43 protein-coding genes and 4 pseudogenes (2 of these 47 cut by a window edge) are annotated in these 57,671 nt (G+C 70.0%); 21 read left to right on the top strand and 26 right to left on the bottom strand.

Annotated features, from left to right (window positions below):
• The 6 genes from ACFYT4_RS25085 to ACFYT4_RS25060 all read right to left on the bottom strand — a co-directional run.
• A protein-coding gene (locus ACFYT4_RS25085; protein WP_389273165.1) for a dihydrofolate reductase family protein crosses the window boundary here: on the bottom strand, positions 1 to 417 show its 5' portion. 228 nt of this gene lie to the left of the window's left edge; only the first 417 of its 645 coding nucleotides appear in the window; it begins with the start codon at positions 415 to 417; the stop codon falls past the left edge of the window.
• A gap of 282 nt (positions 418 to 699) precedes the next feature.
• Positions 700 to 1,770 carry an RNA polymerase sigma factor gene (locus tag ACFYT4_RS25080; RefSeq protein ID WP_389273162.1) on the bottom strand — a complete coding sequence of 357 codons (1,071 nt, stop codon included), beginning with the start codon at positions 1,768 to 1,770 and terminating at the stop codon, positions 700 to 702.
• Positions 1,771 to 2,556: 786 nt separating this feature from the next.
• Complete coding sequence (locus ACFYT4_RS25075) at positions 2,557 to 3,252, bottom strand: DUF2306 domain-containing protein (protein WP_389273158.1); 696 nt, start codon at positions 3,250 to 3,252, stop codon at positions 2,557 to 2,559.
• A 407-nt stretch (positions 3,253 to 3,659) separates the two neighbouring features.
• Positions 3,660 to 5,027, bottom strand: a complete 1,368-nt coding sequence (locus ACFYT4_RS25070) for a carotenoid oxygenase family protein (RefSeq protein ID WP_389273155.1) — start codon at positions 5,025 to 5,027, stop codon at positions 3,660 to 3,662.
• 77 nt (positions 5,028 to 5,104) lie between these two features.
• The gene (locus ACFYT4_RS25065) at positions 5,105 to 5,950 is read right to left on the bottom strand and encodes an alpha/beta fold hydrolase (protein WP_389273153.1); all 846 of its coding nucleotides are present in this window, start codon (positions 5,948 to 5,950) and stop codon (positions 5,105 to 5,107) included.
• Positions 5,947 to 6,648 (bottom strand): alpha/beta fold hydrolase, encoded by a 702-nt coding sequence (locus ACFYT4_RS25060; RefSeq protein WP_389273150.1) that lies wholly within the window; start codon positions 6,646 to 6,648, stop codon positions 5,947 to 5,949. Before ACFYT4_RS25060 ends, ACFYT4_RS25065 begins: the two co-directional genes overlap by 4 nt.
• A 556-nt stretch (positions 6,649 to 7,204) precedes the next feature.
• Here ACFYT4_RS25060 and ACFYT4_RS25055 point away from each other — a divergent pair.
• Positions 7,205 to 7,405, top strand: coding sequence for a hypothetical protein (locus ACFYT4_RS25055; RefSeq protein ID WP_389273147.1), 201 nt, complete (start codon positions 7,205 to 7,207; stop codon positions 7,403 to 7,405).
• 186 nt (positions 7,406 to 7,591) lie between these two features.
• Here the strand turns inward: ACFYT4_RS25055 and ACFYT4_RS25050 are convergent, their stop codons facing one another.
• Entirely contained in the window at positions 7,592 to 7,834 is a 243-nt protein-coding gene (locus ACFYT4_RS25050; RefSeq protein WP_389273144.1) for a hypothetical protein, read from the bottom strand.
• 358 nt (positions 7,835 to 8,192) lie between these two features.
• Entirely contained in the window at positions 8,193 to 8,525 is a 333-nt protein-coding gene (locus tag ACFYT4_RS25045) for a TetR-like C-terminal domain-containing protein (RefSeq protein ID WP_389273140.1), read from the bottom strand.
• A gap of 4 nt (positions 8,526 to 8,529) precedes the next feature.
• Between ACFYT4_RS25045 and ACFYT4_RS25040 the strand changes: the two are divergent.
• Positions 8,530 to 8,853, top strand: a pseudogene (locus ACFYT4_RS25040) (oxidoreductase); the annotation flags it as partial.
• A 169-nt stretch (positions 8,854 to 9,022) separates the two neighbouring features.
• Here the strand turns inward: ACFYT4_RS25040 and ACFYT4_RS25035 are convergent.
• Positions 9,023 to 9,892 (bottom strand): helix-turn-helix transcriptional regulator, encoded by an 870-nt coding sequence (locus ACFYT4_RS25035; protein WP_389273137.1) that lies wholly within the window; start codon positions 9,890 to 9,892, stop codon positions 9,023 to 9,025.
• Positions 9,893 to 10,042: 150 nt separating this feature from the next.
• On the opposite strand from ACFYT4_RS25035, the gene ACFYT4_RS25030 reads away from it, so the two are divergent.
• The 3 genes and pseudogenes from ACFYT4_RS25030 to ACFYT4_RS25020 all read left to right on the top strand — a co-directional run.
• The gene (locus ACFYT4_RS25030; protein WP_389273134.1) at positions 10,043 to 10,966 is read left to right on the top strand and encodes an SDR family NAD(P)-dependent oxidoreductase; all 924 of its coding nucleotides are present in this window, start codon (positions 10,043 to 10,045) and stop codon (positions 10,964 to 10,966) included.
• A 618-nt stretch (positions 10,967 to 11,584) separates the two neighbouring features.
• Positions 11,585 to 13,618 (top strand): DNA topoisomerase (ATP-hydrolyzing) subunit B, encoded by a 2,034-nt coding sequence (gene gyrB, locus ACFYT4_RS25025; RefSeq protein ID WP_389273131.1) that lies wholly within the window; start codon positions 11,585 to 11,587, stop codon positions 13,616 to 13,618.
• A gap of 29 nt (positions 13,619 to 13,647) precedes the next feature.
• Positions 13,648 to 14,340 (top strand): annotated as a pseudogene (locus tag ACFYT4_RS25020) (ATP-binding protein); the annotation flags it as partial.
• Between the two features lie 716 nt (positions 14,341 to 15,056).
• Here the strand turns inward: ACFYT4_RS25020 and ACFYT4_RS25015 are convergent.
• Positions 15,057 to 16,040: a LysR family transcriptional regulator gene (locus ACFYT4_RS25015; protein ID WP_389273128.1), complete on the bottom strand. Its 984-nt coding sequence runs from the start codon at positions 16,038 to 16,040 to the stop codon at positions 15,057 to 15,059.
• Between the two features lie 276 nt (positions 16,041 to 16,316).
• Between ACFYT4_RS25015 and dnaE the strand changes: the two genes are divergently transcribed.
• Positions 16,317 to 19,910, top strand: a complete 3,594-nt coding sequence (dnaE, locus tag ACFYT4_RS25010) for a DNA polymerase III subunit alpha (protein WP_389273125.1) — start codon at positions 16,317 to 16,319, stop codon at positions 19,908 to 19,910.
• A 215-nt stretch (positions 19,911 to 20,125) separates the two neighbouring features.
• Here the strand turns inward: dnaE and ACFYT4_RS25005 are convergent, their stop codons facing one another.
• Positions 20,126 to 21,520: an amidohydrolase family protein gene (locus tag ACFYT4_RS25005; protein ID WP_389273122.1), complete on the bottom strand. Its 1,395-nt coding sequence runs from the start codon at positions 21,518 to 21,520 to the stop codon at positions 20,126 to 20,128.
• An 867-nt stretch (positions 21,521 to 22,387) separates the two neighbouring features.
• Here ACFYT4_RS25005 and ACFYT4_RS25000 point away from each other — a divergent pair.
• From ACFYT4_RS25000 to ACFYT4_RS24985, 4 genes are all read left to right on the top strand, one after another.
• Positions 22,388 to 23,143: an Atu4866 domain-containing protein gene (locus ACFYT4_RS25000; protein WP_389273119.1), complete on the top strand. Its 756-nt coding sequence runs from the start codon at positions 22,388 to 22,390 to the stop codon at positions 23,141 to 23,143.
• 432 nt (positions 23,144 to 23,575) lie between these two features.
• A complete protein-coding gene (locus tag ACFYT4_RS24995; protein ID WP_389273117.1) occupies positions 23,576 to 24,382 on the top strand; it encodes a hypothetical protein in 807 nt (268 codons plus the stop codon).
• A 700-nt stretch (positions 24,383 to 25,082) separates the two neighbouring features.
• The gene (locus tag ACFYT4_RS24990) at positions 25,083 to 25,490 is read left to right on the top strand and encodes a YciI family protein (protein WP_389273115.1); all 408 of its coding nucleotides are present in this window, start codon (positions 25,083 to 25,085) and stop codon (positions 25,488 to 25,490) included.
• 8 nt (positions 25,491 to 25,498) lie between these two features.
• Positions 25,499 to 26,680: an RNA polymerase sigma factor gene (locus ACFYT4_RS24985; protein ID WP_389273191.1), complete on the top strand. Its 1,182-nt coding sequence runs from the start codon at positions 25,499 to 25,501 to the stop codon at positions 26,678 to 26,680.
• A 1,039-nt stretch (positions 26,681 to 27,719) separates the two neighbouring features.
• Here the strand turns inward: ACFYT4_RS24985 and ACFYT4_RS24980 are convergent.
• Entirely contained in the window at positions 27,720 to 28,010 is a 291-nt protein-coding gene (locus ACFYT4_RS24980; RefSeq protein ID WP_389273112.1) for a hypothetical protein, read from the bottom strand.
• Between the two features lie 397 nt (positions 28,011 to 28,407).
• Between ACFYT4_RS24980 and ACFYT4_RS24975 the strand changes: the two genes are divergently transcribed.
• Positions 28,408 to 32,526, top strand: coding sequence for a hypothetical protein (locus ACFYT4_RS24975; protein WP_389273109.1), 4,119 nt, complete (start codon positions 28,408 to 28,410; stop codon positions 32,524 to 32,526).
• Between the two features lie 600 nt (positions 32,527 to 33,126).
• On the opposite strand, the gene ACFYT4_RS24970 is transcribed toward ACFYT4_RS24975, so the two are convergent.
• A complete protein-coding gene (locus ACFYT4_RS24970) occupies positions 33,127 to 33,504 on the bottom strand; it encodes a nuclear transport factor 2 family protein (RefSeq protein WP_389273106.1) in 378 nt (125 codons plus the stop codon).
• Between the two features lie 338 nt (positions 33,505 to 33,842).
• On the opposite strand from ACFYT4_RS24970, the gene ACFYT4_RS24965 reads away from it, so the two are divergent.
• Positions 33,843 to 34,445, top strand: a complete 603-nt coding sequence (locus tag ACFYT4_RS24965) for an HAD domain-containing protein (RefSeq protein WP_389273103.1) — start codon at positions 33,843 to 33,845, stop codon at positions 34,443 to 34,445.
• A 559-nt stretch (positions 34,446 to 35,004) separates the two neighbouring features.
• Here the strand turns inward: ACFYT4_RS24965 and ACFYT4_RS24960 are convergent.
• From ACFYT4_RS24960 to ACFYT4_RS24945, 4 genes and pseudogenes are all read right to left on the bottom strand, one after another.
• Positions 35,005 to 35,844 (bottom strand): helix-turn-helix transcriptional regulator, encoded by an 840-nt coding sequence (locus ACFYT4_RS24960; RefSeq protein ID WP_389273100.1) that lies wholly within the window; start codon positions 35,842 to 35,844, stop codon positions 35,005 to 35,007.
• A 37-nt stretch (positions 35,845 to 35,881) separates the two neighbouring features.
• Positions 35,882 to 36,334 carry a hypothetical protein gene (locus ACFYT4_RS24955; RefSeq protein ID WP_389273097.1) on the bottom strand — a complete coding sequence of 151 codons (453 nt, stop codon included), beginning with the start codon at positions 36,332 to 36,334 and terminating at the stop codon, positions 35,882 to 35,884.
• A pseudogene (locus ACFYT4_RS24950) lies at positions 36,300 to 36,443 on the bottom strand (transcriptional regulator); the annotation flags it as partial. The pseudogene ACFYT4_RS24950 and the gene ACFYT4_RS24955, both read right to left, overlap by 35 nt.
• Before the next feature lie 29 nt (positions 36,444 to 36,472).
• On the bottom strand, positions 36,473 to 37,348 hold the full coding sequence (locus ACFYT4_RS24945; protein ID WP_389273094.1) for a helix-turn-helix transcriptional regulator: 876 nt from the start codon (positions 37,346 to 37,348) through the stop codon (positions 36,473 to 36,475).
• Between the two features lie 701 nt (positions 37,349 to 38,049).
• On the opposite strand from ACFYT4_RS24945, the gene ACFYT4_RS24940 reads away from it, so the two are divergent.
• The 3 genes from ACFYT4_RS24940 (at position 38,050) to ACFYT4_RS24930 (ending at position 40,361) form a co-directional block, all read left to right on the top strand.
• A complete protein-coding gene (locus tag ACFYT4_RS24940; RefSeq protein WP_389273091.1) occupies positions 38,050 to 38,889 on the top strand; it encodes an SDR family NAD(P)-dependent oxidoreductase in 840 nt (279 codons plus the stop codon).
• Positions 38,890 to 39,042: 153 nt separating this feature from the next.
• A complete protein-coding gene (locus ACFYT4_RS24935) occupies positions 39,043 to 39,819 on the top strand; it encodes an SDR family oxidoreductase (RefSeq protein WP_389273088.1) in 777 nt (258 codons plus the stop codon).
• A gap of 260 nt (positions 39,820 to 40,079) precedes the next feature.
• Complete coding sequence (locus tag ACFYT4_RS24930) at positions 40,080 to 40,361, top strand: Atu4866 domain-containing protein (protein WP_389273085.1); 282 nt, start codon at positions 40,080 to 40,082, stop codon at positions 40,359 to 40,361.
• A 464-nt stretch (positions 40,362 to 40,825) separates the two neighbouring features.
• On the opposite strand, the gene ACFYT4_RS24925 is transcribed toward ACFYT4_RS24930, so the two are convergent.
• Positions 40,826 to 42,151, bottom strand: coding sequence for a hypothetical protein (locus tag ACFYT4_RS24925; protein WP_389273082.1), 1,326 nt, complete (start codon positions 42,149 to 42,151; stop codon positions 40,826 to 40,828).
• A 676-nt stretch (positions 42,152 to 42,827) separates the two neighbouring features.
• Between ACFYT4_RS24925 and ACFYT4_RS24920 the strand changes: the two genes are divergently transcribed.
• On the top strand, positions 42,828 to 44,033 hold the full coding sequence (locus ACFYT4_RS24920) for a nitrous oxide reductase family maturation protein NosD (RefSeq protein ID WP_389273080.1): 1,206 nt from the start codon (positions 42,828 to 42,830) through the stop codon (positions 44,031 to 44,033).
• A 169-nt stretch (positions 44,034 to 44,202) separates the two neighbouring features.
• Here the strand turns inward: ACFYT4_RS24920 and ACFYT4_RS24915 are convergent, their stop codons facing one another.
• Positions 44,203 to 45,534, bottom strand: a complete 1,332-nt coding sequence (locus ACFYT4_RS24915; protein WP_389273077.1) for an aspartate aminotransferase family protein — start codon at positions 45,532 to 45,534, stop codon at positions 44,203 to 44,205.
• A 92-nt stretch (positions 45,535 to 45,626) separates the two neighbouring features.
• Between ACFYT4_RS24915 and ACFYT4_RS24910 the strand changes: the two genes are divergently transcribed.
• The gene (locus ACFYT4_RS24910) at positions 45,627 to 46,373 is read left to right on the top strand and encodes an SDR family oxidoreductase (protein ID WP_389273189.1); all 747 of its coding nucleotides are present in this window, start codon (positions 45,627 to 45,629) and stop codon (positions 46,371 to 46,373) included.
• A 138-nt stretch (positions 46,374 to 46,511) separates the two neighbouring features.
• Here ACFYT4_RS24910 and ACFYT4_RS24905 read toward each other — a convergent pair whose 3' ends face one another.
• Together ACFYT4_RS24905 and ACFYT4_RS24900 are read right to left on the bottom strand one after the other, a co-directional pair.
• Positions 46,512 to 47,039, bottom strand: a complete 528-nt coding sequence (locus ACFYT4_RS24905) for a DUF6309 family protein (protein ID WP_389273074.1) — start codon at positions 47,037 to 47,039, stop codon at positions 46,512 to 46,514.
• Positions 47,036 to 47,812 carry a phytanoyl-CoA dioxygenase family protein gene (locus ACFYT4_RS24900; RefSeq protein ID WP_389273071.1) on the bottom strand — a complete coding sequence of 259 codons (777 nt, stop codon included), beginning with the start codon at positions 47,810 to 47,812 and terminating at the stop codon, positions 47,036 to 47,038. The genes ACFYT4_RS24905 and ACFYT4_RS24900 overlap by 4 nt, the downstream gene beginning before the upstream one ends.
• A gap of 469 nt (positions 47,813 to 48,281) precedes the next feature.
• On the opposite strand from ACFYT4_RS24900, the gene ACFYT4_RS24895 reads away from it, so the two are divergent.
• A complete protein-coding gene (locus ACFYT4_RS24895) occupies positions 48,282 to 48,761 on the top strand; it encodes a hypothetical protein (protein ID WP_389273068.1) in 480 nt (159 codons plus the stop codon).
• 657 nt (positions 48,762 to 49,418) lie between these two features.
• On the opposite strand, the pseudogene ACFYT4_RS24890 reads toward ACFYT4_RS24895, so the two are convergent.
• A pseudogene (locus ACFYT4_RS24890) lies at positions 49,419 to 49,682 on the bottom strand (TetR/AcrR family transcriptional regulator); the annotation flags it as partial.
• A gap of 239 nt (positions 49,683 to 49,921) precedes the next feature.
• Here ACFYT4_RS24890 and ACFYT4_RS24885 point away from each other — a divergent pair.
• Positions 49,922 to 51,157 (top strand): MFS transporter, encoded by a 1,236-nt coding sequence (locus tag ACFYT4_RS24885; protein ID WP_389273066.1) that lies wholly within the window; start codon positions 49,922 to 49,924, stop codon positions 51,155 to 51,157.
• 97 nt (positions 51,158 to 51,254) lie between these two features.
• Here the strand turns inward: ACFYT4_RS24885 and ACFYT4_RS24880 are convergent, their stop codons facing one another.
• The gene (locus ACFYT4_RS24880; RefSeq protein ID WP_389273063.1) at positions 51,255 to 52,097 is read right to left on the bottom strand and encodes a class I SAM-dependent methyltransferase; all 843 of its coding nucleotides are present in this window, start codon (positions 52,095 to 52,097) and stop codon (positions 51,255 to 51,257) included.
• Positions 52,094 to 53,143, bottom strand: a complete 1,050-nt coding sequence (locus ACFYT4_RS24875; RefSeq protein WP_389273060.1) for a saccharopine dehydrogenase family protein — start codon at positions 53,141 to 53,143, stop codon at positions 52,094 to 52,096. Before ACFYT4_RS24875 ends, ACFYT4_RS24880 begins: the two co-directional genes overlap by 4 nt.
• A gap of 56 nt (positions 53,144 to 53,199) precedes the next feature.
• Here ACFYT4_RS24875 and ACFYT4_RS24870 point away from each other — a divergent pair, with 56 nt between their 5' ends.
• Positions 53,200 to 53,820 (top strand): helix-turn-helix domain-containing protein, encoded by a 621-nt coding sequence (locus ACFYT4_RS24870; protein ID WP_389273057.1) that lies wholly within the window; start codon positions 53,200 to 53,202, stop codon positions 53,818 to 53,820.
• Between the two features lie 151 nt (positions 53,821 to 53,971).
• On the opposite strand, the gene ACFYT4_RS24865 is transcribed toward ACFYT4_RS24870, so the two are convergent.
• Together ACFYT4_RS24865 and ACFYT4_RS24860 are read right to left on the bottom strand one after the other, a co-directional pair.
• A complete protein-coding gene (locus ACFYT4_RS24865) occupies positions 53,972 to 55,582 on the bottom strand; it encodes an amidohydrolase (protein ID WP_389273054.1) in 1,611 nt (536 codons plus the stop codon).
• Positions 55,583 to 55,974: 392 nt separating this feature from the next.
• The gene (locus ACFYT4_RS24860; RefSeq protein ID WP_389273051.1) at positions 55,975 to 56,766 is read right to left on the bottom strand and encodes an IclR family transcriptional regulator; all 792 of its coding nucleotides are present in this window, start codon (positions 56,764 to 56,766) and stop codon (positions 55,975 to 55,977) included.
• Between the two features lie 640 nt (positions 56,767 to 57,406).
• Between ACFYT4_RS24860 and ACFYT4_RS24855 the strand changes: the two genes are divergently transcribed.
• On the top strand, positions 57,407 to 57,671 hold the 5' portion of the coding sequence (locus ACFYT4_RS24855) for an ABC transporter substrate-binding protein (protein ID WP_389273048.1). Its footprint extends 1,268 nt past the window's final position; the window shows 265 of its 1,533 coding nt (coding positions 1-265); it begins with the start codon at positions 57,407 to 57,409; the stop codon falls past the right edge of the window.

Genomic DNA, 57,671 nt, shown 5'->3' with positions numbered 1-57,671 from the left:
GAGAGTCTGCACCAGGTTCAGGCTGCCGACGACCTTCACGTGCTCGTGCCTGTCACGGATCTCGCGCACCGCGCCGGCCAGATCCGGGCCGAGCTGCGTCGACCCGGCCCACGAGAGGTCGGGCCCGCCGCGGGAGGCCACGTACTTCGGGACGCTGTTGAAGAGCGTGGCGATCTCGTTGTCCTCACCGCCCTCCTGGTACGGCCAGTAGTCGGCGAAGATGTCATAGGTCCGCCGACCGAGCAGGAGGGCGTCCGTGCCCTCGTACGCGGCACCGACCTGCGCCCCGGCGACCTCGTCCAGCAGGGGCGCCTGCCAGCCGCCGAACGGGAACCCCACCGGGTCCTCGGCGGGGCCGCCGGGCGACTGCCCGACGAGGTCGAGGGTTGCGAACAGCTCGATGTGAATGAGGCCCATTGCCATACTCCCGATTGCTTGTCTCGGTCGGGAGGTAGACCTGTGGGCGCCGGCGGACTCATCGCCGCGACGGCACCCGGCTCCCGGTGCATCGGCCACCACCCCGTCCGGCGGTCAGCGTCCTCGCGACGCCGTGCAGCAGGGCTCGGCAGGTAGGCCGTGCGCCCTGGTCCAGGCCGCACGTCGGATTCCTCGAACAGCACATACCGACCGATCTTGAAGCGTGCAGCACGGTGCCCTGCTTACGTCACCAGGCCCGGGCGCCGCCCCGGCACTCCCTACTCACGGTAGATCACAGGCCGCGTGCAAACCGGGTGGCTGCCCTGCGTCCAGCGTCACCGCAGGCCGCAGCCCTGATCTACGGCTGTAGTACCAGGCGGAACTTCGAGCCGTGGTACCGCCTGCGGGAGGTTCCCCTGACCGCGGCGGCCGCGGGAAGACCACCCGGAGGCTTTGGACGCGTCCGTTGCGGCGGAACATGAGCCAGGCGAGGGACGGCGGGCAGACGTGGACCGCGCCGTCGTGAGTGATGTCCATTTCCCAGATGCCGATGTCCCGGCCGGCCACCACATGGCGCAGGTGCTGGCGCACCCCGTCCTCCAGGTAGTGGCGCATGACCGGGACGGGGTGGATACGCTCTCCTGGCCGGCCGAGCCTCCCGACCATTTCGGATTCCTTCGGCCAGAGCTCGGAGATCTCCCGGGGCAGGCCACCGGTCTCCCACGCCTCCAACGTCGCCACGGCCTCCTGCCTGCTCCCCTCGGTGAGCACGGAGGCGTCGTCGTGCGCCTGTGCGGCGGTCGACAGCAGCACCTGGGCCATCTTCCCCCTGGCCTGGTTGAGCCGACTGCGTACCGTCCCGACCGGTACCACGCACGCGTCGGCGATCTCCTGGTAGGAGGTGATACCGCTGAAGTGCCGCAGCATCAGCACCAGCCGGAGCTGCGGCGGCAGTTCCTCCACCGCGCCCCAGATCCAGTCACGCATCGCGTGCTGCTCGATGAGCTGTCCCGGCTGCGACGAGTCCTGGTCGCGCAGGTGCAGGTGATCGAGCCCGTCCAGGCCGGGCGTCTCCCGTGTGGCGCGCAGGCGCATACGGGAGGTGTTGCGCACCACCGCCCGCAGCCACGCTCCCACGGCCGCCGGGTCCCGTACGTCGCCGATGCGCCGCAGTGCGGTCAGCGCGGCGTCCTGGACCGCGTCCTCCGCATCGGGGCCGTAGCCGAGTAAGCTCAGCGCCACCGCGCGCATCGGCGCCTGGTGGCGGGCCAGCAGCAGACCGAGGGCTCCGGTCTCGCCGGCCTGGGCCCTGCGGGTGAGGTCCTCGTCCGTGGGCGAGTTGAAGGGCACCATGTCTCAACGCCTCCGTGGCGACATGTCGCGAACCGTGCACTGATCGGGAGATGAGTCCCGCTTCTCCCGCTCGGCGGTGCACACAGAGTAGACCTTCCGCATGAACCGTGTCCGATGGGTCGCGGCCGGGGCTGACGTTCCTACGGTGAGGGAGTGGACGTCCACGTCCTGGACACCGGCATCAACACCGAGCATGGAGAGTTCGAAGGCCCGGCCTCCTGGGGCACCACCATCCCCGACCATGACGAGGATCTGGACAGCAACGGATACGGGACACATCGTCCAACGCCGACCCGGACGACCAGGTCAACGCCACTGCGGACCAAGGGCTGTTCGTCGTCATGCCTGGCCGGTGACGCACGCGTATCGACGTACAGATCAACCGCGCCGGTCGCGTCTCCCGACTCAACGTCCGTGACGGGCCGCCAGGGGCCACCTGCCTCCACGCAGGGTTGACGCCCCGGGGGCCCGGACGCTCCGGACACCCGGGCCTCGGGTTCCGGGGGCAGCAGGACCGCCGTGAGCGAGGTCCTGCTGCCCCCGGACGACAGTGGAGCTCAATGCCGTCCGGCTGAAGCCCGTACAACGCGACGGGAAGCAGCGGGCGTTGCGGGTGGTGGCGGTGGTCATGTCCGCGAGCGTCCGGTACGCGGTACACGTGGTCGCCGAGACCGGTGCGGTGGACGAACGCGGGCCGGGCGACACCGGCCCGGCGGGCACACCGACCACGAGGTACGGGCTGACGAGGCCGCGACGGGAGCGGTGCGAGGTCGGAGCGACCCGACGCTACGCGGGTACGCGTCCCGTCCCGGCGGCGGTGGTCGCCCTGTCCGGGGAGACGGCGCCGGGCCGGCGGCGGCTGCGGGCGAGGGGCTTGAGGGTGCGGTGGACGATGAACCATTCGGCGGCCCCGGCGCTGACGAGTATCGATGCCCAGACCGAGGTGGTGTAGACGTCCTCGAAGGTCAGCCAGTCGTACCGCGACCGGGCCGCCAGCCCGAGTAGCAGGAAGAGGCGCAGCAGCACGGCCGCGAAGGAGAGCGCGTAGTTGCGGATCATCCAGATGCGGTGCAGCTGGATCTGGCCTCGCCGGATCGTCCGGTACGCCTGGACCAGCGAGTAGAGCCAGGCGGCCGTCAGCAGATAGAAGGCGACCTGTACGGAGATCCCGTCCACGGAGAACGTGGCCGCGAAGAGGGCCGCCGCGGACGCGATCAGGATGCTGACCATGTACACGCGGCCGACGACCCGGTGCAGCTTGCCGTACTTGTTCCGTAGCGCGGGGACGAACTGGACGGGTCCCAGCAGCAGCAGGAGGATCGCGGGGAGGGCGTGGATGACGATGGAGAGATAGTGCAGGGCCACGTCCGGGTTGATCGGAATCCGGCTCTGTGACGAGTCACCGGTCAGATAGGCGGGGGCGCTGTACAGGGCTGTACCGACCGCCGAAACGGCGAACATCGCCCATGCGCTCCGTCGCACACGGCGATCCGTCAGAAATGCGGCTTTCATGATGACGGCTCCCTGGGTCTCTGCAGTGATGAGGGGACATCGGAGCCCTGTTCGAGAGGGAACCCGGCGCGGTGCGCGCGGATGTGGTTCGCCTGTCGAAGGCACCTGGGCCCGGTCGTGGCACGGGGAGCGGTGCCGCGCCCCCCGTCGCCTTCGATCACGCTAGCGAGGGGAGGGAGGCTTGAGTAGTGTGAAATTCTTCTGACACTGTTAGGTATTTGGTGAGCGTGAAAGGCCCGTCGTTCGGTCGCCGCATGCCCCGGCCGAGCCCGCGACCGGCCACCGTCGCTGCGTCGGCGGCGCCGGGCCGTCGCCGTCCGAACCATGGCTCCACGGCGCAACCAGCCCCCGCGTGTACGCCGCTGCCGGCGCGTCTCTCAGTGCCAGTGGGCGGGCTCGGGCAGCCAGCTGCCGTGGAAGCCGGCCGGGACGGGGTGGGGCAGTTCCACCACTGCCTGGACGTGGAGGTCCGCGGCGTCGAGGACGAGCAGTTCCCCGGCCTGACCGTCGTCGTTCGAGACGAGCGACAGGAGCCAGCCCCCGTCCTCGCCGGTTCCGTCCGCGGCCGGTACGAAGACCGCCTCGCCGGCGTAGCGGCTGCCGGGTGTCTCATGAACGTCAGTGGTGCGGCGCGCGAGGTCGTGCTTGGCGATGCCGTCACCGGAGACGGTGTACAGGTAGCGGTTCGGGCGCCCGGTGAGGGTCTCGTTGTGGGTGGGGAACTCGGCTGCGCGGTCGTCCAGGGCCGACTCGGTGACGCGGCCTGTCGTCGGGTCCAGGGTCCAGCGGTACAGGACAGGGCCTTGAGGTCGGCCGGATCGTGTGTGCCCGGCCGGGCCGCCGGCTTCTGCGTACCCGCCGATGTCCGACCACATCCCCCGGAAGCCCGCGCGGTCGTAGCGCGCCGCGTCGAGCACGATGCGCCCGTTCGCGTCCTCATGGGCGTTGCCTACGTGGAAGACGTAGCAGGGTTCGACGTCGTACCACCGCACCTCGGCACTGCCGGGTGTACGGGACATGACTCCGAGCCGTGCGCCGTACTCCTCGTCCCACCGGTAGGGCATGCCGCCCCGCCCGGCCGGTGCCGGGTCGAAGACGACGGGCAGGTCCATGAACACGATGTGGTGTTCGGTGATGGCGAAGTCGTGCATCATCGTCGGGCCCGGCACCTCGATCGGCCGGCTGTCGAGCAGCAGTCCCTCCGCGGTCACCCGGTGGTAGGTGAGGTAGGGCGGGGCGAACCCGGTGCCGAACAGGTGCAGTTCGCCCGTGACCGGATCCTCCTTGGGGTGAGCGGTCATCGCGGTGGTGAGCCGTCCCTCGAAGTCGTACGGTCCGACGGTCTCCAGCGACGGGGAGACCCAGTAGGGAAGGCCCACCTCGCACAGGGCCAGCACCTTGTCGGCGTGCCGGATCACGTGGGTGTTGGCGGGCGTGGCGGCCAGGTCGACGGAGAAGTCCGCGCGGACGAGCGGATGTCCGGCCAGTTCGCGGGTGCGGATCCACCGGTTGTGGTACCACTCGGCGCGGCCGTGGCGCAGCCTGATGCCGTGGAGCATGCCGGCACCGGTGAACCAGTGCCCCTTGTCCTGGCCGGGCAGCGGGTTGGGACAGTTGCGCAGATAGCGGCCGTCCAGGTCGGGCGGCAAAGATCCCCGTACGGTGAGGTCGGCCGTACCGTGCTCGTCGGGTACCGGGGCGAAGCGGCCCCGGAGATACGGGGGAAGAGCCGTCTCGTCGGTCATTCCGCTTTCCTTGTCGGGCCCCGTGCGGATCCCGCGGGAGTCGCGGGGTCCGCACGGGGCGGATGGGCTGCGGACCGTTACTTCGCGGTGGTGCGGGCCGCGTCTTCGATCAGGTCCGTGACGGCGCCCGGGTGGCTGATCATCACCGCGTGCGAGGCACCGCGCACCTCGACGACACGGGAGTGGGCGCGCTGGTACTCGAAGCGTTGAAGAGCGGGTGGAATGGCCTTGTCCCCCGTGGCGACGACACCCCAGGACGGGATGGTCCGCCAGGCGGCCGCCGTGGTCGTGTCGGTGAAGGCCTTGGTGCTGAAAGGCCGTTGACCCGCGGCCATCACGCGCGTGGTCCTGCGCGGCACGTCGGCCGCGAACACGTCGTGGAACCTGTCGGGCCGGAGGTAGAGGTCCTCGCCGGTGGTCCCGTCCCCGTTGTCGTAGGGCACGGGGGCGAGGGCGGCCTCGATCTCACTGCCCGGGTACTTCTGGATCAGCTCCGCGAGGACCTCGCCCTTGTCGGGGACGAAGGCGGCGACGTACACGAGCGCCTTGACCCGGGGATTGCCCGCCGCGGCGTTGGTGATGACAGCGCCGCCGTAGGAGTGGCCGACGAGCACGATCGGACCCTTGACCGACGTGAGGAAGCTCGCGATGTAGGCGGCGTCCGTGGGCAGACCGCGCAGGGGGTTGGCCGGTGCCGCTACGGTGTAGCCGTCCTTCTGCAGTTCGGTGATGACGCCGTTCCAGTTGGACGCGTCGGCGAATCCCCCGTGCACCAGCACGACCGTGGGCTTGGGGCCGGGCTTCGCCGCGTCGCTCCGCGGGCCGGGATCGGCCGCGGCGGCGGACACCAGGAGAGCGGCCGCAGCGGTGGTCGCGGCGGCCGTGGCGAGCAGGGCGCGCAGGTGCTTGCGCAGGTTCCTCATGCGCCGGCTCCCGAAGCGGCCTTCTTGATGAGGGCGGCGACCTCGCCGGGCTTGGACACGTAGACGGCGTGGCTGCCGCCGGTCTCGGTCACCGTCGCGCCGGCTCGCTCGGCCATGGCGCGCTGCGCCGGGGGCGGGATCATACGGTCGTCGGTGGCGACCAGGTAGAAGCTCGGCCTGGTCCGCCAGGCGGGGCGGCTGACCGCCCCGCCCAGGGCGTCCAGGCCCCAGGGGACCTGCGAGTCGGCCAGGAACCGCGCCTCGTCGGCGGGCAGGTCACCGGCGAAGGAGGCCGCGAACTTCTCCCGGTCGAGGAAGAGGAATCCGCCGTTCGGGGGCAGGATCGGGGGAACGGGGGCTCCGGGCGGCGGGTCGGCGATGAGCGTGTTCACGGACTCGCCCTTGTCGGGCACGAACGCCGCGATGTACACGAGCGCGCTCACCTTCTCGTGGTTGCCCGCCTCCGAGATCACGGCGCCGCCGTAGGAGTGTCCGACCAGTACGGTCGGGCCGTCCTGAGCATCGAGGATCAGGCGGGTCGCGGCGACGTCGCCTTCGAGCGAGAGCGTGGGGTTCTGGACGACGCTCACGGTGTAGCCGTCCGCACGCAGCAGGTCGTAGACCCCCTTCCAGCCCGATCCGTCGACGAATCCGCCGTGGACGAGAACGATGTTCCGTGCTTCCGGGATGGTGCTCACGATGTGCTGACTCCTTCTTCTCGGTGAGCCTCGGGCCGTGTGCCCGAGGTTCGTGGGTGGTCGTGCGGAAGTGGCGCCTCTTCAGGGATGGAGAACTGAGGAGGGGTGGGGTTCCCGAGCTGTCCGGTGACCGACACCGACGAGATGCATGGCGAGCATCGAAGTTCGAACCCTGCAGTATGACGTCCGTCACATTGTGCTCGCCGTCTCGTCCGGGAGCTCTCCGGTGCGGGACGGAGCGTGATCTTGCCGCCCTCGTCGAACCTCCCTTCTGGTCGAACCTCCCTTCTGAGGGTGGGAGTCGCGTGTTCGAGGTTCGCGGTCACGGTGGCGAGCGCGCCGTACCTGCCCTGGAGCCCGGCGGGACGGGCCTTCGCCTCGCGCAGCCGGCCCGCGCGAGTCGGCAAGAGGGAGGCGCGCTCGATGGCTGGTGGGCGGCGCCTGAAAGAGGGCGGGAGTTCCATTCGGCCAGGAGGTCGGTGGCGCGGTGGGCTGAGACGGTCCTTGACGGTCTGGCGGCGCGGCGGGCCGGGGCGAGGCGTTTGCCCTTGAGTATATGGGTGAGTTCGCGCTGTTCGACGAGCCTGATCGGGGCCTGTTCGGCGGTGAGGTCGGGCTCCCCCAGCCCGACCGCCATGCGTCCGGCCACCGGCAGTACGGCGCGAACGACGCCATCGACCTGATCAAGATCCAGTCCCTCGCCGAAGTCGGCGTCCACCTGTCCCGTATCACGGTAGAGGCCTCGTCCCCGGCATGACAGCGACTCGGCACACTCATGCACACACCACGGAACGCATGACTCGACATGCCCGGACAGTTCCGGCCACACGTGGATATCAGTGGGCTGGCGCCCCTGTGATGTTGCCCGCCAGAGTTCTGGCGTGGCGGTCTTCCGGGGTACTCGTGCTGGTCGTGGGCGGCTGTCTGCGCTGGAGATCGTCTGTCAGCGGTTGACTTCGAGGTTCGTATCAGTGCCGGCAGGAAGTGGTGGCGTGGGCGGGGTCGGTGCGGAACGCGGTGAGTGTCGCCAGTTCCTCAGGCGGGCGAAGCCGCGTTCGACGGGGGCGCGTCCGGCGGCGCGTGCACGGTCGGCTCCCTTCTGGCTGATGGAGAGTTTGCGGGCATGGGTGGCCTTGTAGCCGGTGACGACGACGGGGTCGTTCGGATCGTCGTCCAGGCCTGCCAACGGACGCCGCCGCCGTGCAGCGCGCGCACCCTCCCTCGCGAGTCCGGGCCCCGGCGGCCACCACGCGACCAGAGGCATCAACCGTGACCACAGTCGCGAAGGCCAAGTGAGGTAAGAGTTCGTGCAGTTCAGCGGAGCACGAGAAGAGCATCCCCGCCGCCCTCCCGGTCGACCCCACGTCAGGAAACGATCTCCGACGACAAAAATCCCGCCTGCGCCAAATCAAGGAGTACGCCGGCAACCGGCAAGGGCGTGAACTGCACGCGCGGATGCGGCCGCTGCAGCGTGACGTACTGGCACACATGCTGAACCGCGGGCCGCAGCACAGGACTGAACGGGGGAGGATCCGGACGCCGGGTCAGGCCCGCCCGTCCGGCGCGCAGCCCCGCATGATGAACGCGATCACGCCGTCCAGCCCGTGTTCCGCGGCCTCCGGAGCGAGCATGCCGGTCGCGGCCAGGTCGGCGTAGCCGTGAAGCGTCGCGAAGACCGGGACGCAGATGCGCTCCAGGGGCCCCTCGCGCACCTCCCCCTGACGCTGCCCCTCCGCCACCAGCCGCTCGATGAGCCCGGACCAGCGCGCGGTGGCCTCCAGCAGGTCGGCGGACGCCTGCGGGTCGTGCTTGATCGAGTACATCAGGTCGAGCAGCACGGCATTGTCCAGACAGAAGCCCACATACGCGCGGACCACCGCCTCGCCCGTGCGCGCCCTGGCCGCGCACCCCGGCTGGGCCGCCACGAACCTGCAGCGCCACGACGGCGGTGCGCTGAGCCGCGCCTTCATGCGGGTCGTGGCCCAGGACAACAAGGCCGGCGCACTGCCGACCCTGTACGCCGCTGTCCAGGACCTCCCCGGCGCGAGCTACGTCGGCCCGGACGGCTTCGGCGAGGTGCGCGGCGCCCCGACCCTGGTCGGCCGCTCCCCGGCGGCCAGCGACCCGGCGACGGCCCGGCACCTGTGGACGGTCTCCGAGGAACTGACCGGCGTCACGTTCCCGCAGCAGCCCACCGGAGCGTGAGCTGGGTTCCTGGTTCCTGTTCACTCGACGCGCGACCGCCCGGCCCGGCGCACTGGCTCAAAGCCTTCCTCAACCGGGCCATGCAGAGCCGCCGCTGCCGACGCTCCCCAGGCACTGCGGGCGGCCCGCCGCCCCGAAGGGCGGCCGGCGATGGAGCCGGGGCCGGGTGTCAGGGGCGTGGTGCGGTGGCGGTACGGCCGCCTGTGATGCGCAGGAGGTCGAGCTTTCCCGCGTCGCTGCTCCCGGCCGCTGCCGTGTAGGTGACCATGCGCAGGTCCGCGCCCGGAACGATCAGGACGTCGCAGTCGAGCAGGATGTCGCCGATCTGCGGATGCCGGATCGTCTTGCGGTCGGTGGTGTGCTGAGCGGCGGCTGTCCGCGTGGCCCAGTGCTGGGCGAAGGCGTCGGATCCCGCCCACAGTTCCTGCACGAGACGATCGAGCCGGGCGTCCGCGGGGTAGCGGGAGGCGGCGTCCTTGAGGTCGGCGACGATCGACGCCTCGAAGGCGCCCTGTCCGCGCTCGGACTGGATGGGAAACAGCGAGGCACGAGCAGCGCCGTTACCGAAAAGGGCGCGCGCGAGGTTGCGCTCGGCAGTCGGGAGCACGGAGGGGTCGCCGTGCAGTGCGCTCCACATGGTGTTCCACCACACCAAGGTCCAGTCGGCGGTGAACACCCCGATCGGAACGTCGCCCAGGCGCGCGGCGAGCCGCTGGATGCCCGGCGGCACATGAGTGCTGACAGTGCCGTCCTGCGGCGGCAGGAGCCCGGCGCTTCGGTGCAGCTGGTCGCGCTCGGCCCGGGAGAGCTGAAGGGCCCGGGAGAGAGCGCCGACGACCTGGGCCGAGGGATTCTTCGCGCGTGACTGCTCCAGGCGCAGGACGTAATCGACCGAGAGCCCGGCCAGCTGCGCGAGCTCCTCGCGGCGCAGTCCCGGGGCACGACGGCCGGCCGTCGCGGTGAGGCCGGCGTCGGCCGGAGAGAGGCGGTCACGCCAGGCGCGCAGGAGTGCGCCGAAGTCGGAGCGGGAGGCAGCCATGGATCCATTCTCGCCGCTCGGCACCCGGTGAGCCTGGGTACTGCCAGTCCTGGTGACGGGGACGCCACTGGTTGGCGGTGGCGCAAGCGGCGAATGTGGTGATGTGCCCAGCCGGGCGCGCATCGGCTGACCAGTGAGCAGGAGCCTCCCATGCAGCACACCATCGTGATGACGGGCGCGAGCCGCGGGATCGGTCGCATCGCCGCAGAGCACATCCTGCGCCAGTCGCCCCACGTGCACCTCCTCGTCGTCGCCCGCGCAGCCTCCGGCGCACAGCTGGCCTCGGAGCTGAGCACGGGCGGGCACGCGGTCTCGCATGTCCCGGCGGACCTCGGCTCGCTGGACAGCGTCCAGTCGGCTGCCGCCGAGATCCGCGACCGGTTGGAGCGCGGTGATCTGCCGCCGCTGCGGGCCTTCGTGGGCAACGCGGGCATGCAGTACACGAACGCGCTGACCGAGGGACCCGACGGATTCGAGTCCACCTTCGCCATCAACGTGCTCGCCAACCACCTGTTCGTCCGCCTGCTCCAGGACCGTTTCGCGGCTCCCGCCCGGATCGTGATCACCGCTAGCGACACCCATTTCGGTGACTTCAAGCACAACCTGGGCATGGTGCCCGGTCCGGCCTGGAAGTCCCCGGACGTCCTCGCCCGTACGGGCGCCTTCCCCAAGCCCGACACCGCGGTCGGCGGGCGTACCGCGTACTCCACGAGCAAGCTGGCCGCGATCTACCTGGTTCACGAGTACGCGCGCCGACTGCCGGCCGGGGTCGACGCCGTCGCCTTCAACCCGGGGTTCGTCCCCGGCACCGGCCTCGCCCGGAACGCGGGACCCGTCACCCGGTTCGCGATGCGCCGCATCCTGCCGGTCATGACCCTTACCCCGTTCGCGACCAGCCGCAGTGCCGCCGGGCGCTGCCTCGCCGACGTCGTCCTCGGCACCACCCAGGCTCCGACCGGGTCCTATGTAGACCGCGCCCGTGCGGTCCGGTCGTCCGAGGAGTCCTACGACCCGCAGCGCGAAGGCGAGCTCTGGGACGCCGCCGAACGGTTCATCGCGGCGTACGGAACGTGAGCATCAGGCAGAAGCCGAAGATTCACCCGATCAGCCCAACGGGGCACACGGCTACGGGACCCGGAGGATCCGCCCCGTCACAAGCTACTGCCGGGTTACTTGTTCGGCGTCCGCGCGGAGGTCGCCCTCAAGCCACTCCTGACGGAGTACGCCGACCGGTTCGCCGGCACCATAGGCCTGCGGCAGCCGTAAACACCTGATGCCGCCTCCAGCAGCACCCTCCACCGGGCAGGGTTCGACGGGAGGCCGGGGGCTGGCAGCCTGACGCAGCGCGACTGGTGACCGCGGAGGGTCACGCCGGAAATAGCGCCTGAGGCTCTACGCGACAAAGCGCCAAGAAAGCTCCTGAGTAGCCTTCTGTCGCATTTTCAAGGAGTCAAGGCAGGGGGGATCGCCCTAGGTGAAGCAGAGGCCACACAGTGACACATGGGGGCACTGTCGCCCCATCGGCAAGGGGCATCTCCGGTATCTTGGACAGCGTCCCAGCAGTCAATGGTCCCGAGGCCCGTGAGCCCCAGGGCCCTGTTTGGGCTGCCGTGTCCTGTCTCCGCCAGCTGTCCGGCCGCTCCCGCACCGTGGTGCGGGAGCGCGGTCTGCCATGCCCGAAAGAGAGCATCTGTGACCACTTACGACACTCGCACCGCCACCGATATCCCCGGATCCCAGCAACCCGGCCATGCCGGGGCGGAGTCGTATGACGCCAACGCGATCACTGTTCTGGACGGCCTGGACGCCGTGCGCAAGCGGCCCGGGATGTACATCGGCTCCACGGGACAGCGGGGGCTGCACCACCTGGTGCAGGAGCTCGTGGACAACTCCGTGGACGAGGCACTCGCGGGGGTGGCCGACCGGATCGACGTGACGATCCTGGCCGACGGTGGCGTGCGGGTGGTCGACAACGGCCGCGGCATCCCGGTGGGCATGCACCCGGTGGAGAAGCGGTCGGCCGTCGAGGTGGTGCTGACCGTGCTGCACGCGGGCGGGAAGTTCGGGGGCGGCGGATATGCGGTCTCCGGCGGTCTGCACGGTGTGGGGCTGTCGGTGGTCAACGCGCTGTCGACCCGGCTGTCGGCGGAGATCTGGACCGACGGCTACCGGTGGACGCAGGCCTACAGGGACGGCGCCCCCACCGCCCCACTGGTCCGCCACGAGGCCACCCCCCGGACGGGCACCTCGCTGACGTACTGGGCAGACGGCGACATCTTCGAGACCACCGAATACTCCTTCGAGACGCTGGCCAGGCGTTTCCAGGAGATGGCCTTCCTCAACCGCGGGCTCACTCTGACCCTGACCGACGAACGGCCCTCCGCGCGCGCGACAGCCGCGGCCGACGAAGCCGACTCGGACCCGGCTGCGAAGACGGTCTCCTACCGCTACGACGGCGGCATCACCGACTTCGTCGCCTACCTCAATGCCCGCAAGGGCGAGCCGGTCCATCCGTCGGTCATCACCATCGCCGCCGAGGACACGGAACGGCTGCTGTCGGTCGAGGTGGCCCTGCAGTGGAATGGCCAGTACACCGACAGCGTGTACTCCTACGCCAACGCCATCCACACCCATCAGGGCGGCACCCACGAGGAGGGCTTCCGCACGGCCCTGACCACCGTGGTCAACCGCTACGCGCGGGAGAAGAGGCTGCTGCGGGAAAAGGACGCCAACCTCTCCGGCGAGGACATCCGCGAGGGCCTGACCGCGATCATCTCGGTCAAGCTCGGCGAGCCGCAGTTCGAGGGCCAGACCAAGACCAAACTCGGCAACACCGAGGCGCGCACCTTCGTGCAGAAGGTCGTCCACGAGCACCTGACCGACTGGTTCGACCGCAACCCGAACGAGGCCGCCGACATCGTGCGCAAGGCCTTCCAGGCGGCCACGGCCCGGGTCGCGGCCCGCAAGGCGCGCGACCTGACCCGCCGTAAGGGCCTGCTGGAAACGGCGGCGCTGCCGGGCAAGCTGTCCGACTGCCAGGCGAACGACCCGGCCGTGTCGGAGATCTTCATCGTCGAAGGAGACTCCGCCGGCGGCTCGGCCAAATCCGGTCGCAACCCGCAGTACCAGGCGATCCTCCCGATCCGCGGCAAGATCCTCAACGTGGAGAAGGCCAGGATCGACAGAATCCTGCACAACCAGGAGATCCGGGCGATCATCTCCGCGTTCGGCACGGGCGTGCACGAGGACTTCGACATCGCCAAACTCCGCTACCACAAGATCATCCTGATGGCGGACGCCGACGTCGACGGCCAGCACATCAACACCCTGCTGCTGACCTTCCTGTTCCGCTTCATGCGCCCACTGATCGAGGAGGGCCACGTCTATCTCTCCCGCCCCCCGCTGTACAAGATCAAGTGGAACCGGGACCACGTCGAATACGCCTACTCCGACCGCGAACGCAACCTGCTCCTGGAACGGGGCCGGCAGGACGGCCGCCGGAGCAAGGACGACTCCATCCAGCGCTTCAAGGGCCTGGGCGAGATGAACGCCGAGGAACTGCGCGTCACCACCATGGACCCCGACCACCGGGTCCTGGGCCAGGTCACCCTCGATGACGCGGCCGTCGCCGACGACCTCTTCTCCGTTCTGATGGGCGAGGACGTCGAAGCCCGCCGCCACTTCATCCAGCGCAACGCCAAGGACGTCCGCTTCCTCGACATCTGACCCCGGGCACTGGCCTCCCGCCCCTCGGGATGCCCGGCCGAAGCCCCACCACTACCCTCTATTGCCCAGGAGAGCACTGCGTGAGCACACTCCCCGTTCCGGCTGCTGGCAGCCGCCCGCAGGATGGCTCCGACTACACCGCACGGCACCTCATGGTGCTCGAAGGACTGGAGGCCGTACGCAAACGCCCCGGCATGTACATCGGATCCAGCGACAGCCGCGGCCTGATGCACTGCCTGTGGGAGATCATCGACAACGCAGTCGACGAAGCCCTGGCCGGGGCCTGCGACCACATCGAGGTCGTCCTTCACGACGACGGTTCCGTGGAAGTCGCCGACAACGGCCGCGGCATCCCCGTGGACACCGAACCCCGCACCGGCCTGTCCGGAGTCGAGATCGCCTACACCAAACTCCACGCCGGCGGAAAATTCGGCGGCGGCTCGTACGCGGCCTCCGGTGGTCTGCACGGCGTCGGCGCCTCCGTGGTCAACGCGCTGTCCGCCCGGCTGGACATCGAAGTCGACCGCCACGGCCGCACCCACGCCATCAGCTTCCGCCGCGGCACATCCGGCACCTACACCGGCCCCGGACCCGACGCCCCCTTCACCCCCGCCCAGGGCCTGCGCCAGACCATCGAAGTCCCCAAGCCCCGCACCGGCACGCGCGTACGCTACTGGGCTGACCGACAGATCTTCCTCCAGGACGCGGAGCTCTCCCTGGAGCCGCCACCGGATCCACGAACAAGCGGTGACCGTCACTGTCTTCCAGCTCGGCAGAACCTCGTGCTGTGACCGCGTGGGTTCGCCGGGTTAGGGAATGGGCTCTGCCCTTGATCGCCCAAGCCGGGACGGGTGGTCGGGGCCGTCGTCCAGCCCACGAACACCCCGAACCGTTCGTGGCCGTGACCGCGCCGGAAAGGACCTCGCCGGGGTGACGTGATTTCAGGAACACCCACAGTTCCGGGTTCTCGGTGGCGGTCATTGCCGGCCGCTCGGCTGCATCGAACTCGACCGCTGCCGCGCCGAACTCCTCCGGGCCCGGCCCGGACGGGCAGGGGCCCATGGGGTTCACCTGCCGGATCCGGTTCGCTGACAGTGGCCGACAGGAAACGCGGCAACGGTTCGAGGTGACCATGCGCTTCGGCGGCAAGGGGGAACTGACGGCGGACAATCTCGCCGAAGCAGTTCCGTCCGGCCCGCAGAGCTGGTGCCGGCGCGTGGCTGTCAGCGGCCGAACCGGCTCGCGGCAGCGCTCGCGGCGCCGGTACGGGGTCGTCGACGCCGATCTCGTACCATGGCTCGCCGCGCCGGAGCCGGGGCAGGGTGTTCACCCGGACCGCGACGGTGATGCCCCGCACCACCGCGCCGAGTACCGGGAGGCGGCGGTCGACCAGGTGCTCGGTCGTGCCCGCCAGGGCGACGTGCAGCCTGCGCTTCCCTCACCGGGTCCGGCCCGTGACGCAGTCGTCCGGGAGCCGGCGCGGCGGTTCGGAGGGCTGAGCCCCTTTCGGTGTCCAGAATCCGCTGCCGACGCGCCCGGGGTAGGCCGAGGCGAGATGGTCGCGCAGTGCGGCGAGGGCGGGGTGTGGATTGCCGGTGCGCCAGATGAGTGAGTGCGGGTAGACCGGAGTCGGGTCGTGCAGGGGGATCCGCCGCAGGTCGTGCCCGGCAGGCCAGACGAGAGGGGTCCGTTCGCTGATGAAGGTCGCGAGTGTCGAGGACGCCGCGATCGTGTCGAGGAGGGGCTCGATACCGAAGTCGGGGCCGACTGTGTCGATGGTGAGCCCGAATGCGGCGGCGAGTTCGTCGTAGTAGGCGGCCCATTCGGTTCCGGGGACGTTACCGGGCATCCAGATCCGGCGTCCGGCGAGCTGCGCGGGAGTGACCGCGTCGGCGGCGGCGAACTCGTGGGCCGGCCCGGTGAACAGGTGCAGGGGCTCGTCGAAGACCGGAATGGCCTCGATACCGTCGGGGAGTTGCCGACCCGGGCCGGTCACGGCGCGGAAGGTCGCGTCGATCGTCCCGGACCGGACGGCGGCGATGGCCGCATTGGCGTCGAACAGAGTCACCACATCGAGATCGGTCTCGGGATACACCCGGTGGAAGTCGCGCAGCAGACCCGCCACTGAGACCCGTCGGCCGATCACATCGACGCGCAACGCCCGGCGCCCCGGCCGCACGGAAGCCGCTGCCCGCTCCTCGGCTTGGACAAGAGCCCGAGCGTAAGGCAGGAATGCCTGGCCGTCGATGGTGAGCAAGGATCCGCGCGGGGCGCGGGTGAAGAGCTTCACCCCGAGTTCCTTCTCCAGCACGGCGATGCGCTTGGAGACGGCCTGCTGGGTGATCGACAAGGTGGTCGCGGCTTCCTGGAACTGGCCCGCGTCCGCAGCTGCGATGAAGGTACGCACGGCATTGAGATCCACAGCGAGCATCCTAGTCACACAGCCATGGGTTGTGGCCGGGAGATGAAGTAGTTGTTTGATCCCAGTACGCCCTGCTCGCTTTGATGTCTGTGGTCAACGTGTGGTTTTGCAGGTGACATCGGGCGGCCGTTTCTCAGCCCGGCGGCCACCGGCACCACACCGCGACAGACGGGGCGTCCACACCATCCGACGTGGTCGGTGTGGCGGCCCCGGCAAGGCCCCCGACCGGCTCTGGCCGAGGTGGGGTTTCCCACTCACCCCGGAGGTGACAAAGCTGTGCCGGATTCCTTCGTTCACCTGCACAATCACACCGAGTACTCGATGCTGGACGGCGCACAGAAGCTGAAGCCGATGTTCGGCGAGGTGGCCCGGCAGGGGATGCCCGCGATCGCCATGAGCGATCACGGCAACATGTTCGGGGCCTACGAGTTCACGCAGGCCGCGAAGGAATTCGAGGGCATCAAGCCGATCATCGGTATCGAGGCGTATGTAGCGCCTTCCTCTCGTTTTGCCCGGAAGCAGGAGTTCTGGGGGCCGGGGGGCCGTCGCGCGGTGAGTGATGACGGTGAAGGCTCGAAGGACGTCTCCGGTGGCGGCCGCTTCACCCATATGACCATGTGGGCACGGAATGTTCAGGGCCTGCGGAACCTGTTCCGGCTCAGCACGCAGGCCAGCTATGAGGGCCAGTTCCCTTCCGGCAAGCCGCGTATGGACCGCGAGCTCATCGCCGAGCGACCACAAGGCATCATCGCCACGACCGGCTGCCCCTCCGGTGAGATCCAGACCCGCCTGCGCTTGAACCAGTACGACGAGGCGAAGGCCGCCGCCGCGGCCTACCAGGAGATCTTCGGGCGTGAGAACTACTTCCTGGAGCTGATGGACCACGGTCTGGACATCGAGCGTGAGGTCCGCGGCGACCTGCTGCGTCTGGCCGAGGAGCTCAGCATCCCGCTCCTCGCCACCAACGACGCGCACTACGTCACCGAGGACCAGGCCGACGCCCATGACAGCCTCCTGTGCATCGGAGTGGGCAAGAACAAGGACGACCCGGGCCGCTTCCGCTTCAACGGCTCCGGCTACTACCTCAAGACAGCCGCCGAGATGCGCGGCCTCTTCTCGGAGCTTCCGGTGGCCTGCGACAACACGCTGCTGATCGCCGAGCGCGTCGAGGCCTACGACGAGGTCTTCGACCACGTCGACGAGATGCCGCAGTTCCCGGACGTGCCCGAGAGCGAAACCCAGGAGTCATGGCTGCGCCGAGAAGTCCTCAAGGGCCTGGCGATGCGGTACGGGGATCCGGTCCCCCGGCACGTCATGGACCGCTTCGAGACCGAGATGACGGTCATCGGCCCCATGGGATTCAGCTCCTACTTCCTCGTCGTGGCGGACATCTGCCGCCACGCCCGGGACAACAGGATCCCCCTCGGTCCCGGCCGGGGCTCGGCCACCGGCTCCATCGTGGCCTACGCCATCCGCATCACCGAGCTCTGCCCCTTGGAGCACGGCCTTCTCTTCGAACGGTTCCTGAACCCCGAACGCATCAACCCGCCGGACATCGACCTCGACTTCGACGACCGGCAGCGCGACCGGATGGTGCGCTACGTGACCGAGAAGTACGGCGACGCCTACACCGCCATGGTGAACACGTTCGGCAGGATCAAGGCCAAGAACGCGATCAAGGACTCCTCGCGCATTCTGGGCTACCCCTTCTCCCACGGCGAGCGGATCACCAAGGCGCTCCCGCCGGACCAGAACGGCACATCCGCCCCGCTGGCGGCCGTCTTCGACTCCTCCCACGAGCGGTACGGCGAGGCCGGTGAGATCCGGCAGATGTACGACAACGAACCGGACGTGAGGCGGGTCATCCACACCGCCCGCGGGGTGGAGGGCCTCACCCGCGGCACCGGCGTGCATGCCGCTGCGGTGGTCCTGTCCAAGACGAAGCTCACCGACCGCATCCCGCTGCACATGCGTGCCTCGGACGGCGTGAAGATCACCGGGTTCGACTACCCGTCGTGCGAGGCCATGGGTTTGGTCAAGATGGACTTCCTCGGGCTGCGGAACCTGGGGGTCATCGATCAGGCCATCGAGAACATCCGCGAGAACCGGGGCATCAACCTGGCCACCGTGGACCCCATGGACGGCGACCCCTCCACCGTCGTGATCCCCCTGGACGACGCCAGGACCTACCGGCTGCTGGCCGAGGGCAACACCTTCGGCGTCTTCCAGCTCGACGGCGGCGGTATGCGGGTCCTGCTGAAGCAGATGGAACCCACACGGTTCGAGGACATCGCCGCCGTCAACGCCCTCTACCGGCCCGGCCCCATGGCAGCGAACGCGCACACCAACTACGCACACCGCAAGACCGGCCGCCAGGAGATCGCCCCGATCCACCCCGAGCTGCGCGACGCTCTGGAGCCGATCCTCGGCAACACCTTCCATCTGCTCGTCTACCAGGAGCAGATCATGGCCATCGCCCGGGAGCTGGCCGGATACACGCTCGGCGGCGCCGACCTGCTGCGCCGGGCGATGGGCAAGAAGAAACCGGAGGTACTGGCCGCCGAGTGGGACACGTTCCACACCGGCATGCGGAGCAACGGCTACGGCGAGGAAGCCGTCAAGGCCCTGTGGGACGTCATGCTCCCCTTCTCCGGCTACGCGTTCAACAAGTCCCACACCGCCGGCTACGGACTCGTCTCCTACTGGACCGCCTACCTCAAGGCGAACTACCCGGCCGAGTACATGGCCGCCCTGCTCACCTCCGTCGGCGACGACAAGGACAAGGCGGCGATCTACCTCGCCGACGCCCGTAAGAACGGAGTACGAGTCCTCCAGCCCGACGTGAACGAGTCCATCGCGGAGTTCACCGCCGTCGGCGACGACGTGCGGTTCGGGCTGCGCTCCGTACGCAACGTCGGGGACAACGTCATCGACGCCGTCATCAGCGCCCGCCACAGTCACGGAAGAATCACCTCCTTCGCCGACTTCCTGGACAAGGCCGAGCTTCCCGCACTCAACAAGAGAGCCGTCGAATCCCTGATCAAAGCAGGCACCTTCGACTCCCTCGGGCACTCCCGCAAGGGACTGATCGCCATCCACGAGGACGCCATCGACGCGATCATCCCTGTGAAGAAAGCCGCCGGCTTCGGGCAGGACGACCTCTTCGCGGACTTCGGCAGGGAGGAACGCGACCGGCCGGTCTTCGGCCTGGACTTCCCCGTCGACGAGGCGGAGTGGCCACGCCGACAGCTCCTGGCGACCGAGCGGGAGATGCTGGGCCTGTACGTCTCGTCCCACCCGCTGGACGGCGCCGAGCACGTCCTCGCCGGCGCGCGGGACTGCTCCATCGCCGAACTGCTCGCTTCCGGCCGCACAGCCGGGGATGTGCAACTGGCCGGGCTGATCACCGGCATCCAGCGCAAGGTGACCAAGCAAGGCAACGCGTGGGCCATCGTGAACCTCGCGGACCGGGACTCCGGCATCGAGGTCCTGTTCTTCCCCGCCTCCTACCAGCTCGTGCAGGACGCGTTGACCGAGGACAACGTGATCTCCGTCAGAGGCAGGATCGAAGACCGCGACGGGACCGTGAACCTCTTCGGCAGGGAACTGCGCGTGCTGGACACAGCCTCGGAACACGGCGGAAAGCCTCCGGTGCGGCTCGCCCTTCCCTCCCACCGGATCACCGAACAGTCCATCCGCGACCTGAAGAGAATCCTCACGGACCACCCGGGCGACAACCCGGTCCACCTCATCGTCCGCAGCCCACGGAAAACCACCGTCTACGCCCTGCAAGCCAAGGTTGACGCCGCCGCCATCGCCTCCGATGTGAAGGGGACGTTCGGGGCTGAAGCGTGGGTGGGCCTCACATGATCCCGAGGCTCCGGGAAAAGGCGGCCGACAGGCCTTCTTCCCGGCCGCATTCGCCGCACCGCTTTCGCCCTGACCGAGGTGACGGCCGAGGCCGAAGCGCGCATCGCCGCGCTCGTGAAGCAGGCGGTGAGCTGAGGCGCCCGCCCGGTAGACGGCCGGTCAGCGGGACGGGATCGGGCCCGCTGACGCCCGTCCCGTGCTGCCCGGGGGCTCCGTCAGCCGGCTGGCGTGTTGAGCACGTAAGTGCGGGAGTCGTTGACCGCGCTGCGCAGTTCGGGGAGGTTCACGTCGAGGACCTGGCGGTTCCACTTGCGGGGCCGTCCGCCCACGAGGACGGCGGTGATGTTACGGGCGTCGGAGCCCAGCACCAGGGTGCCGATGGGGTCGTTCAGGGGCATGTTGTTGAGGTCCTCGGCCTGGACGACCAGCAGATCGGCCTTCTTGCCGGGGGTAAGGGAGCCGGTGACGTCACCGAGGCCGTTGGTCCGCGCGCCCTGGAGGGTGGCGAAGTCCAGGACGTCGTGCGTGGTGATACGGGAGAGGTCGCCGCCCGTACCGTAGGCGGCGTTGACCGCGCGCATCCGCTGGATCGCGAGCAGAGTGCGCATCTGCGTGAACATGTCGCTGGCGAGGGCGACTTCGACGTCGATGCTCAGGCCGGGGCGGATGCCGACGGCGAGCGCCTCGTCCACTGCGGGGATCGCCGTTTCGAGGCCGATCTGTGCATCGGACGTGGGCGCCAGGGCGACCGTGGTGCCGGACTCCCCCATCGCCCTCCATGCCTCGGAGGTCAGACCGGTGGCGTGGATCAGGGTGACATCAGGGCCCAGAATGCCGTGCTGGGCCCAGGACAGAACGGCCTCCGACGAGGGGGTGCCGAAAACCGCGTCGACGCTGAGGCCGATGCCCAAGTCGGCTGCGGTGCGGGCGAGTTCGGGACCGTAGGCAAGGGCAGGGCCGGCGATCTCGTCCGTGGCCAGCGTCGCCATGCGGAGCGTGAGCAGCTGGTCGTCACTGCTGAAGTACTGCTCCTTGAGGCGGGTCAGGTCCGTCGGCCACTGGCGGTCCCACTCCCCGAAGTGCGGTCCCATCGAGGCGTGGACGCCTCGGATGCCGGTGTCCCGGAGTGCTTCGATCGCGGCGTCGGAGTGCTCGCGGGTACGGGAGTTGTGGGAGAAGTCGAGCATGGTGGTGATGCCGCTGTCGATCGCGGTCAGCGCCGCCAGTTTGGTGCCGATGTACATGTCCTCCGGGCGGTAGACGGTGGCGTAGCCCGCCAGGGTGGACATCACATACCCGCCGAGGTCGTCGATGTCGGGCATGATCCGGCGCAGCTGGGCTTCCCAGGCGTGCCGGTGGGTGTCGACGAGGCCGGGGGCCAGGATGGTGCCGGAGGCGTCGACGACCACCGCGCCGTCCGCGGTCAGGTTCGGCCCGATCGCGGCGATGACATCGCCCTCGACGAGCAGGTCGCTGTTGTGCAGAATGCCCAGTTCCGGGTCCATCGTGACGATGGTGGCACCGGTGAACAGGATGCGCTGCCGCGGATCGGCGGACCGGCGTCGCAGCTGCTCAAGTACTCCGGGGCTGGTGGTGTCGTTCGTGTTCATGACGGGCCTCTCTCGGGTGGCGCTGAGTCTGGGCCGAATGGCTTCCGGTCCCAGACTCGATCCGCGCCCGCGCGGCAACCAGGCCGCCGTTTCCCCGGGTGTGGCGCACCCAGGACAGCCCGCCGTGACCGAGGCTCCGCCTTCAAAAGCGTGGTGAGGGACGGCCCGCCCACGTCCTGGGCGACAAGGGCTACAGCTCCAGGGCCGTCCGGACCCGGCTCGGACGGCAGGGCATCGCCCACAAGTCCCGAACGGGCAGGGCAGACGCGCAGCCGGCTCAGTGGCGGCAGCCTCGGCGGGCGTACGCCCGTCTTCGACCGGCAGCTCGACAAACACCGCAACGTCCTGGAACACGCTTCAACCGCCTCAGACAGTGGCGCGGCATCGCGACCTCGTACGACAAGATCGCCCAGTCCTACCGGCAGCCGTCGGCCTCGCTTCACCGCTGATGCGGGCGTGACATGTGAAGACGCGGCCTCGCGCCCACGAGACCGACTGGCCTGCTCCGGCCTGCCCGTTCGGAGCGTTGCGCCCGACGCCGCCGCGGGCTGACCACCGGCTCGGGAGCTGACGGCCTGCGGGCGCCCGTGCCCCGGGGGTGAGCGGGTACTCGGGGCCTCGGTGCCGCGCGTCCGTGCACTGGCCGAGCCGCGGCCAGGAGGGACCGTTGCAGGAGGTGTCGCCGCGCGCAACGGAGCGCAAGAGGGGGTGCCGGACACCTGGGCACACGGCGGCCTGGTTCCGTTGCCCGGCCGCGGCCAGGCTGGCCGTAGGGCAGCCGCAAGGAGCTGTCGACCCCGCCTCGGCACCTGCGTCAGCGTGCTCGGCGCGTTCCACAGGCCGATGGATCCACCAAAGGAGCAGACGATGAGCGTGACCGACACAGGCACCGTGAGCTGGAACAGCAAGGCGTTCGACGAGATCGTCTCGAACGACGCGGAACGTCCCGTCCTGTTCACCAACGCCAGAGTCCTGACGATGGACCCGCTGATCGGGACCCTGCCCGGTGCCGACGTCCTGCTCGTGGGCGCCCTGATCGTAGGCGTCGGTCCCGGCATCGTCACCGCGGCACAGGACGACAACGCCATCGTCGTCGACTGTACGGGAATGACCGTCGTGCCGGCCGTCGTGGACACCGTCGCCCTGATCGGCGGACGCGGCCGTCGCTCGGAGTACGTCGCCACGCTGACTCCGGGGAACGCCGGCGACCTGCTCGTCGTACCCGACGCGCTCGCCCCCGATGTGGCGAGCGCACAGATCACACTCCTGTCCCGCCCGGAGCAGGTCCGCGCCCTGGTCGCGGCGGGCAGGCCCGTCCTCTGGGCCGGCACCGACGCCCCCGGCCGTCCCAGCGCGCCCGAGGCGGGAATCCCGGCGGCTCAGGACATGACCGGCAGCCCGCGGGTCGGCGTCTGGATCGACAAGAACGACTTCCTGCACCAGGAGCTCACCGCCGACGGCCGATACGACGAAACCCGCGGCGGCCGCCCGCACGCCTACCAGGGGCGCTACTGGATCGACGGGACCCGGATCGACTACCTGGACGACCTCGGCTTCTGGGCCTTCGGAGAGTTCCAGGGCGAGGAACTGCACCACGCGGGCTACACCATGCGGCTGGGCTGACCCTCCGCCGTACCGGCGTCGGCCGAACGCGTGAGCTCCAGCGCCACCCGCAACCACGCGGAGGCGCTGGAGCTCACGCCTGTCCGCTTCCCAAGACTGATGGGCCTGGTCGACCGGCGCATCCTGCGTACCGCAGCCCGCACGGACCTCGTCATAAGGGAGGATCCACGGTGCCGGGCCGCCTTGTAGGTTCGCCGCATGACACGAACCACGCCACCGCGCCCGGTCGATGTGGCTGCCCTGTTCCCCGGACTGGCTTCCTATCGTGGTACGACGACTCGGCTGCACCCACGCGCCGGAACTCCCACCGCGGGCGACAGCTCCGTCGGCGGGCCTCTCCTGTGGCCTGCCGACGAGCCCTGGCCGGTGTGCCGGCAGCCCCATGAACGAGGCCGGGGACGTCGTACCGCCGATGTCCGCGCGGAACGGCTGTTGCTGACACAGGCATGGTCCCGGGGCCGCCCCACCCGGGAAGACCAGGCCAAGCTTGATCTACTGCAGCAGGAGTACCAGGAGCAGGGCCGGTCCGACACCGACCCCATCCCCATGTTCGCCGTCGCCCAGCTCTACCGCCGGGACGTCCCCGACCTGCCCGGCGGGCCCGACGGACGCGACCTTCTCCAGGTCTTCTGGTGCCCGTTCGACCTGCACGGTCCCACCGGCTACGACATGTCTGTGCACCTGACCTGGCGCCACTCCCACGAGGTGCGCGACGTACTGACGAACCAGCCGGAGCCTGATCTAGTCGGCTCCGACGGGTACGTGCCCGACCCCTGCGTGCTGTACCCGGAGCAGGTCACCGAGTATCCCAGCGTCTTGGGGCTCCCCGAAGATCTCGACCAGCAGATCATGCAGTGGGACGAGGCCCAGGAGATCGCCGGGTATGAGGCGGCCCGCGCATCCGGCGGGGACGGGGGCAGCCCCTTGAGCTATGAGTCCGATCTGTCGATCCCCCCGGGGTGGAAGGCCGGCGGGTACGCCGCCGTGGAGCACCCTGAGGATTCGCAGTGCCACATCTGCGGTCGCGGGAGGGAACTGCTGCTGAGGATGGACAGCTACGAATGGCTTCGCAACGACGGACTCAGCTGGCGCCCGATCGAGGAAGCCGAGGCAGACCCGGAACTCATGACCCCCAACACCGACGGGCTGCCCGAGATCGTTGTAGGCAACTGGGGACGTCTCAGCATCCTCACATGCCCAGGCAACCCCGCCCACCCACACCACCTGATCCTCCAATGACCCACCCGGCCCCACGCCCAACGAAGGACGCCGCAGGGCGGACGCCGTAACCCTTGTCGGCAGAAGAGGTCACCGATCAGTCCCGCCCCGGGTTCGCCGCCGGGACGGCGGAGGTCTGCGCCGGGCGCGCGCTGTCGGCGGCGCGAAGCCGTGCTCATGGTTCCGGGTCCTTCGACGACATGAGGGTTCGGGGCAGCGCCAGATCCGCACGCACCGCCGCACCCGTACCGGCGTGCCGAAGCACGGGGCAGCTTTCAGGGCCTGGTCGTGCGGGCCCGGGTCGACCGCGGCCACCCCGCAGGCCGGACAGCCGGTCAGATGGGCGTCGGACCCGACGTCCGGCACCACCGGAGCGTGTTCACCACGTACGCCGGAATCGCGGTGGCCTGGAGGACGCGCATGCCCTCCACGCGAACGTCTCATCGGTCCGGGCACACCACGACACGCCAGGCCCACACGCAGAGTGACGCGCCCGAGGCCTCTGTTGATTCAGTCGTCGCTCGGTCGCCGCTGATCCTGGAAGGCCTCGTTCCGCCTCACCCTCGCGCCACGCCGTCGACCCGGACACCGCGAAACGGATCACCGGGTTCATCTGCGCGATGAAAAAAATCAGACGGCGATGTCGAGAACCCGTGGGCCGGCTCCGTCTCCGCAATGAACGCGACCACAATGGGTCGCACCAGCACCAAGGAGAAACACCATGGCCAAGTACTTGCTGCTCAAGCACTACAGCGGCGCTCCGGCTCCGGTCAACGACGTGTCCATGGACCAGTGGACTCCGCAGGAGATCTCGGCGCACGTGCAGTACATGAACGACTTCGCGGCCCGGCTGGAGGAGACCGGCGAGTTCGTCGACAGTCAGGCACTCGCCCCCGAGGGGACATTCGTCCGGTTCGACGGCGAGGGGCGCCCGCCGGTCACCGACGGCCCGTTCGCCGAGACCAAGGACCTCATCGCCGGCTGGATGGTGATCGACGTCGACAGCCACGAGCGCGCCGTCGAGCTGGCCGGGGACCTGTCGGCCGCCCCCGGGGCGGGCGGGCGGCCGATCCACGAGTGGCTCGAGGTGCGCCCGTTCCTGGCCGCGCCGCCCACCATCACGGAGTGACCTCCCAGGTGAACGAGGTCCTGCTCCGGAGCCTCACGCCGAGTGTGCTCGGGATCCTTGTCCGCCGCGGAGCCGACTTCGCGGCGGCCGAGGACGCCGTGCAGGACGCCCTGGTCAAGGCCGTCCGCGTCTGGCCGGCCGACCCGCCGCGGGACCCGAAAGGCTGGCTGGTCACCGTGGCCTGGCACCGGTTCCTCGACGCGACCCGGGCGGACACCGCCCGCCGCCGGCGTGAGGAGCTCGTTGACGAGGAGCCGGTGCCCGGGCCCGCGCCCGCGCCCGCGGTGGACGACACGCTCCAGCTCTACTTCCTGTGCGCCCACCCGTCGCTGACACCGTCGTCCGCGGTCGCGCTCACGCTGCGCGCCGTCGGCGGGCTGACGACCCGCCAGGTCGCGCAGGCCTACCTGGTGCCCGAGGCGACCATGGCGCAGCGCATCAGCCGGGCCAAGCGCACCGTCTCCGGCGTACGGTTCGACCAGCCCGGCGACGTCGCCACCGTGCTGCGTGTCCTCTACCTGGTCTTCAACGAGGGCTACTCCGGCGACGTCGACCTCGCCGCCGAGGCCATCCGGCTCACCCGGCAGCTCGCGGCCGCGATCGACCACCCCGAGGTGGCGGGGCTGCTCGCCCTCATGCTGCTCCACCACGCCCGGCGTGCCACCCGGACCGCGCCCGACGGCAGCCTCGTGCCACTCGCCGAGCAGGTCCGCGGCCGATGGGACACCGGGTTGATCGCCGAGGGCGTCGAGATCTTGCAGGCGGTGCTCGCCCGCGACCGGCTGGGCGAGTTCCAGGCCCAGGCCGCCATCGCGGCAGTCCACGCTGACGCGCCCACCGCCGAGGAGACCGACTGGGTGCAGATCGTCGAGTGGTACGACGAGCTCGCGCGCCTGACCGACAACCCGGTCGTCCGGCTCAACCGCGCGGTGGCCGTCGGTGAGGCCGACGGACCGCGCGCCGGGCTGGCGGCGCTCGCAGCGCTGGACGACTCCTCCCCGAGCTCTTCGAGCAGGGGATACCCCATGCCCCGCCGCACCGCGGTGGCGGCGTACCTCCACGAGCGCGACGGCGACCTGGCGACGGCGGCACGGCTGTACGCCGAGGCGGCCCAGAAGGCACCCAACCTCGCCGAACGCGACCACCTGACACGTCAGGCCGCCCGGCTCAACACCCGCGGGTTCCGCTGACGGATCGCCGGAGGAGATGTTCACGTCCAGTTCGTGAGGGAGCCCCCGGCCTGCGGTCGGACAGCCCCTCGACAAGGGGTCCGCCGCGCGGGCTTGGCATACTGGGTGGCTCCGGGCGCCTTCGGGACGTCGGCCGATCCGACCTGCTGACCGCATACGTCGACCGCTACCTGCGGCGCACCGACCTCGCCACGACCGGGCTGCGGCTCCGGCCGCCCTTCCAGGCAGCGCACCGAGGCTCCCGAACCTACCTGCCTGCACACCTACTACCTGAGCCTGATCCGCCGCCTCTGTGCCTGCGCCGTGAAGCACAGCGTCGACGGTGAACCGGGCGATCCGGGTCAGGGTCTGCGCGTAGACCTCCGGGTTTTGCCGCAGCCCCGTTTCCCGGCGTCCGGGGCGGCACAAGCCGGGCGACCCGGCCCCCGGTTCGAACTTCCGGAGTTCTCCCGGCTGGAGGGGCATTTTCCCCCGGGCCCGTCGAGGAGTTCCCGAAGGCAGCAGTCGACCACGCGGCCAAGGCCGCGAAGGTGCCGCACGGAAGCCCAGGCGAAAGGCGACCTGTCTTCCCATGCGGCCGGGGCCACCGTACGCAGGTCCGCGAGGCGCTCGGCCTCCGCCCAGCGCCCCGTGCCGACGAGTAGCGTTGACGGACCGGCCGTCGACGGAGGTCCGTACGGTCGAGCCAGGCGGGGACCGGCCGCGGGAGGCCGATGCCCTGTAGGTGTACGCCTCCGGCATTTGCGTCGAGGTCCTGAGTACAGCATCCGAACGACGTCCACGGTGAGGCGGATCGTCAGTCCCGTGTCGCCGGAGAAGCGCTTCTGCTGCGAGGCGGAGTCTGCGTACAATCGCAGCGAGATGACCAGATCGCGCGTGAGTATGAAGGACGTGGCCGCTGAGGCCGGGGGGTCGCTGACGACCGTGTCGTCCTTGGTGAAGCGCTTCTGCAAGTCACTACGTGAGACACATGCAGCCCGCCCGACGGGGAGGGCCGCCGCGTAGCGGGGAGATGTCCGCTTGATCCGGGGCTGACGGGTCAGGCCACCCGCGCCGGGTATTCCGTGGTGATACCGCGCCGCTCGGCAGGACGGGCCGTGCGGCGGGCCGGACGCCTCGTCATCACGGTGGTGATGGCTGCCCAGGTGATCAACAATTCGTTCATCCCGGGGAGGCGTTCTTGGTTCCGGCAGAGGAGTCTGCCCTTCATGCTCCACGACCATGAGCGTTCGATGGCCCAGGTGCGAGGAAGGACGAGGGAGCCCTTCGCGTCCGGTCGGCGGCGCGCCTTCTTGTTGGTGATGTCGAGGTATGTCTCGGCCCCGGTCACCGGTTTTCCGGCTCAGCGGCGCGCTGGTCCGCACGACCGGCGGTTTTCAACGGCAGCACCCGCCGGCGCTGTGGCCGGGCCGGCGCGTGGGGACCCGGGGCCGCGCGCTCCCGGTGATCCCGGGGTGCGGGCGCGGGTGTACGCGGACGTCCTGTACCCCGGAGACCGGGCAGCCGTAGGCCGGTTGAGCGGACCTGCTCCGTGGGCGGCTTGCCCTGCCGGTCCGAGGGCTGACCTGGGCCTGCCGGGGCTGGGCGGTGCTCCGGCAGGTCGGTCCGACAACGGCCTGGGGCGGCCCGGTCCGGGAACTGAGAGGGGAAGTCCTGCTGCCCAAGGAGCGGGTGAGCATTGGGGCTTACGAGCGTCAGTGTCAGTGCCGCCTGGCAAGATCGGGAGCATGACCAGCAGCACCGGCACCCCCGTCCCGCTCCCTGCCAACCACCGTATCTCCGAGGTCTATGCCGACTGGGCGCGCACCCAGACTCCGGAGGCCGGGTCCACCGCCCGCGCCGTGCTCGACGACGCCGACAGGAGACGGCGGCGGGCCTGGGACAAGCCCGGAGCATTCGTGGATGGCATGGAGCGCCTGGCACGAAGTCTGCCGACCCCCCATCTGCCCTGGTTCTGGGACACCATCGGACACTGGCTGCTGGAGACGCACCGCCCCTCCGCCGCCCGCGCCTACGGCCAGGCCCGCGCCGCTGAGCGTAGGCACCAGCTGCACGTCGACCGCGCATGGCGGCAGGCGAACCTGCTGCTGTTCGCCCGGTTCGGCGCCCTGCCCGCCACCGAGCTCAGCGGCCACTCCGCCTGGCTGGCCGGCTTTCTCCAACCGGTCGACGCACACCGCGAGTTCGTCCGTGTACTGGCCATCTGGGCAGCATCGCCCGGAGCGCTCCCCGCGGACCTGGCCCGTCGGATCCGTGACTCGGCCCGCGCCGTCGGCCTCGGCGTGGAGGAGGAGGCTCGGGTGCTGGGCGGGCTGCTGGCCTCGGCCCGCGGCAAGGCCGTACCCGACCGGCTGTTCGAGGCGGCCGCCGGGCCGCTCACCGCGCACCCGCCTGCCGACGACGAGGCCACTGCCCTCCTCGACCTGTTCCCCCAGTCGAAGAACGACGCGGCCACCTGGCTGCGGCTGCTCATCGGCTGCGGCGCCGCTGATGCCGCCGCAGCCGGCCGGATCGCCCCCGAGGGGGGCCTCGCGGAATGGCTGCGCCGCTACGCGGCCGGCTACTCGCACCGCACCGTCGCCGGCGGTGGCGTGACCCGCCAGCCCATGCCGGCCGAGCTCCTCGACCTGGTGAGCCGGTTCGCACCGCTGTTGCGGGTGGGCTCGCCCGTCCGGCTGCACGAGGACCGCTACCAATGGCCGCATCTGGACGCCGACCTGCTCGACCTCTGCCTCGCCGAAGGCATACCCGTCGAGGACCCCGGCCCCGCCATCCCGCTGGCGTTCTGGGGCGAGCACTCGCAGCGCGACCTCACAGCGCTCGCCGCCGACCCGGTGTTCGGGCCGCGGCTGGAGGGCACGGTGCACGCCGGGCTCCGCCCCCGCGGCGGCACCGCCATCAGCCGGCTCCCGCGGAACCCGGGCATTGCCGCCGAGGTGCACGCCCGGATCGAGAAGCTGCTGGAGGCTCTGCGCGGCGGCGGCCTCGCCGCTGCCGACGAAGCCGTCGACGAGCTGCGTGACCTTCTCGACCGGCCCACCGCCATCGCCCTGGACGGCATCGAAGAAGCTCTCGACGCCCTCGACCTCACCGGCCCGCTGGCCCGTGCCCTGCGCGCCGGGCTGCCTGAGGAACTGGGCTGGCCCGCCCTGGATCGGGCCCTTGCCGAGTTCCCGTCCGGCGAGACCGTCCACGTCACCTGCACCTGGCCGGTGCTCACCGTGTACGGGGACACGCGCGCCATCGCCGTCGACCACGCCGACCGGCGCGGCGAGCACACCCTGAAACTGCCCGAGAACTCCCACTCGCACACCGTGCACTGGATCGGCGACCGGTTCCTCGTCTCCTGGGAGAAGGAGCACGAAGACAACGGGCACCGAAGTGCCTACTGGTCCAACCGGCCCGGAGAAACCTTCGAACCGGAGGAATCGTACGGACTGCGCCCCTACGACGGCAGCATCCAGGGCGGCCTCGGCTACCAGTTCGAAACCTCCGACGGCGGCGGTCGGTTCGACGGCGAACGCATCCTGCGCGCCGGAGGCCGCGAGGGCATCGGCCACCGGGACTACCTGATGAGCGACGGCCGCGCCGTCTGGAGCTCCGAGGTGTTCGGGCGCGAAGACCACAGGGGCTGGGCGCGTCTCGCCCCGGACACAGGTGCCCCCACCGACGACCGCACCCTGCCCGCCTTCCACCGCCCCGCCGAAACCCCGCCCGGCACCGCGCCCTTCACCGACCATCGAATCCTCGCCCCACTGCCGCCCGGCGCCCCGCCTTCCCCGCTCGGCCAGGACGGGCGGCTCACCGGGTGCCGGGTCCACTACCGCACCCCGTACTCCGGGCCGTCGCCCCGCGAATTCGTACTGGAATCCATCGACGGCCGCACCGCCACCCACCGCAGCAGCCTCTGGGGCAGCCGCCCCTGGGGCATTCTCGCCCTGCCGCTCGGCGGGGAGGGCGCCGTCCTGGCCGACGAGACCACCATTCGCTGTCACGCCGCCGAGGACGACTCGCTGCTCTGGCAGGTCCACGGCTTCCCCGGCAGCCGTGTGCAGTACCCGAACCGCACCACCCTCGGCGAGCAGGCGGGACCGATGCCACCGCCCGCCTACTGGCACTTCCTCGCCCCCCGCGACGAGACCTCCTCCGAAGCGCTGCGGGCCGTCACCGACACCGCCGTGCACGGGCTGCTGCAACCCGGCGCCGAGAGCGTCGAGGACGCACCCCGCCTCCTGCCCGGCGTGACCGACCCCCGGATCCGGGCGGGCGTCGCCCGCGCGGTCCGGCTCGCCGGCGACGTTCTGCGCCGCCGCCGGGAAGTGTCCCGCCGGGTCGCCGTCATGCGGTCCGGGCCGGTCGTCGACTTGCCCGACCCGGCACCCGACACCCGCCTCACCCCCGCCTTGCTCGGCCTGCTGCCCCACCAGCCCGGCTACGAGGAGCAGCCGCACCCCGCCCTTCTCACCGCGGTCGCAGCCGACGGCCGGCATCTGCGCGACGAGATCGACGACGAGGTCCGGGTACTCGCCCTGCCGGCCGCCCCGCCCGAGTGGGCGGCGCTGACCGGCAGGATCGACGCCGTAGCCTGGCGGGCCGCCGTCTCCGCCACCTCCGAGGAGCAGCGGCAAGCCCTCACCGCCCTGCTCGATGTGTGGAGCGGGCAGCCGTTCGCCGAGGCCGGCAGCGCCTGGCGGACCGGCCGCGCCCGCGAACCGCAGATCGCCGAACTCCGCGCGGCCGGCATCACGGTGGCCTCCGGTCCGGTCCACAACGGCCTTGCCCCCTTCCTCCAGCGCGCCGCCGACCCGGCACCCGCAGACGCCGAGGAATGCACAACCCACACCATCGCAGGAGACGACACCACCCGGATTCCCCGCCTCCTGGCCCTACTCGCCGAACACGGACCGCTGCCGGTGCCCGAAGAGGCCGTGGACCTGTTCCGCTGGCGCACCGGGGTGCCGCGCCCGATCGCCGCCCTGGCCCTCGACGGGTTCCCCGAGGACCCCGACTACAACAAGCACCGCAAGCTGCTCCGTGCCAAGCCGTACAAGGCGGACCGGGCCACTGCCCGGGCGTACGAGAACTTCCAGTGGCAACTCGGCGCCGACGGGCGGCGCACCCTGCTTGCGGCCGCCGTGCCTGCCGAACCGGCCGAGCTGTGGGGGCCGGGTGGCATGACCGCCGCCGCGGACCGGATGGCCGCCGCCTGGGCCGGGCTGCTTGGCACCAGCCCCTACACCGACGACGGCAGTCACGCCGCCGCGCTCGCCGCTGACCACGGCCTGCCCGGGACCTGGGCGACGGCCCTGCTCACCGGCAGCGCCCCGGAGCCCCTGGTGGACACCGAAGCGGTGCAGGCGGCCGCAACGGCCGTCGCCTGGGCGCTCACCGAACGCCCGGTCGGCGATCCGGCCGCGATCGGCGCCCGCGCCGTGATCGACCAGCTCACGAACGCTCCCGCCGGTCTCCTCGCCGGCCTGCGCCGACTGGCGGACCGGTCCACCGCGACCCCGGTCCCGCCGGGCCAGTACGAGACCAACCCGCTGTTCAGCGTCCCGGACCTGGTGGACGAGGCCGCAGCGGCCCTCGGTGTCGGCCGCGACGCGGCCGCCCTCCACCTCCAGATGCACGCCCTCGACCACCCCGCCGACCGCGCCGTCCGCCGCTGGAACACCTGGACCCTCGACCACCACCGCGCCATCCGCAGGGAACTGACCGCCGCGAAGACCCCCCGCCCCGCACCGGCCACCCCTGCAGACGCCCCCGCAGCGGTCCCACTCCCCGTCCACGAACGGTTCATCCGAGCCTGGGCCGAACAGACACGGCCACGAGCTCAGCACGGCTGAGAACCCCTATCGCGATGAGGTCACGCTCAGACGGCAGATGGCGCGGTGTGGCCGGCCCTCACGCGCGCACTCCTGGTGCGGGGGCCCTTGGTCGGAGCCGGGCTGCTGATGCCGCCGACCGCCCCGGTCGGCCGCCGTGGTGTCTGCTCCCGGTCGGCGGCGTACCGGGCGGGCGCGGTGCGGGCGGCGCGGATCAGGTGCTGGAGGACGGGGTCGGCGCCCCAGGCCCGTTCGTACGGGTCGAAGTGCGGGCGCCTTCCCGTCGGTGCCGGCGATCCGCCGGCGGGCGGCCGGTGAACGTCTGCGGTCTAGGTGATCTTGGTCCGGGGGCGGCGGGCGGGCTGGCGCACGCTGAGCCGACGTCCGTCGTCGCGACAAGCGGCATGCGGCCCTGAACCGGACTCCACGGTGGTGTTCCTGGCCCGAGCCTCCCGGGCAACCGGTCTGCTGGACGCCGGATTTCGGCAGGGAGGCGGTTCGGCGCCCTGTCGTGGTCTCTGCCGTCTCCGGTACCGGTGTGGCTACCGGACGGCGCTGGTCATACGGGCCCGCGGCGCGCCGTCCCGTTACCGGCCCGATCCGGGACGCCGACGCGGTTCGTCAGGAAGATGCGGCGGTGTCACCAGCGAAGACGATGATCTTATCGATACGGTCCCGGCGAAGATGTACAACGTCCGTTCCCACCAGGCACGGGCCCCCGTTCGGTGTCGTGAAACTCCACTGATAGCGCGCCCACTCGCCCGGTACGTCCACCGGTGAACAGCGGGCCATCGTCCCGGCACCGGCCGGATGCCGTCTGATGTCCAGCACGAAGCGCTCGACCGCTTCCACTCCCTCACCGCGTCCGAGCGGACCCCAGAAGGTCACATCCGGCGTGAGGGCCTGGGAAAGCAGAGCAGTCACATATGTGTCGTCCGAGGCGTTGAACGCGGAAAGGAACGTGTCGATCGCGGCCTGCGCACTGGTCTCCTCCTGCATGCAACCAGTCATACCAGTACCTGAGCCCCGGCGGCGGGAACAGAAGGATCCTCTGGCGGCGGAATTCTCACCGACCTGTCCCGGTAAGGCGAGGTCGGTACGGTTGGCGGCGATGGCGCCGACGCCGCCCTGATGGCGTCCGCATGCGAGTCGGCTGGCCTCGCGGGTTCGGTAACGGCGACCAGCGCGAACCACCACCGGTCGAGGCGGTCCGGTCCGCTGTGGCGCCCCCTTGCTCCAGCCCCGGACGCGAAGAGAGGTCACGGACATCGGGGGCGGTCGCCAGCCCTCCTCATCCAGGCGACCGATGGTGGTGCTCGTCGCTACCCTGTACTGCTGTGACTGGCTCTGTGCGGCTTCCGCTGCTGTTCCTCGACGTTGACGGACCGCTCATCCCGTTCGGGGCGGAGCCGCAGCAGTACCCGACCTATGCGACAGGTCTCGATCTGTGTGAAGCCGATGCGAACCCGCTCCTGACCAGGATCAACCCTGAGCACGGGCCCAGGCTGGCCGCGCTTCCGTGCGAGGTGGTCTGGGCCACTACTTGGATGGACGACGCGAACGAGTGCATCGCTCCGTTGATCGGTCTTCCGCGGGTGGCCGTGGTGGTCTGGCCAGAGCCGTCTGATATCGACGAGCAAGACGAACGCGAAGGGCTGCACTGGAAGACCCGTGCCCTCGTCGAATGGGCGGCGGGGCGGTCGTTCATCTGGGTCGATGACGAGGTCACTGACACTGATCGGACCTGGGTCGCCACCCACCACCCGGGACATGCCCTGCTCCACCGAGTCGATGCCCGTCTTGGTCTCACCGATGGCGACTATGCGGCTCTCGGCCTGTGGCTGCGACTGCCGTTCAGGCCGGAGGAGCTCGGGCAGCGGAGCATGGTGGCGGCACGCCGCCCAGAGGGCCGCGGGACGTCGAGCGGGAAGCTGGAGTGATCAGCCGGCCCTGGCTGGTTCCCCGGCTCGGACGCGGGGCTGGCGAGCGGATAGGAGTCGGTGCCACTCTCCATGATGGTGCCGTTGAAGGCGAGCCGGTCGACGATGGCCGCGCAGCGGCGGGGGCCGTGAGGGCCTTGGTCCAGCCGCCGAAGGACTCGTCGGAGGGGATAGCCACCTTGCACTTCCCCTCGCGCTCGGGTAAGGAATTGGAACGAAAGTTCCATCCCGTGGCGGTCGACTTCCCTGTAGCCGAGTTCGTCGATACAGAACGGCTCGACGGGGTCATAGCGGGCGATCGTCTTGTTCAGCTGCTTCCCATCGGCCGCCTCGACTGGCTCGTTCATCCGCGCCGTGGCGAGGGTTGGCGAACGCGGTAGCTTTTCATCGCCGTCCCTCGGTACCCAGGACGACGGGGATATGGGACGTGCAGCTGCCCGCGGTGTCGGGCCGCGGGTAGCGGCACGACGAGCAGTCGTCGTGCGACTGCACGACGTGCCGACGGGCAGGCCGCGCATCACGGGTGGTGAGTCGATTCGGGGATCCACTCCGCTTCGCGCTATTCGTGCGCGCCCTGGCGGTTGTCGATCCGGGAGCGGAGTTCGGCGAATGCGACCGCGGTGGAGCCGGCGGGTTCAGCCTGATAGACGACCAGCTGCTGATGAGGGGCTTCATTGACCGTGAACGCGGAGAACTGGATCTGCAGGTCGCCGACCTGAGCATGTTTGAGGTTCTTCGTCTGCCGGGTCTTGCCCTTCACAGTGTGCCGGGCCCACAGCTCGGAGAAATCCGGACTCTTCGCGGAAAGGCTTTCCACGACGTCGGTGATCCGTGGCGATTTCGGGTCGTATCCGTAGGCGGCGCGGAGTTCGGCGACGCACGACTGGGCAGCCTTTTCCCAGTCCTGGTAGAAGTCGCGGCCCGCCGGGTCGACGAAGACCATGCGAGCCAGGTTGTCGAACCGCTGAAAGCCGCTGTGCAGTGCGGCCGCAAGGGCGTTGTGCGCCAGGATGTCCAGTGCCGGGCCCACCACGAAGGCGGGGGTGTCGGGCCAGCTGTCGAGCAGCTGCAGCAGCTGGGGGTTGACCTGGTCGCAGCCGACAGGGAGTGTACGGCGTTCCTGAGATGCCCGGATGAGTCTGCGCAGATGGTCGAGGGCTTCGTCATCAAGGTGGAGGGCGTCCGCGATGGCATCGACGACTTGGGACGAAGGGCTGGACTCGCGCCCCTGTTCCAAGCGCATGTAGTAGTCGGAGCTCACACCGGCGAGCATCGCGACTTCCTCACGGCGCAGCCCTGGCACCCGCCGCCGGCCGTGCTCGGGCAGGCCCACGTCCTGCGGTTTGAGGGCTTCGCGCCGTGCTCTGAGGAACTCTCCCAAGGGGGTACTGTCACTCATGTCCCCAGGCTAGCCTTCCCGTTTCGGATGCACCCGGCTAACGCGATCGCGATGTGCCCTGGTGTGCGGTTGCTTTCGCCAGGAGGGACGTGTCTGGAGCGACGCCCGAGTCGGGTCCCGGGACACCCCGGGCCCGGTGCTGTGGACGAACGGAGTCCGGCTGTCGACGGGCAGGGCGAGCTTGATGGGTGACGGTGAGCGCCCCGACGACGGGATGGTGGTAGCTCTTGGTCCCCCCTCGGTCCCCACAGGGATCTGTGCTCGGCCCCGTATTCGCGGAAGTGCTCGCCGCGCACGGCGAGTTCGCGACCAATTCGCCCGGTTGCGAGTCGGGGTGGCGCCCGGCGCCCCTACGCAGCAGGGCGGCCGTGTCCGCGGCGACGGTCTCCCCATCCGCGTACGACCCGCAGGCGGCGGGGTTGAAGGAGAGGAGCGGCGGGGTTGAGGCAGAGGAACCGGGTCCGGTTCCGCGCGCTCGCGGGCATGGCATCGAAGCCGGTGATCCGTACGGGGGAGAACGGGTTGGAGGCCACCACGTCGGTGCGCCGGCTTCGGACGAATGCGGGGCAGGAAGCGGGGCAGGTCTGTGATGCCGGCATCCTGCGCTCCTTGCCTCCCGGTCCCGTCCTCAGTCCGGCCCGGCGAACGGGTCACGATGGAGAGCCGGCACCGCACTCAGGGAGCCGAGCAACGCCAGAGCGTCGGCGGAGGGGCTGCCGGCCTCGGCCTGGTAGATGATGACTTGCTGGCTGGGGTCGCTGTTGACGGTGAAGGCCTCGTAGTGCAGCTCCAGGTCGCCGACCTCCGCGTGGTGGAGGAGCTTGGCCTCGCGGGTCTTGCCCCGTACGTCGTGGCGGGCCCACAGCACACGGAACTCGACGCTCTTCACCGACAGTTCGCCGACGATTTCGATCAGCCGCGGGTCGTCGGGATCGATACCGACAGCCCGTCGTAGTGCGGCCACACATGATTCGGCGGCACGGTCCCAGTCGCGGTAGAAGTGGTGCGCGGCCGGGTCCAGGAACGTCATGCGCAGCAGGTTGTCGCAGGATGCGAAGCCGGTGAACAGGGCGGCTGCGAGCCGGTTGCGGGCCAGGATGTCCAGGGCACTGCCCAGAACGAAGGCGGGCGTATCGCTCCAGGTGTCCAGGAGCTGCCGCAGGTGCGGGCCGGCCCGTTCGACGCGGGGCGCGCGACGTGTGCGGCGCTTGGTGGGAGTGGCCACGCGGTACAGGTGTGCCACGGCGTCGTCGTCAAGGAGCAAAGCCTTGGCCACGGCTTCGAGCACCTGCCGCGAGGGATGCCGTTCGCGGCCCTGTTCCAGGCGCATGTAGTAGTCGGTGCTCACACCGGCCAGAGCGGCGACTTCCTCGCGGCGCAGACCGGGCACCCTGCGGCGGCCGGACGTGGGAAGCCCGGCGTCCTCGGGGCGCAGCTGAGCGCGCCGTGCACGGAGGAAACCCCCCAGCGCATTGTCGGCCGCGGGGTGCTTGTCTGTGTCCATGCCGTCGAGGTTAGAGCGGCTCGGTGCCCGGTGGCGGGGCGAAAAGGGGGTGCGTTTCTCCCAGGAACTACGGCCCCCTGAAGAGCCGTAGCTTGATCGCCCTGAATGGCACGCGCCGCGAAGCAAGGCGGGCCTCTTGCTATGACCTCGGCCCCTGCGCCTTCTCCGTGGCAGCGTGCGCACTGCGGCTGCCTTCCCCGGGTGTCCTGGCTTTCTTGGGAGGTCGCCCCGGATGCCGTCGACGGGATGATGAATCCGGTGCGGTTCTGTGACGCCCGCTGTCCGGCGGTCTTCCTGCCTTCTTGGCCTGCGCCGTCTCATCTCAGCGCTACCACTCGGCCTGCGGTCGCCCGACACGTGCCTCATCTGATGGGCCGCCTCGTTCTCGGCACCGTCCAGGCCTGTCCGGCGGGACCTGGAGTCGGGTTCCTCACCGCCATGGTCGTACAACGGGCCGTCCACACCGGTCGGCGACGGCCACACGTGCCGACCGGCGGCCTCCTCGCATCTGTGCCGCATCCGCTGTGGCCCATCCCGTAGCGGGTGTGGTGACGCCGAGATAGGGGACTCGGCAGCCTGGGGGTATTTCTCCCAGGAAACTCCCGGCCTTCCTGCCTCTCGCAATGCCTCGCAGGATTGAATGCGTCGGAGGAAATCCCCGATGGGCCTGTGAACGAGAAGCAGAGAAAAGAGACCTGATCATGGCTACTTGGTTCGTCACCGGAGCATCCCGAGGTATCGGTGCGGAGATCGCCCGCGCCGCGCTGGCGGAAGGCAACGATGTCGTGGTCGGTGTGCGGAACCCGGAGCGGGTGCCGGCCGATCTGAAGAATTCCGACAAGGTATTCGCAGTCGCGCTGGATGTGACAGACAACAACAGCATTCCGCAGGCCGTCGAGGCTGCCGTGGACCGCTTCGGCGGCATCGACGTTCTGGTGAACAACGCCGGTCGGGGTCTGATGGGCGCCCTTGAGGAGATTACGGAAGCCGAGGCCCGCTCGCTCTTCGACCTCAACGTGTTCGGCCTGATCAACGTCACCCGCGCAGTACTGCCCGTCATGCGCGAGCAGGGCTCCGGCAAGCTCGTCCACATCGGCTCCCGCTCCGGCTTCGAAGGCGAGCCCGGAGTGAGCCTGTACTCCGCGTCGAAGTTTGCCGTGGCCGGAATCAGCGAGGCCCTGTCGGCCGAAATGGCGCCGTTCGGCATCCAGTCGATGGTCGTCGAGCCGGGTGTGTTCCGCACCGACTTCCTCGACTCCAGTTCCCTGTCCGTGGCCGCTACGCGTATCGCCGCCTACGACAACACCCCGGCCCACGTGACACTGGACTGGATCGGCAAGGCCAACCACGCCCAGCTGGGTGACCCGGTCAAGGCCGGCGCCCTCATCGTCGAGGTCGCCACCGGTGACAGGCTTCCCACCCACCTCTACCTGGGCCGCGACACCCTCGACCGCCTTGAGGTCAAGCTCCGCCAGGTCCAGGAGGACCTCGCTCCCTGGCGCGAGAAGTCAGCGGCCACCGCCCACGACGACGCCGCGTAACTCGCCCCACCGGGAACCCCGAGTCTCCGACCACAGGGGCCTTGTGACCGCCCGGCCGGGTCGGCCCTTCCCTCGGTGGCCACCGGCCGGACGCGGATCCGTCTCCACTGATCCCCCCTCTCCCCTTCCACTTCACCTTCGAAGGAATCCGTCATGTCTGTTCTTCTCTCCGGCTCCCCGCTTGCCGGCCGTGTCGCAGTCGTCTCCGGTGCCTCCAGTGGCATGGGCGCCGCCACCGCCGAACGCCTCGCCGCCCTGGGCGCCGAGGTCGCCGTACTGGCCCGCCGCAAGGACAAGCTCGACGACGTCGTCAAGAACATCGAAAGCGCCGGTGGCACGGCTCTGGCGTATGCCGTCGATGTGACGGACCGCGCCGCCGTCCTGGAAGCCGCCCAGCGGATTGCCGGGGACCTGGGCACCGTGGACCTCGTGTTCAACAATGCCGGAGTGCAGCTCATTTCGGGCATCGAGGAACTCAAGGTCGACGAGTGGCAGCGCCAGATCGACCTCAACGTCACCGGTGTCATGAACGTCATCGCCGCCTTCCTGCCGCAGCTGACGGCCGCTGCCGCGCAGGGCAAGCCCGCCGACCTGATCAACACCTCCTCCATCGCGGCCACCCGCGTCCTGGAGAAGTTCTCGATCTACTCCGGCACCAAGGCCTACATCAGCCACCTCACCCGGCTCCTCCGTGTCGAACTCGGCCCCAAGATGGTCCGCGTCGCCGCCATCGAGCCCGGCATGGTCGACACCGAACTGCCCAGCCACGTCACCGATACGGACGCCAGCGCTCTCATGGCCGGCCTCATCAACGACATCGACTGCCTGCAGTCCGACGACATCGCCGAGACGGTCGCTTTCATGGCCGCCGTTCCTCGCCATGTCAACCTCACCGAGATCACCGTCATGCCCACCGCGCAGGCGATCTGACCACACCGGGTGGGGCTGCACCTCCCCAGAGGCAAGCGGCCCCACCGGAGGCTCGGATCACTGGTCCGTTTCGCCGCGTGCCGGTCCTGCCGCGGCCCCCCGGCTGCCCGCGGTCGACGACGAACCGCGGGCAGCCGGGGCCATGCCTGCTGCCTTCGTCCCGGTGCCGACGACAAGGTGGGTGAGTGATTCCCAGGAGCGCGTCACCATGGGTGGACCGCGGCCTGGATCCCCTGGTCCGGAAGGCGGACTGTAGGGACATGACCAGGAACAACACTCCCCAAGCCCCGCACCCGTACACCGGCATGTGGGTCACCGCGGACGGCTTCATCCGCCAGGAACTGCTCGCGACCGGACGCTACGACGAGGCCCGCGGCAACCGGAAGAGCGCCTACACGGGCCGCTACACCGTCACCGGCAACCACATCGACTACACAGACGACACCGGCTTCACCGCCACAGGCGACGTCCGCAACGGTGTGCTCTACCACGAGCACCTGGTGCTCTACCGCGAAGGTGAACAGCCCACCCGTACGGCATAGAGCCGTCCACACTCCACCGCCGGACACGACAACCCGGCCCGGCGCGTTCATCCCACCCGTCCGCCGGCGACTCTCCCATCACTCCCAACCCGAAGAGACACCCCGATGACACTCCTCACCGCATGAAGGATGGTCGGTCCGACCGCGAGCGCAGCCGGACCAGCCTCCAGCAGCACCACAGCGGCGCCGCCGGCAACTACTCGTACACTTCGGGCCCGTTCCCGGAGGCATCCGCTCGATGCGGCAGCGCACGCGGTCGGCCATCTCGCGGTGAGTTGTTCGCGCCACCCACGCAGACGACGCGGGACGACGGCCTGTTCCGCGCCTTTGACATGGCGACTCCCCTGCGGCGCCGTACGAACCGGAACGCGGTCCGTGGTGCCTCGTCGCTGTCGGCGGTGGGGGCGCGACCGGGCCCTGGCCGCGCCCTCCGTGCGTGCGGGCGGCGTGTCCGCGTGGTGCGGTCAGCGGCGTGGGTGGAAGACGAACTGCCGCGCGCCGCCGTCCGCGAGTTCCAGCGAGAACCCTCCGGTGTCCGGCAGCAACAGGGACGGGATCTCGGTGCCCGGGGACAGCTCTTCGACCCGTCCGGTGCCGAGCGTGACGGCGACGGGCGCCCTTCCGGATTCTCCGGCCGACTGCGTGTAGCCGTATGCCATGCCGTCGGCTACCGACACCAGGTGGACGAACTCCCCCTCGTCGCCCCCGTCGAAGCAGTACGCCTTGCCCTGTTCGAAGTCCAGGGCGACGGTGTCCCAGACGGCGTAGCGACCGTCGGGCGAGAGAGCGGGCTTGGGGGAATCGCCGTCCGACTCCGTCGCGCACGACACGGACGCCACCAGCTTCCCGGACTTCAGGTTGTGCGCGGCCGTCACCGACAGGCCTCCCCGCCCGCTCTCGGGGAGCCAGGTGGACAGGACGTGCCCGCCGAGGACTTTCCCCACTTGGCCGGCGTTGTACTTGTTGGTCTCTATCCTGGTGCCTGGCGGTACGGCGTCGCCGGCGTGCCAGGTGTCTGGGACACCGAAGCCGCCGAAGTTCGGGAGCTGTACGACCGGACCGTCCGGGGAGAGCCCTGTCACCGAGCCCGTGGAACAGGGCTCTTCACCGCACGGCAGTGGCACCTTGTCGTACGTGGTGACGCGGCCCGTCGACAGGTCGATCGCGGCAGCGTGCCGTACGCGTGTTCCATCGTCTTCCCAGCTGACCAGGATCCCGTTCCCGCCATCGGCGACCGTCGGCTTCTCGTAGGCGTTCACCGGTAGGGAGACAGTACGGGCGGGAGAGATCTCCTTCCCGGAGGAGTCCGCCGGGTAGAGGAGCAGGGAGACTGTGTCCGCTTTCGTGTAGCTCGGGGCGTACGCCCACACGGCGACGTACTCGCGGCCGTTGTCGTTCACGACGAGGAGCTGGGGGAGTTTCGACGGGCCTGCGGCCACGTCCTTGCCCAGGGCCGGAGGCTGCCACGGCCGACTGCTCCAGCGCAGCGCGCCGGTGCCGGCCTCACGCGCCTCGACGACATAGTCCTCGCCCTTCTCCTGGAGGAAGGCGACGATGCCCGCCTCGGGCGCGGCTCCCACCGGCACGTCCGTGGCAGCGTCGTCCGGCCACCTGACGGTCTGCTGCCAGCCTCTTGAGGTGGTGAACTGCTTGGGTGCCTTCACCGATGGATTCGGGGACTTCTCGGCGCTCGGCGTGGCTCCGCTCCCGGTGCTGCCGCCGCCACCGCCGCAGGCCGCCAGCATCCCGGCTGCCACCACAGTGACGACGCCCTTCCTCACAGGCCTCATCCGCGCCCCTCTGGTAGGGAGGCGTCCACGATCCGGAACCCTCCTCAAGATCATCGAAGGGTCGTTATAGCACGTCGGATAGGGGCTCGGAGGATGGGCCCGATGGAACCGGAGAGTACGGCTTCGGGGAGGACGTCCTGTGCGCACCGTCCGCGCCCTCCTCCCCGCGCACCGGCAGTACCGGCTTGCGGCCGGTCATCTGGTGGCGCATTTCGCCCGATGGCCACCTCACTGCCCGATGGCCACCTCACTGGCGGCCGCGCTGTTCGGCGATCCGCGAAGGAACTCATCAGCGCCCTTGAAAGCGCAGGTCACGTGGGCTTTGGTCAGATACCGGCGGCGGAAGACGAGATGCCCCCACCCGTGTTCCCGCCCACGGCGCAACCGACAAAGGAAGTTCGGCGAGCGGGCAACGACAGCCGCGCAGCGAATGACCGATTCAGTCAAGTTTAATCCGTTTTAGGACATTATTTGCCGTTTCATTGCCTTCGACATGCTTTCGCTTGACGCTGTGCAGGAGGGGGCCGTCCGCCTCGTCGCCACCCTCAAGGGCCGGTACCGGGCCCGTGGGGCTGGTCCGCAACGCCACGGCAGAAGGAGTCTCGGCATGATCCGCCATTCCAGGACGCTGTCTTCAGGGTGTTTCGCAGCGGTGGGGGCCACCGCACTCATCAGCGTGTTAGTAACCGCGCCGACGGCACAGGCCGCGCACCTCTCCTGCGGTCAGACAGTCACGACCAGCGTCGTTCTCGACGCCGACCTGCTCAACTGCCCCGGTGGCGGTCTGGTCGTCGGCAGCAGTGGCATCACCATCGACCTCAACGGACACACTGTCGACGGCGTCGGACTGGACGTCGGGATCCGAAACGACGGGTTCGACAACGTCACCATCACCAACAGCAGCAGCACTCCTGCCCGTGTGCAGGAGTTCGACTACGGCGTGGCGCTCAACCCTGGCACGTCAGGCAACATCGTCGAGGAACTCGCCACCCAGAATAACGAAATCTCCGGCATCGGACTCGACAACGCCGACAACAACAATCGTGTACGCAACAACCTCATCGACGGTCAGGCCCAGAGAGGTGTCACGATCATCGGCGGATCGAGCAACAACGTGGTCGCCGACAACACGATCAGCAACAACCAGGGCGAGGGCGTCTTCGTTCAGAACTCCGCCGACAACCGCCTCGAAGGCAATCAGATCACCGGCAGCGGAGACGCCGGCCTGACCCTCGAAGGCTCCAGCGGCAACACCCTGCTGACCAACACCGTCAGCGGCAGCAGCGACGCCGCGATCATTCTGCAGCTCGGCTCGAACGACAACCTCGTCCAGAGCAACTCGTCCGGACAGAACGCGGATGCCGGACTGACCGTCTCCGATTCCACCGGCAACCGCATCCTGTCCAACACGCTCCAGGGCAGCGGCGACAGCGGAATCGTCCTCCAGTCGTCCCACGGCAGCACCATCACCGGCAACGACGTCGGCGGAAACACCGGCGGCATCGAGTTGAGCTCCTCCAACAACAACCTGATCAAGTCCAACATCGCCAACGACACCACCGGGGACGGAATCAGCCTGGAACTATCGGTCAACAACCGTCTGGAACTCAATCAGGCCAACCGCAACGGCTCACACGGTATCTACGTCGTCGGAGACGCAGCGCCCGGGGCCGGAAACCAGCTGCTTCGCAACACCGCCAACGCCAACCAGAGCGATGGCATCGCCGTCTCGAAGTCCATTCACACCATCCAGGGCAACACCACCCGCAACAACGGCAGCTGGGGCGTCTACGCCGATCCCGGCAACGTCGACGGCGGAGGCAACCTGGCCAGCAACAACTCCCAGGCCGCACAGTGCACGGGTGTCGTCTGCACCCCCTGACCCGGTGACCACGCCCGTCGGACACAGCCGACTGGCGATACGTGCGTGATGAGCCCCTGACCGACCGAACGGCCGCCCGTCGGCCCAAGGCCGGTCAGGGGCACTTCACTGCTGTGCTCATGCGCACCACACCCACCCGTCCCCCGTACGGTGCTCGTACGGCGGGCGTCTACAGGGCTTTGAAGGCTTCCTCCACGGCCTGGCAGGTGGCGTTGAGGTCGTCCTCCGTCACCGTGGCGGGCACGAACCAGCACGCCATGGCGTAGGCGTTGGTGTGGACTCCGCGTTTGAGCAGTTCGTGGCGGAAGGCGTCATAGCGGGACTGGTCCGCCGACAGCAGGTCACGGTACTGCCGGGTGCGTGCGCCGTCCGGGGTGAACACGACCTGGAACATGGCTCCGACGCCCTGGACCGCGCAGGGTATGCCACGGTCGTGTGCCGCGCGTCGTGTGGCTTCCATGATGCGGCGGCCGGTCTCGTCGATGCGTTTGACGACGGCGGGGTCGTTCAGCGCGCGGAGTGTGGTGAGAGCGGCCGTGGCGCACAGGGGTGACGCGTTGTACGTGCCACCGTGTTTCACCTGTCCCCGCGCCAGTGGTTCCATCACCTCGCGCCGGCCGGCGAAGGCGGCGATCGGGAGGCCTCCGCCCAGTGCTTTGGAGAACACCGCGAGGTCGGGCAGGACGCCGTAGAGGGCCTGTGCTCCGCCGGGACCCGTTCGGAATCCGGTGCAGACCTCGTCGAAGATCAGCACGATCTCGCGTGCGGTGCACTCCTGGCGCAGCAATTCCAGGAAGCCCGGGTCGGGCATGGTGCAGGCGTTGTTGGCCACGATGGGCTCGCAGATGACGGCGGCGAGGTCGTGGTGGGCGTCGAGGACGGCCCGCAGCGCGGCGGGGTCGTTCCACGGGCAGACCACCACATCGTCCACGATGCCGGGCGGGATGCCGGGTGAGTGGGGTACCGCGTGCGGTGTGGTGCGGGGGCCGGCTTCGGCGGCGGTGGGGCGGTTGGAGATGGCCAGGGTGTCGGACCAGCCGTGGTAGTGCCCCTCGAACTTGAGGATCCTGGACCGTCCGGTGTGACCGCGCGCCGCACGCACCGCTCCCTGTACCGCTTCGCTGCCCGAGTTGGCGAACCGGACCAGGTCGGCGGAGGGCACCATCTGGCAGATGAGTTCGGCCAGTTCGACCTCCGGCACGTTGCAGGTGCCGAACATCGTGCCGTTGTGCAGCACCTGGGTGAGCGCCTCGGTGAGGAGCGGGGAGGCGTGGCCCAACACGGCGCTCCCGTAGGAAAGGAGATAGTCGATGTACTCGTTGCCGTCGACGTCCCTGATCCGGGCGCCCGATCCGCTGTGCATGTAGAGCGGGTAGGGGTGTGGTCCGGTGGAGGTGAGCCGGGCGGAGGAGCTGATCCCGCCGGCGAGGGAAGCCTGGGCACGCTCGAACCAGGACCGGCTGCTGTCAGTGCCGCCCAGTGCCGGGAAGACGCCATTCATTGCTGCTCCTGTTTGGATGGGAAGGCCGGGGGACACGCTCCGAGAGCCATGCGTCGAGAAGCGGCTCGCGGAGAGAAGGTGTGTGCAACGTGATGGTGAAGACGGCTGTTGTCACGGGGGCCGGGAGTGGTGTCGGGCGGGCCTGCACGCTGGGCCTGCTGGCCGACGGCTGGACGGTCGTACTCACCGGTCGGCGTGCGGTTCGCCTGGAGGAGACCGCCCGGCTCGCGCCCGATCGGGACCGGGGCCGTGCCCTGGCGGTCCCCGCCGACATCACCGACCCGGTTGCCGTCGACGGCCTGTTCGCCGCCGTGCAGGACCGGTTCGGCCGGCTCGACCTGCTGTTCAACAACGCCGCCGACACCATGCCGTACACCGCCACCGAGGAGGTGAGTGCCGAGGACTGGCATCGTGTCATGGATTCCATCGCCACCGGGACCTTCCTGTGCTCGCGGGCGGCGTTTCGGATGATGAAGCGGCAGTCGCCACGAGGCGGCCGGATCATCAACAACGGTGCCCCTTCCGCCCAGGCGCCCCGGCCCGACTCGATCGCCTTCACCGCGGCCAAGCACGCGGTGGCCGGGCTGGCCCGCTCGCTCTCTCTCGACGGCCGCCGCTACGACATCTCCTGCGGCCAGATCGACATCGGCAATGTCACCCCGGACGACCGGCCGCAGCCTGCGGTGCGCCAGGCCGACGGCTCGTTCCGGGCCGAGCCGACCATGGACATGCGGCACGTCGTCGACATGGTCCGCGCGATGGCCGCGCTACCGGTGGGGGTGAACATCCAGTCCGTCCTGGTCATGCCGAGCGCCATGCCCTACATCGGCCGGGGATAGGGCGGTTCTGATGGGTCTTGCTGGGCTCGCGTGCCCTGGCACCGCACTCCCCCTGGGCCTGGCGGCCCGGGAGGTACCCCCATCCTCCGCCTTGCGATCCACAGCACCAGACCCCGCTCACTGACCCAGCCCGACCCATCAGAAACGCCCTAGTCCCGCGACGTACGCCGTCACCCAGCGGCCGGGGGCCAGCAGCCCGGCCTGCTGCCAGGCCAGCATCCGGTGCAGCCCGTCGAGATGGATCAGCCCCTCGCGGGTCGTCAGCGCGTCGTAGTCCTCTCCGGGCACCGCCCTGGTGCTGAGGAACAGCGGCCGGGGCGGGGCCCCGGTCTGGCGCGCCAGTTTGAGCCCGCACCGCGGATTGGTGACGGCATAGGACGTGCCCAGCGCCGTGAGCCTGGCCGCCGCCTCGGCCACGGTCAGGCCCGTCTTCGGGATCAGCTCGACTTCGCCGTCCTCCCCCAAATGCCAGGGCAGTACGATGCCGAGTACCTCTGTGCCCTCCAGCCGCACCCGGTGCCACCGGCCGCCCAGGATCAGCTCGGCGTTACGGATGTGGGTTTCGGCTTCGTCGTTCGAGTTGGCCTCGTCATCCGGGTCGTACGGGTGGTCACGGCCGAAGATTCCCATGAGGGCGTCGAAGGTGACCGCTTCCAGAACCTTCATTCCGGCACTCCCCTGGCCGTGCGAACGTATTCACTGAAATGACGGTCGGCGAAGAGCTCCGGCCAACGCCCCTGTCCCAGTCCCCGCTCCCGGCCCACGGACAGCACCATGCGCCAGTACGGCTTGACCGGCGGCCACAGCGTGCCCGTCCGGCAGTACGACGCGTCGATCATGTACCGAGCGCGTCCGTCCTTCACCGGACCCCGCGCGGCGCGCCGGGTGTGAAAGAGCGCGGAGTGCAGCAGCACGGTGGAGCCCGGCGGCAGCTCGTCGATGAGCGCTTCCCCCGGCTGTTCGGCCGTCCCGAGGTGGCTCCACGCGTCCTTCTCGGCGACTTGCCGGTGCGATCCGGGCAGCACGGCAAGCGAGCCCATCTCGGGCCGAAGCCCGCCGATGTAGTGCAGGGCGTGAATCATGGGATGCTCGCGGTCCCGCTGTGGGCGCTGTTCGTAGTCGTGGTGCCAGCTCTTGCCGCTGCCTCCGGGCGGGCGGCGGTCACTGTGGAGATGGTGGAAGACAAAAGCCGGTCCCAGCAGGCGGTCCTCACGGAGCAGTTCCAGCAGCGGCGTGTGGGCGGCGAGTTCTCCGTGTGCCTCCATCTGTAACTCCACCACGGACGGCGGAGCGTGCTCCGGGGACGAGCAGGCGTCGATGGACCGTTCCCTCAAGCCGGTGTCGACCCAGTGGTCGACTTCGGGCGTGAGGCGCCGGACCAGCGAGGAGGGCAGGAATCCGGGCAGTATGACGTAGCCGTTCTCATTGAATTTCTCCACCTGCGCTTCAAGGTCGGTGAAGCCGATCACGCGATGAAACCCCCAGTATTCACCGAGATGCTGACAAACACACAGTCGAGTGTCCGGCAGTTTCTATCCCGTGCGCCGAGGGCGCACGCCTGGTCCACCGACAATGGCCTGAAGAGGGCATCTCCTGGTGGCCTGCTCGATGGTCTGAGGTCGTGGTCATCGTCGAGCGCGCGGTACCGGATGAGCTGTGGGAACCGTACGTGCGGGTGATGCCGCCCGCTCCAGCGCAGTCTCAAGGCGGTGGCCGACGGCGGTACGGGGAGCGCGAGGCCGGTGACCCCGGAGCGACGGACGCGGCGGCGGCACGGCGGGCTGGTGGGCACGGAGCGCGGGACGAGGTCGCTGCACGACCCGCCGCATTGTCTGTTGTGACACTCCCGTTGCCGGAACTGTGGGCTCCGCCACAGCTGTCGTGATCTTGCCCTGGTGGACTCGGCCGATGGAATACCTGCTCCTGCTCGTGGTTCCGGCCGGACTGATCACGGCTTTCGGCTTCGCCGGCAAGGGCTTCGGCACCCTCGGCCGGGTCGGCCTCCGGCGCGCCGACCGCGTGGTCTGGCTCCGGAGCCTTGCCGCCCTCCTGGTCGCCGGCACGGCCGTCCTGTACGCATGGGGCCTTCTCCATGTCGTCGGGGCGGTCCTTGAGGCGGAGGACGGCGGGACCGACTCGGCGCCGATCCGGTCCTGCCGTACGCCGGGCTGGCAGGAGCGGACCATGGCCAACGGGATCATCGACTACAGGGTGGAGTATCTGCCGATCCGTTTCGTGTGCGAGACGAATGACGGCGGAAGCTATGCGACCGCCGTTCCCGGCTATATCAACCCGTCGGTGCTGGGCTTCACCCTGGCCGCCGCCGTATGCGCCGGCGCCGCGGCCGTCGCATCCGATCGCCGCACCGGGAAGGATCCGGACGGGTGATACGGGATGGCAGCGCCGTCACTCGGCGTATGGGCCACGGCGTGACGCTCACGGTGCACGGAATCAGGGCTCATGGGGCGACGCGGAAACTGCGCGATCCCCGTCGGCCTGCCGGAACCGAGGTTCCGGGAGAATCCGACCTCCCCGGACGGCAGAAGCGGCCACTCCTGCGCCATGCACACCCGCCCGGACGAACTGAGCGTATTGAGGATGCGCAGGTCGCCGACCTCCCGGGGCGTTGGCGGTATCGTCCGGGCGGTCCGCCGGATTCACCGATGCGAGCGGCTCGGCGCCCCCGGGGTGATTCCCTTCGGGATGTGCCACGGGAGTCGGCGCGGCACAATTCACGGTCCGGCGCCGAGGCAATGGGCTCTGCCGATCCTCGGCGTTCAATAGTCGAACGCCTTTCTGGGTCCAGCGAAATTCGGCAGGGCCGCGGATTCCCTCTCTTCATGCGGAAGATGACGGAATTCACCAGCACGGCCCAGGGGAATCACATCCCTTGGGTGGCCAGGAGGCCCGTTCCGGGGCCCGGTGAACGGCCTCCGGAACAAGTGGAACTCGCAGGCCAAACAACGAATTCCCGTACGGGCACGGGGCAGCAGGCCACCGACCCGGTAGTTCACCGCGTGCGGCTCGGAGAGGGAATCGACGCGGACCCACCTCGCCGAGGAGCGTGTCCAGCACGGCCGCGTGCAGTTCGGCGGTGTTCCGCACGTACACGTAGAGCGAGGCGGGTCCGGTGTCGAGCTCCCGCGCGAGCCGCCGCAGGGTGACCCGGCCGAGCCCTTCGGCCCGCATCAGCCGCACGGCCGTGGCGACGATCCCGTCGTACGTGAGCGCGGCCTTCGCGGGCCGCTCACAACGGCTCCGGGGAACGGAGGAGGCACGCGGGGCGGATTCCGGAGGGATTGGCGTCATGAAGCCAATCTGACGAACACGTTCGTCACGAGCAAGCTCGTGACGCTGGCGCGTGCGTCGGCGTCGACGCGGGCAGGCACCCGCGCACGGCCCCCGGTCTTCACGCCACCTCCCGTCTTCGCCATGATCGGTGGACGACCAGCCGGTTCCCCCGGGCCCCCTTCGCGAACCGTAGGCAACAGCCGAAGGCGCCGTCGCGGAACCTGTTCGCTTCCCTACCAGGCGAAAGGTTGATCCAGTTGCCCGTAGCCACGTCCCGCTACAGGGACCTGCTGACTCGTGAACTCCTGCTGTGGGGTCTGGTCGCCTTCGCCAGCAAGGCCCCGGTGGCCATGGCACCGCTGGCCCTGGTGTTTCTGAACCGGGAGAGCCCGGCCGGCTACACCCTCGGCGCGGGCCTGGCCTCCGCGTACGTGGCAGGGGAGGTGGTGGGCGCCCCCCTGCTCGGGACCCGGCTGGGCCGCAGCCGGATGAGGCGACAGTTGTCGGTCGGGCTCATGGCAGGGGCGCTCGCCTTCTGTGCCCTGCCGCTCGCGGGAACTGCCCCCGCCCCCGTACTGATCGGCCTCGCCTTCCTCGCGGGCGCGGCACCGGCCGCCTGCCCCGGCGGCATCCGAGCCATGCTCACCCGGCTGGTGACGGACGATTCGGTGCCCCGTGCGCTGAGCGCCGAGACCACCTTGACTCAGATCACCTGGGCGGCGGCGCCCGCTCTGGTGGTACTCCTGGCTCTCCAGGTCCACGCCGGAGCCCCACTGATGCTGGGCGCGCTGCTTGCGGCCACCGCCTCGATCCTGCTCCTCCGGCTCCCTGAACCCCGGGATCCCGCATCCGCCGGGCGTGCCGCGGCGCCGATGACACGGACCCTTGTCTCCGGCTGGCCGGTCTACCTCACCAGCGCGGCTTCCATGGCGATGCTGGCCACCGCGGAACTGGTCCTGCCCGCGCTGCTTGAGGAACGGCAGGTCGCGGTCGGGTGGTCGGGGCCACTACTCGCCGGATTCGCCCTGGCCAGCGCCGCCGGCGCGCTCTGCTACGGCCTGCGGACCTGGCCCGGATCCCTGCGGACACAGAGTCTGGCGTTCCTCGTCGTCACCGCCGGGGGCCTCCTTCTGATCACCGTCCTCCCCGGGATCCCGGGCATCGCCTCCGGACTTCTCCTCGCGGGCGTCTTCCAGTCCGGAGTGATGGTCACCCGCAACCTCAGCCTCCGGGAACACCTGCCCCAACACGCTCACGCTGCCGCGTACTCCGTCATGTACGCGGTGGGAGGCCTGGGCTACAGCCTCGCCGCGTCCCTGTCCGCCGTGGCCCTGGACCTGGCGAGCGCCTCGGCCGCGATTCTCGGCGGTGTCGCGATCACCCTCTTGATCACCGCCATCTGCGCGATCGCCGAAATCCGCTCCACACCCCGCACCCCGGCCAAGCCTCCGGCCCTCGTGGAAGAGGATCGCGGCCCGCATTCAGAGGAATAGGAACCGAACTCGCGGTGGCCTGGAGACCTATGGGTCTTGCCCTGCCGCGATACGGCCAGGAAGTGCCGTATCCGCAAGGCGCCGGTCCGACGCCTGATCAGGTACGTACGAAAGGGCGCACCTCGCCCGCCCCGACCCGGCCGAGCACCAGGAGGTAGGGCGCGTCGAAGACGAGCTCGCCGTCGGTGACCCGGTTGTGTGCGGCGAACAGGTCGGCGAGATCGGCCCGTGCGGACTGCCACAGCCCCATGGTTTCGAGCGCGGCGCGGTGTTCGCGGAGGGGACCGGGCTTGTTCTCGAAGGCGGCGACGGCGTGCCTGACCGAGGGAAACCTCACGCGGACGCGTTCCACTTGTGTCCGCACGGTCACCGGGAGAGGGGCGAACCAGGAGCGGACCTGCGCGGGGTCGCCCCAGCGCATGCCCGGGTCCGCTGCGTGCGGCCGATGGCCGAGGTGGCGCCGCGCTGTCGGGGCGATCCGGCCCATGATCCCGTCGGGTGTCCAGGAAGCGACGGCGATCAGTCCTCCCGGCCGGCAGACGCGGACCAACTCGGATGCCGCTTGGGATGGTTCGGGGGCGAACATGACGCCGAAGGTGGACAGGACGATGTCGAACGCGTCCGTGACGAAGGGCAGTGCCTGGGCATCCCCCGCGACGAACCGGGCGCTGCCCGCACCTGCTCCGGACTGACGCGCCCGGGACTCGGCGATGCGCAGCAGGCCGGGTTCCAGGTCGACGCCCACGGCGTGGGCACCGGCCCGCACGGCCGCGAGTACGGCCGGTCCCGAGCCGGTGCCCACGTCGAGTACGTGGGGCGCGGTCGCGCCCCGGACGGGGCCGAGGCCGGCCAGGGCACGGGCGGCCACGTCGTCCGCGGCATGCGCCCAGGCGTCACCGGCCGTGGTGTAGTCGCCACCACGCCAGCCGCCCTCCGTCATCGGGACACCCTTCCCGTGTGGCGCAGCAGGGAGATTCCCTGGCCGCCCAGTTCCTCCGGCACCCCGGCCAGCCCGGCCACCTGCTCGATGTGGTGGACACCCGCGGGCACGGTTCCGGTGAGCACCTCGCGGGCGGCGTACGCGGCGACGAGTCCTGTGGCACGGCTCTGTTCGCGTCCGATGAGGGCGTACGCGGCGTGCCGGTCGCCGCGCCAGGCGTCGACGCCTACCACGAAGCCGTCGTTGCCGAGGTGGACACGGCCCATGACGTGCGTCAGCACCCGCCGGGCACGCGTACTTCCTGCGAGGCGCCCCAACCCGCCGCGACGCAGTGCGAACAGGGCGGCGGTCAGCGGGCGGGAGTCCAGGCACAGCCGTGTGGTGACCCGGGGGACGCCGAGAGTACGGGGAAGGGTGTACTGGTCGGAGAACGGGAAGGGGTGGGCCGTCCTGGTGCCGTAGCCGGGCAACTCGATCCGCGCGGGACGGGCGGGCACGGGCTCGGCCAGACCTGCGAGGGTCCAGCGCAGCGCGTCGGCACCGTGGTGTTCCCCGGCTCCCAACAGCAGCGTGAGGTCGATGCGCTCCGCGCCGCCGACGGCCTCGTGGGCGCGTCGGGCGAGCACGTTGGTCAGACCGGGCGCGACGCCCACACTGAGCACGGCCGAGGCGCCGGCCTGCCGAGTCGGGAGACCCACATCCGTTACTCCGTCCAGGAGTTGCGCGGAGGCACCGACGTCGACCAGGTGGATGCCGCGCTCCAGACAGAGCCGGGCGATGGTCGTGTCCGGAGGCTCCACACACAGCACGACAAGGGTCACATCACCGAGTAGGTCCAGCGTCTGGCGGAAACCGTCCGGGTCCCCGACGTCCACACGGACTCCGCCGAGTCGGCGGGCCTTCGCCTCGTCGCGACCGGCGGGCACCACACGGCCGGGGAACCATGCGCCGAGTACCGACGTCACGGTCGTGCCGACGGCGCCGTAGCCGCCCACGACGAGGATGCGCCCGGCCGAGTCCGGACCCGGCGGTTTCGCTGTAGTCATACTCCAGTGAATACACTGTAGTGTCACTACAGTCAAAGTTCAGGAGCCGTGGACCCGTGCCCACCACCCGCGCCGAGAAGGCCCTTCGTACCCGGCGGCGGATGCTCGACGCCGCCCACCGCCTCTTCGTCGAACGCGGCTGGACGCGCACGACCGTCGAGGACATCGCGCGCGCCGCCGAAGTGGGCGTGCAGACCGTGTACTTCACCTTCGGCAACAAGCGCGCTCTGCTGAAGGAGGCCCTGGACACCGCGATCGCCGGTGACACGGACCCGATCACCACGCTCGACCGGCCCTGGGCGCGCGAGGTCCTCGCGGAGCCCGCCCCCGCCGCGCAACTCGCCCTCCAGGCCGCCGGTGCCCGGCGCGTCCTGGAGCGCGCCGCTCCCGTGCTGGAGGTGGTGCGAGCGGCAGCCGCCGCCGACGCGGAACTCGCCGAGCTGTGGCGAGCCAACGGGGAGCAGCGGCACACGGTCCAGCGGCGATTCGCCGAGGCGCTGGTGGAGAAGGCCGGCGACGCGCTGCGCGACGGCCACGACGCCGCCTCCGCCGCCGACATCGCCGTGACCGTGCTCGGCCCGGAGACCTACGCCCTCCTGGTCACGGGGCGCGGCTGGTCCCCGTCCCGTTGGGAGCACTGGGCCGCAGACGCACTCGTACGGCAGTTGCTGCCCTGAGCCGAGGGGTGGTCTACTCGGCCGCCGGCACAGCGTGAACCGTCTGCCCGCTCGGGCCCGGACGCCCGCGGAAGCCGCCGTCGTATACGGCCCCGGAGCTGCGGAGAGGATCGCCGCCGGGGCCACACCACGAGAAGTGAGGTCGGACGGCTCAGGAGCGGTGTGTCCGGTGGCCGTTGAGCCAGGTGCCCCGTACGGCGATCTCCCTGATGCGCAGGGGATCGACGGTGCGGGGGTCGGTGTCGAGCCAGACCAGGTCGGCGGGGGCCCCGGGGACCAGGGCCAGGCGGTCGTCGGCGAATGCCTGGTAGGCCACCCCGGCGGTCGCCGCCTCCAGGGCCTGGTCGATGGTCAGGCGCTGGTGGGGTGTCCATCCGTGTTCGGGGTGGCCGTCCGGGGTGCGCCGGGTGACGGCGGTCTGGATGCCCTCCAGCGGCACGTGCGAGCTGACCGGCCAGTCGCTGCCGAAGGACAGCCGTGTCCCGTGGCCCGCCAGTTCCGCCATCGGATACTGCCGTGCGGTACGGGTCTCCCCGATACGGGGCACGGACAACTCGGTCTGCATCGGGTCGAGCTGCGCCCACAGGGGCTCGAAGTTGGCGATCACGCCGAGACGGGCGAAGCGGGGCAGGTCCGCGGGGTCGGTGAGCTGTACGTGGGTGATCACCGGGCGGCGGTCCCACAGCGGGTTCGCCTCGATGGCCGACTCGATCGCGTCGAGGGCGGCCCGGACGCCCGCGTCACCGATGGCGTGGATGTGGACCTGGAAGCCGTCGGAGTCGAAGGCGCGGACCGCCTCGGCCAGGGCGGCCGGCTCCCATACCTGCATGCCGCAGCTGTGCGGGGCGTCCTCGTACGGGCTGAGGAGCGCGGCCGTGCCCCCTTCGATCACCCCGTCGCTGAAGAACTTGACCGTCCGTGCGGAGAGCAGGTCACCGGCCTCGCGCTCGACCCGGCTCCGGGCCCGGGCGAAGGTACCGCGCTGGGCGCGCCAGTGGTCGGGGTCGGCGCGCTGGGCCAGGTTGACCCGTACCGCGAGGGTGTCGGCCCGCTCCGCGGCCAGGTAGGCGTCGACCATCTCCGGTTCCACCCAGGCGTCCTGCACCCAGGTGAGGCCGGCGCGGGCGCAGATCCCGGTGGCGAGGGCGATCGCGTCCACGAGTTCCCCGACAGGCCGTCGCGGGACCTGATCGAGGACGAGGTCGCAGGCGTGCCATTCGCGCAGGGTGCCGAGCGGGGTGCCGTCGGGTCGGCGCGCGATCCAGCCGAGGCGGGGATCGGGGGTGTCCGCGCCGACACCGGCCCGCCGCAGCGCCTCGGTGTTGCACCAGACCGTGTGGTAGTCGTGGGCGCGCAGCACCACGGGACGGTCGGCGACGGCCTCGTCGAGCCATCGCGCGTCGAAGTCTCCGCCCGCCGCGAGCGAGGGGTCGTAGGACGCGCCGACGATCCACTCCGCCTCGGGGTGCCCGGCGGCCCAGCGCCCGACCTCGGCCACGACGGCGTCGACCGACCGCAGGTCCCTGATCCGGGGCCCGAAGTGCTCCAGGCCACCGAACAGGGGGTGTGCGTGACCGTCTCCGAAGGCGGGCATCAGCAGTCCCGTGCCGAGGTCGATGACCTCCGAGGCTCCGTCCGTGAGCCTCTCGGCGTCGTGTCCCAGTGCGGCCACGCGGCCGTCGCGCACGGCGAGGGCGGTGGTGTCGCCGTGCGCGTCGCCGGCGGTGCGCACGGGCCCGAGGAAGACCAGGGTTGAGGACACGGTGGGCAAACTCCTTGCTTGCAGAGGGGAACCGTGGCAGAGGCGCCGCCGGCCGGGCGGGCCGACCGCGAGGGGATCGGTGGGGTCTGTCGGAGTCGACGGTACTCAGGCGAGTACGGGAGCGCGGGGGCGGGTCCCGCGGGTTCGCGGCGCCGTGGCGACACCGGCGGTGAACAGGACGGGCGGGCATGCCACGAGCACCGCGTTCCCTGGACGGGTGGCTCCGGCCAGGGGATCCGGGTGGCGGTGGATCGGTACGGTGAGGGCGCTCGCACCGGGTGCCGCGCCCGGTCGCCGCCGGGCGGCGGCGTTCTCAGCCGTCGGCACCGCCCCGGGGCCGGTGTCGCGTCCCGCGTACGCGGTGTCGTCCGCCGACCGCCGCGGGCCGCGGCTCACCGGATCGCTCCCAGCCGGGTGGAGATCTCGTTCGCGGCCGCGATCACCAGGGGTGCCAGCTTCGGCAGATGCTCGGCGGGGAGCCGGTCCGCGGGCGCCGAGACGCTGATGGCGGTGGTGCAGGCCTCGGCGTGGTCGAAGACCGGCGCCGCCACGCACCGGATGCCCTCCTCGTGTTCGATGTCGTCGACCGCGTAGCCCTGCTGTCTGATCTCACTCAGGGCGGCCCTCAGCTGCTCGGCCGTCGTGATCGTGCGCGGTGTGTGCGCGGGCATGCCGTTCGCGATCACCAGGTCGACCGTCTCCGGTGCGGCGTGGGCCAGCATGGCCTTGCCGACGCTGGTGCAGTACGCGGGGGCGCTGTTCCCGATCCGCGAGAACATGCGGACCGGGTGCGGGGTGTCCACCTTGTGGATGTAGACGATGTTCGGGAAGTCGGCGATCACGAGATGAACGGTCTCGCGGGTCTGTGCGGCGAGTTTGAGAAGGACGTCGTGCATGCTGCGCGGCAGGTCCAGGCCCGCGAGGTAGGCCCTGCCGAGCTGGGCCATGCGCCAGCCGAGGCGATAGCGGCCCGACGGGGGGTGTTCGACCAGGCGGGCCTCCAGGAGCGGCTGGAGCAGGCGGAGCAAGGTGCTCTTGTTCAGGTCGAGTTCGCGGCTGAGCTCGGCGAGCGAATACCCGGTCCCGTCGGTCGACTCTCCCAGCTGCAGAAGGATGGAGATGGCCCGCCGCAGCGACGCCGAATTGTTACGGCGTCCCGGGGTGGGGTTCAGGTCCGGGCTCATCCTGCGTACTCCTCTCTTCCGGGGACGCCCCCGGTGCGCGTGTGGGTGCGCCGCGGCGGTCCGCGAGCGGGCATCCGCTCCTGGCGGCGGGACGGTTGTCTCCGGCGTGTTGTGCCGGCGCGGGTCTGCCGCCGATCACGCGCGGTATGGCCCGGTCGTGCCGCGTCGCTCTCTTCCCCGCACCGTGGTGCGCGGACGTGTTCTCCCGTCCCTTCCCGGGGTCGGTTCCCTCGTGTGTCACGGGTTTGTTCCGGCGCCTTACGAGCCTGGCGGGCTTCGGACCACTGGCTCGTACGGCGCCCAAAGCACTGGTCACCGGCGCGTGTGTGACCGGTTCCCGTCCGCGCGGAGTGCCGGTGCGGTCCGCCGCCGACGGCGGGATCTCCGGTCGGCCACCGCTCGGGGAGCCGGGGACGGAGGCAAGCGGAACCCTTCGCTCCTCCCGGGGTACCGGGGGCGCCCGGGGGTGGGGCCGACACGACTCCTTCCTGCCTCACCGAGCCTTGACAGCACTATGAGGCGTCAGTAAGCATTCCGCAATGCATTTCGGTGAATTGCATTGCAAACCTCATGTCTTGCGATCCGTCAGCGGCTGTGCAGCCGGACCGGGAAGACGCAGACCTGTCCAGAAGAGGTTCAGATGAAGAAGCAACACGGCCATGCCTTCCGCTCAGCAGCGGCCCTCGCGGCCTGTGCGACTGCCGCGGTCGCGGCGGGTTGCTCCCCGCCGCCCAGCGGAGGCTCGTCCTCCAAGGGCATCACCGTGGCCGAGACCGCGGCACCCTCGACGCTCGATCCGCAGGGCTCGGCGCTCTACGCCGACCGGTTCGCCTGGCAGCTGTCCTACCAGTGCCTGATGACCACCACCCCGGACGGGAAGATCGAGCCGGAGCTGGCCACCGGCT

This window comes from Streptomyces sp. NPDC004609 (assembly GCF_042873655.1).
GTDB lineage: Bacteria > Actinomycetota > Actinomycetes > Streptomycetales > Streptomycetaceae > Streptomyces.
This window is presented reverse-complemented; position numbering and strand designations above follow the sequence as displayed.

Bases quoted from the DNA above. Each gene is read 5' to 3' on its own strand.
- ACFYT4_RS25080 (WP_389273162.1), bottom strand. From the start codon at position 1,770: ATGGTGCCCTTCAACTCGCCCACGGACGAGGACCTCACCCGCAGGGCC.
- ACFYT4_RS25070 (WP_389273155.1), bottom strand. From the start codon at position 5,027: ATGACCGACGAGACGGCTCTTCCCCCGTATCTCCGGGGCCGCTTCGCC.
- ACFYT4_RS25065 (WP_389273153.1), bottom strand. From the start codon at position 5,950: ATGAGGAACCTGCGCAAGCACCTGCGCGCCCTGCTCGCCACGGCCGCC.
- ACFYT4_RS25055 (WP_389273147.1), top strand. From the start codon at position 7,205: ATGGGTGAGTTCGCGCTGTTCGACGAGCCTGATCGGGGCCTGTTCGGC.
- ACFYT4_RS25035 (WP_389273137.1), bottom strand. From the start codon at position 9,892: ATGGCTGCCTCCCGCTCCGACTTCGGCGCACTCCTGCGCGCCTGGCGT.
- ACFYT4_RS25030 (WP_389273134.1), top strand. From the start codon at position 10,043: ATGCAGCACACCATCGTGATGACGGGCGCGAGCCGCGGGATCGGTCGC.
- ACFYT4_RS25005 (WP_389273122.1), bottom strand. From the start codon at position 21,520: ATGAACACGAACGACACCACCAGCCCCGGAGTACTTGAGCAGCTGCGA.
- ACFYT4_RS25000 (WP_389273119.1), top strand. From the start codon at position 22,388: ATGAGCGTGACCGACACAGGCACCGTGAGCTGGAACAGCAAGGCGTTC.
- ACFYT4_RS24990 (WP_389273115.1), top strand. From the start codon at position 25,083: ATGGCCAAGTACTTGCTGCTCAAGCACTACAGCGGCGCTCCGGCTCCG.
- ACFYT4_RS24975 (WP_389273109.1), top strand. From the start codon at position 28,408: ATGACCAGCAGCACCGGCACCCCCGTCCCGCTCCCTGCCAACCACCGT.
- ACFYT4_RS24970 (WP_389273106.1), bottom strand. From the start codon at position 33,504: ATGCAGGAGGAGACCAGTGCGCAGGCCGCGATCGACACGTTCCTTTCC.
- ACFYT4_RS24960 (WP_389273100.1), bottom strand. From the start codon at position 35,844: ATGAGTGACAGTACCCCCTTGGGAGAGTTCCTCAGAGCACGGCGCGAA.
- ACFYT4_RS24955 (WP_389273097.1), bottom strand. From the start codon at position 36,334: ATGCCATGCCCGCGAGCGCGCGGAACCGGACCCGGTTCCTCTGCCTCA.
- ACFYT4_RS24945 (WP_389273094.1), bottom strand. From the start codon at position 37,348: ATGGACACAGACAAGCACCCCGCGGCCGACAATGCGCTGGGGGGTTTC.
- ACFYT4_RS24940 (WP_389273091.1), top strand. From the start codon at position 38,050: ATGGCTACTTGGTTCGTCACCGGAGCATCCCGAGGTATCGGTGCGGAG.
- ACFYT4_RS24935 (WP_389273088.1), top strand. From the start codon at position 39,043: ATGTCTGTTCTTCTCTCCGGCTCCCCGCTTGCCGGCCGTGTCGCAGTC.
- ACFYT4_RS24930 (WP_389273085.1), top strand. From the start codon at position 40,080: ATGACCAGGAACAACACTCCCCAAGCCCCGCACCCGTACACCGGCATG.
- ACFYT4_RS24925 (WP_389273082.1), bottom strand. From the start codon at position 42,151: ATGAGGCCTGTGAGGAAGGGCGTCGTCACTGTGGTGGCAGCCGGGATG.
- ACFYT4_RS24915 (WP_389273077.1), bottom strand. From the start codon at position 45,534: ATGAATGGCGTCTTCCCGGCACTGGGCGGCACTGACAGCAGCCGGTCC.
- ACFYT4_RS24910 (WP_389273189.1), top strand. From the start codon at position 45,627: ATGGTGAAGACGGCTGTTGTCACGGGGGCCGGGAGTGGTGTCGGGCGG.
- ACFYT4_RS24905 (WP_389273074.1), bottom strand. From the start codon at position 47,039: ATGAAGGTTCTGGAAGCGGTCACCTTCGACGCCCTCATGGGAATCTTC.
- ACFYT4_RS24895 (WP_389273068.1), top strand. From the start codon at position 48,282: ATGGAATACCTGCTCCTGCTCGTGGTTCCGGCCGGACTGATCACGGCT.
- ACFYT4_RS24880 (WP_389273063.1), bottom strand. From the start codon at position 52,097: ATGACGGAGGGCGGCTGGCGTGGTGGCGACTACACCACGGCCGGTGAC.
- ACFYT4_RS24875 (WP_389273060.1), bottom strand. From the start codon at position 53,143: ATGACTACAGCGAAACCGCCGGGTCCGGACTCGGCCGGGCGCATCCTC.
- ACFYT4_RS24860 (WP_389273051.1), bottom strand. From the start codon at position 56,766: ATGAGCCCGGACCTGAACCCCACCCCGGGACGCCGTAACAATTCGGCG.